The sequence below is a fragment of the Microcoleus sp. Z1_B2 genome, from assembly GCF_036700325.1.
Classification (GTDB): domain Bacteria; phylum Cyanobacteriota; class Cyanobacteriia; order Cyanobacteriales; family Microcoleaceae; genus Microcoleus.
In genome coordinates this window covers 67,102-124,658 of sequence record NZ_JAUBOQ010000010.1, presented here as the reverse complement: position 1 = coordinate 124,658, position 57,557 = coordinate 67,102, and the positions used below count along the sequence as shown (strand labels likewise).

Annotated in this window: 52 protein-coding genes and 1 pseudogene; 26 read left to right on the top strand and 27 right to left on the bottom strand. The window is 44.1% G+C overall.

Annotation, left to right across the window (positions count from 1 at the left end; translation table 11 throughout):
- Window positions 1-156: 156 nt before the first annotated feature.
- From QT984_RS08075 to QT984_RS08055, 5 genes are all read left to right on the top strand, one after another.
- Window positions 157-1,080 carry a hypothetical protein gene (locus tag QT984_RS08075; protein ID WP_333051674.1) on the top strand — a complete coding sequence of 308 codons (924 nt, stop codon included), beginning with the start codon at window positions 157-159 and terminating at the stop codon, window positions 1,078-1,080.
- 85 nt (window positions 1,081-1,165) lie between these two features.
- Window positions 1,166-4,141 (top strand): L-glutamate gamma-semialdehyde dehydrogenase, encoded by a 2,976-nt coding sequence (gene pruA / locus QT984_RS08070; RefSeq protein WP_333209890.1) that lies wholly within the window; start codon window positions 1,166-1,168, stop codon window positions 4,139-4,141.
- Window positions 4,142-4,265: 124 nt separating this feature from the next.
- On the top strand, window positions 4,266-5,894 hold the full coding sequence (locus tag QT984_RS08065) for a glycosyltransferase family 39 protein (protein WP_333209889.1): 1,629 nt from the start codon (window positions 4,266-4,268) through the stop codon (window positions 5,892-5,894).
- Window positions 5,895-5,909: 15 nt separating this feature from the next.
- The gene (locus QT984_RS08060) at window positions 5,910-7,547 is read left to right on the top strand and encodes a glycosyltransferase family 39 protein (RefSeq protein WP_333261222.1); all 1,638 of its coding nucleotides are present in this window, start codon (window positions 5,910-5,912) and stop codon (window positions 7,545-7,547) included.
- 173 nt (window positions 7,548-7,720) lie between these two features.
- A complete protein-coding gene (locus QT984_RS08055; RefSeq protein WP_333243723.1) occupies window positions 7,721-8,200 on the top strand; it encodes a hypothetical protein in 480 nt (159 codons plus the stop codon).
- Between the two features lie 271 nt (window positions 8,201-8,471).
- Here QT984_RS08055 and QT984_RS08050 read toward each other — a convergent pair whose 3' ends face one another.
- Window positions 8,472-10,517 (bottom strand): S8 family serine peptidase, encoded by a 2,046-nt coding sequence (locus tag QT984_RS08050; protein ID WP_333051688.1) that lies wholly within the window; start codon window positions 10,515-10,517, stop codon window positions 8,472-8,474.
- Window positions 10,518-10,971: 454 nt separating this feature from the next.
- Here QT984_RS08050 and QT984_RS08045 point away from each other — a divergent pair, with 454 nt between their 5' ends.
- Complete coding sequence (locus tag QT984_RS08045) at window positions 10,972-12,027, top strand: UPF0104 family protein (RefSeq protein ID WP_333209884.1); 1,056 nt, start codon at window positions 10,972-10,974, stop codon at window positions 12,025-12,027.
- Window positions 12,028-12,130: 103 nt separating this feature from the next.
- Here QT984_RS08045 and QT984_RS08040 read toward each other — a convergent pair whose 3' ends face one another.
- From QT984_RS08040 to QT984_RS07995, 10 genes are all read right to left on the bottom strand, one after another.
- Complete coding sequence (locus tag QT984_RS08040) at window positions 12,131-12,880, bottom strand: amino acid ABC transporter ATP-binding protein (RefSeq protein ID WP_333209882.1); 750 nt, start codon at window positions 12,878-12,880, stop codon at window positions 12,131-12,133.
- On the bottom strand, window positions 12,846-14,309 hold the full coding sequence (locus tag QT984_RS08035) for an ABC transporter substrate-binding protein/permease (protein WP_333373743.1): 1,464 nt from the start codon (window positions 14,307-14,309) through the stop codon (window positions 12,846-12,848). Before QT984_RS08035 ends, QT984_RS08040 begins: the two co-directional genes overlap by 35 nt.
- A gap of 579 nt (window positions 14,310-14,888) precedes the next feature.
- Complete coding sequence (locus QT984_RS08030; RefSeq protein ID WP_333051699.1) at window positions 14,889-17,231, bottom strand: TIGR03986 family type III CRISPR-associated RAMP protein; 2,343 nt, start codon at window positions 17,229-17,231, stop codon at window positions 14,889-14,891.
- Between the two features lie 39 nt (window positions 17,232-17,270).
- Window positions 17,271-17,858, bottom strand: a complete 588-nt coding sequence (locus QT984_RS08025; protein WP_333231249.1) for a Uma2 family endonuclease — start codon at window positions 17,856-17,858, stop codon at window positions 17,271-17,273.
- 72 nt (window positions 17,859-17,930) lie between these two features.
- Window positions 17,931-18,548: a type III-D CRISPR-associated protein Csx19 gene (csx19, locus tag QT984_RS08020; protein ID WP_333270247.1), complete on the bottom strand. Its 618-nt coding sequence runs from the start codon at window positions 18,546-18,548 to the stop codon at window positions 17,931-17,933.
- Window positions 18,535-20,034 carry an RAMP superfamily CRISPR-associated protein gene (locus tag QT984_RS08015; RefSeq protein WP_333373739.1) on the bottom strand — a complete coding sequence of 500 codons (1,500 nt, stop codon included), beginning with the start codon at window positions 20,032-20,034 and terminating at the stop codon, window positions 18,535-18,537. Before QT984_RS08015 ends, csx19 begins: the two co-directional genes overlap by 14 nt.
- On the bottom strand, window positions 20,031-21,608 hold the full coding sequence (locus tag QT984_RS08010; protein WP_333373736.1) for an RAMP superfamily CRISPR-associated protein: 1,578 nt from the start codon (window positions 21,606-21,608) through the stop codon (window positions 20,031-20,033). The genes QT984_RS08015 and QT984_RS08010 overlap by 4 nt, the downstream gene beginning before the upstream one ends.
- The gene (locus tag QT984_RS08005) at window positions 21,605-22,276 is read right to left on the bottom strand and encodes an RAMP superfamily CRISPR-associated protein (RefSeq protein WP_333373733.1); all 672 of its coding nucleotides are present in this window, start codon (window positions 22,274-22,276) and stop codon (window positions 21,605-21,607) included. Before QT984_RS08005 ends, QT984_RS08010 begins: the two co-directional genes overlap by 4 nt.
- A complete protein-coding gene (locus QT984_RS08000; protein ID WP_333373729.1) occupies window positions 22,239-23,933 on the bottom strand; it encodes a Cas10/Cmr2 second palm domain-containing protein in 1,695 nt (564 codons plus the stop codon). The genes QT984_RS08005 and QT984_RS08000 overlap by 38 nt, the downstream gene beginning before the upstream one ends.
- The gene (locus QT984_RS07995; RefSeq protein WP_333051717.1) at window positions 23,930-25,231 is read right to left on the bottom strand and encodes a Card1-like endonuclease domain-containing protein; all 1,302 of its coding nucleotides are present in this window, start codon (window positions 25,229-25,231) and stop codon (window positions 23,930-23,932) included. The genes QT984_RS08000 and QT984_RS07995 overlap by 4 nt, the downstream gene beginning before the upstream one ends.
- Window positions 25,232-25,346: 115 nt before the next feature.
- Here QT984_RS07995 and QT984_RS07990 point away from each other — a divergent pair, with 115 nt between their 5' ends.
- Entirely contained in the window at window positions 25,347-26,768 is a 1,422-nt protein-coding gene (locus tag QT984_RS07990) for a TIGR03985 family CRISPR-associated protein (protein WP_333373726.1), read from the top strand.
- 90 nt (window positions 26,769-26,858) lie between these two features.
- Here QT984_RS07990 and QT984_RS07985 read toward each other — a convergent pair whose 3' ends face one another.
- Window positions 26,859-26,987, bottom strand: coding sequence for a hypothetical protein (locus QT984_RS07985; RefSeq protein ID WP_333209864.1), 129 nt, complete (start codon window positions 26,985-26,987; stop codon window positions 26,859-26,861).
- Complete coding sequence (locus QT984_RS07980) at window positions 26,984-27,904, bottom strand: cation diffusion facilitator family transporter (RefSeq protein ID WP_333270230.1); 921 nt, start codon at window positions 27,902-27,904, stop codon at window positions 26,984-26,986. The genes QT984_RS07985 and QT984_RS07980 overlap by 4 nt, the downstream gene beginning before the upstream one ends.
- A gap of 241 nt (window positions 27,905-28,145) precedes the next feature.
- Between QT984_RS07980 and QT984_RS07975 the strand changes: the two genes are divergently transcribed.
- Window positions 28,146-28,493 (top strand): hypothetical protein, encoded by a 348-nt coding sequence (locus QT984_RS07975; RefSeq protein WP_015174783.1) that lies wholly within the window; start codon window positions 28,146-28,148, stop codon window positions 28,491-28,493.
- Window positions 28,494-28,781: 288 nt separating this feature from the next.
- On the opposite strand, the gene QT984_RS29770 is transcribed toward QT984_RS07975, so the two are convergent.
- The 3 genes from QT984_RS29770 to QT984_RS29760 form a co-directional block, all read right to left on the bottom strand.
- The gene (locus tag QT984_RS29770; protein ID WP_445243039.1) at window positions 28,782-29,099 is read right to left on the bottom strand and encodes a hypothetical protein; all 318 of its coding nucleotides are present in this window, start codon (window positions 29,097-29,099) and stop codon (window positions 28,782-28,784) included.
- Between the two features lie 263 nt (window positions 29,100-29,362).
- Window positions 29,363-29,587: a hypothetical protein gene (locus tag QT984_RS29765; protein WP_445243038.1), complete on the bottom strand. Its 225-nt coding sequence runs from the start codon at window positions 29,585-29,587 to the stop codon at window positions 29,363-29,365.
- 104 nt (window positions 29,588-29,691) lie between these two features.
- Window positions 29,692-30,009, bottom strand: a complete 318-nt coding sequence (locus QT984_RS29760; RefSeq protein ID WP_445243037.1) for a hypothetical protein — start codon at window positions 30,007-30,009, stop codon at window positions 29,692-29,694.
- A gap of 230 nt (window positions 30,010-30,239) precedes the next feature.
- Between QT984_RS29760 and QT984_RS07965 the strand changes: the two genes are divergently transcribed.
- Entirely contained in the window at window positions 30,240-30,860 is a 621-nt protein-coding gene (locus tag QT984_RS07965) for a group II intron maturase-specific domain-containing protein (RefSeq protein ID WP_333051724.1), read from the top strand.
- A gap of 426 nt (window positions 30,861-31,286) precedes the next feature.
- Here the strand turns inward: QT984_RS07965 and QT984_RS07960 are convergent, their stop codons facing one another.
- The 3 genes from QT984_RS07960 to QT984_RS07950 all read right to left on the bottom strand — a co-directional run bounded on the left by QT984_RS07960 (window position 31,287) and on the right by QT984_RS07950 (window position 33,373).
- Window positions 31,287-31,727: a translation initiation factor gene (locus QT984_RS07960; protein WP_333051727.1), complete on the bottom strand. Its 441-nt coding sequence runs from the start codon at window positions 31,725-31,727 to the stop codon at window positions 31,287-31,289.
- A gap of 109 nt (window positions 31,728-31,836) precedes the next feature.
- Window positions 31,837-32,340, bottom strand: a complete 504-nt coding sequence (locus QT984_RS07955) for a hypothetical protein (RefSeq protein ID WP_333051730.1) — start codon at window positions 32,338-32,340, stop codon at window positions 31,837-31,839.
- Between the two features lie 910 nt (window positions 32,341-33,250).
- Window positions 33,251-33,373: a hypothetical protein gene (locus tag QT984_RS07950; RefSeq protein WP_006633228.1), complete on the bottom strand. Its 123-nt coding sequence runs from the start codon at window positions 33,371-33,373 to the stop codon at window positions 33,251-33,253.
- Window positions 33,374-33,393: 20 nt separating this feature from the next.
- Here QT984_RS07950 and QT984_RS07945 point away from each other — a divergent pair, with 20 nt between their 5' ends.
- Together QT984_RS07945 and QT984_RS07940 are read left to right on the top strand one after the other, a co-directional pair.
- A complete protein-coding gene (locus tag QT984_RS07945; RefSeq protein ID WP_333209862.1) occupies window positions 33,394-34,005 on the top strand; it encodes a DNA-3-methyladenine glycosylase in 612 nt (203 codons plus the stop codon).
- Window positions 34,006-34,054: 49 nt separating this feature from the next.
- The gene (locus tag QT984_RS07940) at window positions 34,055-34,354 is read left to right on the top strand and encodes a hypothetical protein (protein WP_333051735.1); all 300 of its coding nucleotides are present in this window, start codon (window positions 34,055-34,057) and stop codon (window positions 34,352-34,354) included.
- A 127-nt stretch (window positions 34,355-34,481) separates the two neighbouring features.
- Here the strand turns inward: QT984_RS07940 and QT984_RS07935 are convergent, their stop codons facing one another.
- Entirely contained in the window at window positions 34,482-35,978 is a 1,497-nt protein-coding gene (locus QT984_RS07935) for a glycosyl hydrolase family 57 (RefSeq protein ID WP_333339612.1), read from the bottom strand.
- A 180-nt stretch (window positions 35,979-36,158) separates the two neighbouring features.
- Here QT984_RS07935 and QT984_RS07930 point away from each other — a divergent pair, with 180 nt between their 5' ends.
- The 6 genes from QT984_RS07930 (at window position 36,159) to QT984_RS07905 (ending at window position 40,732) form a co-directional block, all read left to right on the top strand.
- Window positions 36,159-36,470, top strand: a complete 312-nt coding sequence (locus QT984_RS07930) for a hypothetical protein (RefSeq protein WP_333261241.1) — start codon at window positions 36,159-36,161, stop codon at window positions 36,468-36,470.
- Between the two features lie 59 nt (window positions 36,471-36,529).
- Entirely contained in the window at window positions 36,530-36,772 is a 243-nt protein-coding gene (locus QT984_RS07925; RefSeq protein WP_333373721.1) for a hypothetical protein, read from the top strand.
- Between the two features lie 90 nt (window positions 36,773-36,862).
- Window positions 36,863-36,991: a hypothetical protein gene (locus tag QT984_RS07920; RefSeq protein ID WP_333051744.1), complete on the top strand. Its 129-nt coding sequence runs from the start codon at window positions 36,863-36,865 to the stop codon at window positions 36,989-36,991.
- A gap of 56 nt (window positions 36,992-37,047) precedes the next feature.
- Window positions 37,048-37,347 (top strand): hypothetical protein, encoded by a 300-nt coding sequence (locus QT984_RS07915; RefSeq protein WP_333051746.1) that lies wholly within the window; start codon window positions 37,048-37,050, stop codon window positions 37,345-37,347.
- Between the two features lie 197 nt (window positions 37,348-37,544).
- Window positions 37,545-39,020: a glycogen synthase GlgA gene (gene glgA / locus QT984_RS07910; protein WP_333051749.1), complete on the top strand. Its 1,476-nt coding sequence runs from the start codon at window positions 37,545-37,547 to the stop codon at window positions 39,018-39,020.
- Window positions 39,021-39,682: 662 nt separating this feature from the next.
- Window positions 39,683-40,732, top strand: a complete 1,050-nt coding sequence (locus QT984_RS07905; protein WP_333051751.1) for a Fe(3+) ABC transporter substrate-binding protein — start codon at window positions 39,683-39,685, stop codon at window positions 40,730-40,732.
- A gap of 65 nt (window positions 40,733-40,797) precedes the next feature.
- On the opposite strand, the gene QT984_RS07900 is transcribed toward QT984_RS07905, so the two are convergent.
- Window positions 40,798-41,319 (bottom strand): pentapeptide repeat-containing protein, encoded by a 522-nt coding sequence (locus tag QT984_RS07900; protein WP_333051754.1) that lies wholly within the window; start codon window positions 41,317-41,319, stop codon window positions 40,798-40,800.
- Window positions 41,320-41,587: 268 nt separating this feature from the next.
- Window positions 41,588-43,294 (bottom strand): iron ABC transporter permease, encoded by a 1,707-nt coding sequence (locus QT984_RS07895; protein WP_333261244.1) that lies wholly within the window; start codon window positions 43,292-43,294, stop codon window positions 41,588-41,590.
- A 126-nt stretch (window positions 43,295-43,420) separates the two neighbouring features.
- Here QT984_RS07895 and QT984_RS07890 point away from each other — a divergent pair, with 126 nt between their 5' ends.
- Window positions 43,421-44,509, top strand: a complete 1,089-nt coding sequence (locus tag QT984_RS07890) for an ABC transporter ATP-binding protein (protein ID WP_333051761.1) — start codon at window positions 43,421-43,423, stop codon at window positions 44,507-44,509.
- 75 nt (window positions 44,510-44,584) lie between these two features.
- On the opposite strand, the gene QT984_RS07885 is transcribed toward QT984_RS07890, so the two are convergent.
- Both QT984_RS07885 and QT984_RS07880 read right to left on the bottom strand, forming a co-directional pair.
- Window positions 44,585-44,920: an element excision factor XisI family protein gene (locus tag QT984_RS07885; protein ID WP_333270221.1), complete on the bottom strand. Its 336-nt coding sequence runs from the start codon at window positions 44,918-44,920 to the stop codon at window positions 44,585-44,587.
- Entirely contained in the window at window positions 44,905-45,324 is a 420-nt protein-coding gene (locus tag QT984_RS07880) for a XisH family protein (RefSeq protein WP_333051766.1), read from the bottom strand. The genes QT984_RS07885 and QT984_RS07880 overlap by 16 nt, the downstream gene beginning before the upstream one ends.
- 146 nt (window positions 45,325-45,470) lie before the next feature.
- Between QT984_RS07880 and QT984_RS07875 the strand changes: the two genes are divergently transcribed.
- Window positions 45,471-46,205 carry a DCL family protein gene (locus tag QT984_RS07875; RefSeq protein WP_333373717.1) on the top strand — a complete coding sequence of 245 codons (735 nt, stop codon included), beginning with the start codon at window positions 45,471-45,473 and terminating at the stop codon, window positions 46,203-46,205.
- Complete coding sequence (locus QT984_RS07870) at window positions 46,198-46,362, top strand: hypothetical protein (protein WP_333051772.1); 165 nt, start codon at window positions 46,198-46,200, stop codon at window positions 46,360-46,362. The genes QT984_RS07875 and QT984_RS07870 overlap by 8 nt, the downstream gene beginning before the upstream one ends.
- A 317-nt stretch (window positions 46,363-46,679) precedes the next feature.
- Here QT984_RS07870 and QT984_RS07860 read toward each other — a convergent pair whose 3' ends face one another.
- Entirely contained in the window at window positions 46,680-47,450 is a 771-nt protein-coding gene (locus tag QT984_RS07860; RefSeq protein WP_333051774.1) for a DUF475 domain-containing protein, read from the bottom strand.
- Between the two features lie 472 nt (window positions 47,451-47,922).
- On the opposite strand from QT984_RS07860, the gene psaM reads away from it, so the two are divergent.
- The gene (psaM, locus tag QT984_RS07855; protein ID WP_015174804.1) at window positions 47,923-48,018 is read left to right on the top strand and encodes a photosystem I reaction center subunit XII; all 96 of its coding nucleotides are present in this window, start codon (window positions 47,923-47,925) and stop codon (window positions 48,016-48,018) included.
- A gap of 285 nt (window positions 48,019-48,303) precedes the next feature.
- Complete coding sequence (locus QT984_RS07850) at window positions 48,304-48,717, top strand: slr1601 family putative cell division protein (protein WP_333051777.1); 414 nt, start codon at window positions 48,304-48,306, stop codon at window positions 48,715-48,717.
- Window positions 48,718-49,069: 352 nt separating this feature from the next.
- Here QT984_RS07850 and ctpA read toward each other — a convergent pair whose 3' ends face one another.
- Window positions 49,070-50,308 carry a carboxyl-terminal processing protease CtpA gene (ctpA, locus tag QT984_RS07845; RefSeq protein WP_333209850.1) on the bottom strand — a complete coding sequence of 413 codons (1,239 nt, stop codon included), beginning with the start codon at window positions 50,306-50,308 and terminating at the stop codon, window positions 49,070-49,072.
- 105 nt (window positions 50,309-50,413) lie between these two features.
- A pseudogene (locus QT984_RS07840) lies at window positions 50,414-50,872 on the bottom strand (transposase); the annotation flags it as partial.
- 150 nt (window positions 50,873-51,022) lie between these two features.
- On the opposite strand from QT984_RS07840, the gene QT984_RS07835 reads away from it, so the two are divergent.
- The 4 genes from QT984_RS07835 to QT984_RS07820 form a co-directional block, all read left to right on the top strand.
- Window positions 51,023-52,438 carry a transposase gene (locus QT984_RS07835; protein ID WP_333231243.1) on the top strand — a complete coding sequence of 472 codons (1,416 nt, stop codon included), beginning with the start codon at window positions 51,023-51,025 and terminating at the stop codon, window positions 52,436-52,438.
- A 12-nt stretch (window positions 52,439-52,450) separates the two neighbouring features.
- Window positions 52,451-52,663: a hypothetical protein gene (locus tag QT984_RS07830; protein WP_333051786.1), complete on the top strand. Its 213-nt coding sequence runs from the start codon at window positions 52,451-52,453 to the stop codon at window positions 52,661-52,663.
- Window positions 52,635-53,531, top strand: a complete 897-nt coding sequence (locus tag QT984_RS07825; protein WP_333051788.1) for an AraC family transcriptional regulator — start codon at window positions 52,635-52,637, stop codon at window positions 53,529-53,531. Before QT984_RS07830 ends, QT984_RS07825 begins: the two co-directional genes overlap by 29 nt.
- 339 nt (window positions 53,532-53,870) lie before the next feature.
- Window positions 53,871-57,557, top strand: a 3,687-nt coding sequence (locus QT984_RS07820) for a DUF4347 domain-containing protein (protein ID WP_333373714.1), incomplete at its 3' end; no start/stop codon positions are given.

Sequence of the window (57,557 nt, the reverse complement as noted above, 5' to 3'; positions counted from 1 at the left end):
ACACAAGTACCATTTTTATGAACAGGCAAGATGCGTGTATCCGTGTCAAAATCACTGGTTGTGCCTTCTTCATTCTGCTAGATAATTTCAGTGCAGGCGATCGCACCAGTAACGTAAAATGTCTAAAAGCGGTCTTTGTAAAATAATTTTAGCCCCATGAGCGACGAACAGGAAAAAAAACAAATTTTGACTCAGCACCCGGAAATAATTTCCACTACCAGCGATGAGTTCGATCGCAGTGAAATTGCCAGGGCTGATTCAACTTCCGCATCAGCAGAAACTCCCGCAGAAATTGCCACGCCCGAAGATATTTCAGCGCCCATCGACGCAGCCGAAACAATTCCAGTTGTCGCCGATAGCACGCCGGAAACAACTCAAATTACAAGTTATCCGCCTCCAACAATTCCAACTGCCAACCCCGAACCAAAACCAGCTCGCTCGTGGCAAATCTTAGCAGTTTTTCTCAGCGGAATCTTAGTCGGTTCCGTCCTTAGTCTCGGCAGTTTGCTAGCGTGGAAAATGTATCAGGAAAGAGCCAACCTTCAAATCAAACTACCCGCTGACGTACCCCTCCCCGAAAGCCCTCCGCCTGTCGCAGCAGCGCCCGCCAACCGCAGGCCCGGACTTCCCCCAGCCCCTGGAAATGGACGGCCCCCCACATTCCCTCCGTCGCCCCGTCCCACTCAAATCCCCTCTCTGTCTGGTGTTCCGCAACTTGCTTCGCCGTTGCCTTCTCCTTTGCCGTTGCCTTCTCCAACTCCAACTCCCGCTGCGGTTGAAACCCCTGTAACCGAGCGAGTTTACTTTCAAGCCGGTGCTACGGGAACGACTCTGAGCAATAGTTTGCGAGCCAACATATCCAGGCGCTACTTACTGGAGTGCAATAGCGGCCAAAGCATGACAATTAATGTTCAAGAAGGTCAAGTTAGCGCCGCAATTATTGCTCCTAACGGTGAAAATTTAGGTACTACTGATAGCACAGGTCAGTGGCAAGGTCAACTAGCCAGTAGCGGCGATTATACTATTGAAATTTCAGGCGATCGCCAAGCAAACTACCAAGTTAAGATTGAAGTCAAATAGCAAGTATAATTGTCTCAGGGGGTAGTTACACAATACATAAACCCGCCCTGGTTGCAAATTACAAATTACCCATTACTAATTACCAATGGTTGCACAAATATCTCCAAGCATCTACGAAGCAAAAACCCAGGAAATTGCCAAAGAAATCCTGAAGGCAACTCAAGACAAAAAGCGCTCTTTTTTCGGTCAACTGCAAGACCAAATGCGCTGGGACGACAAACTAATGGATTGGGCGATGGCTAACCCCGGACTGCGGGTGCAATTGTTTCGATTCATCGACTGTTTGCCGGCACTCCGCAGCAAGCCGGAAATTGCCCGCCACCTGCAAGAATACCTGACCGCCCAAGAGGTAGAATTGCCCGAAGCTTTGAAAAAATTACTCAATTTTACTAACGCTGATTCGATTCCTGGACAATTGGCTGCGACGACGGTTGCGCCTGCAGTGGAAACTTTGGCGCACAAGTATATTTCTGGGGAAAATATCAAGCAGGTAGTTAAAACTTTAGAGCGGCTTCGCAAAGATAAAATGGGTTTTACAGTTGACCTTTTGGGGGAAGCTGTCATCACTGAAACTGAGGCGGAAATTTATCTTAACCGCTATTTGGAATTGATGGAGGAACTCGCCAATGCAGCGAAGAATTGGCCGCAGGTAGATGCAATTGACAAAGCTGACGGCGAAACTTTGCCGCGAGTGCAAGTATCGGTAAAGTTAACGGCTTTTTATTCTCAGTTTGACCCTTTGGATGCTAAAGGTAGTGAGGAGAAAGTAAGCGAGAGAATTCGCATTTTACTGCGTCGCGCGAAGGAATTGGGCGCGGCGGTTCATTTCGATATGGAACAGTATGCTTACAAAAGTTTAACTCTGAGCATTCTCAAAGACTTATTGTTAGAGGAAGAGTTTCGCAGCCGCACGGATATTGGAATTACATTGCAAGCTTATTTGCGCGACAGCGCCCAAGATTTGCGAAACCTGATTTCCTGGGCAAAAAAACGCGAAAATCCGGTAACAGTGCGGCTGGTAAAAGGCGCTTACTGGGATCAGGAAACTATCAAAGCGATGCAGAAAGATTGGCCGCAGCCTGTCTACAATGACAAAGTTGCTACCGATGCCAATTTCGAGCAGATGACGCAGTTGCTGCTAGAAAATCACGAATATTTGTATGCAGCTATTGGCAGTCATAATGTACGATCGCAAGCGAGGGCGATCGCCATTGCCGAAACTCTCAATATACCGCGCCGCCGCTTTGAAATGCAAGTGCTGTATGGCATGGGCGACAAATTGGCTAAGCTTTTGGTCGATCGGGGTTATCGCGTGCGAGTCTACTGTCCCTACGGCGATTTGCTGCCGGGAATGGCTTATTTGATCCGCCGTTTGCTGGAAAATACCGCCAACAGTTCTTTCATCCGGCAAAGTTCCGAAGAAATGCCGATCGAACAATTGTTAGCCGCACCAGTTGCTAACGGAAATGACCAGCTAGTTTACAGCAAAGTATTTCCCAACGTTGCCGATACCGACTACGCCAATACCAAATTGCGGCAACAAGCAGAAACAGCCATCAAATCAGTGCGCGCCAACCTAGGTAAAACCTATTTACCGCTAATCAATGGCGAGTACCAAAATACTGAAGCCACAGTTAACTCACTCAACCCTTCCAATCCCACAGAAGTAGTTGGCACAATCGGATTGATTTCCGAAGAACAGGCCAAACAAGCCCTTGAAGCAGCAAAAGCAGCCTTCACCGGTTGGCGAAAAACCCCCGTCCGCCAGCGGGCAGGCGTCCTCCGCAAAGCCGCAGAATTGATGGAACAGCGGCGGCACGAACTATCAGCTTGGATGGTGTTTGAAGTCGGCAAACCCGTCAGAGAATGCGATGCCGAAGTTTCCGAAGCTATTGATTTTTGCCGCTACTACGCCGACGAAATGGAACGGTTAGAACAAGGGAAAAATTACGACATTCCCGGAGAAACTAACCGCTACAGCTATCAGCCACGCGGCATTTCTTTAATCATTTCACCTTGGAATTTTCCCCTCGCAATTCCTGTGGGCATGACAGTTGCATCCCTGGTGGCAGGTAATTGTACTTTGCTCAAACCTGCGGAAGTTTCCTCAGTAATTGCAGCAAAAATAGCTGAAATATTGGTAGAAGCCGGAATCCCCAAAGGCGTATTTCAATACGTGCCTTGCAAAGGTTCCACCGTCGGCGCTTACATGGTGAAACATCCCGACGTTCACATGATTACTTTCACGGGTTCTCAGGAAGTTGGCTGTCAGATTTATGCCGATGCTGCGATTTTGCAGCCTGGACAAAAACACCTGAAACGAGTAATTGCGGAAATGGGTGGCAAGAATGCAATTATTGTCGATGAAAGTGCGGATTTAGACCAAGCAGTTGCAGGCGTAGTTTATTCGGCATTTGGATACAGCGGCCAAAAATGTTCCGCTTGTTCGCGAGTAATTGTGGTCGAATCGGTGTACGATAATTTTGTGGCAAGATTGGTAGAAGCGACGCGATCGCTCAATGTCGGCCCCGCAGAAAATCCCGGCACTCAAGTCGGCCCTGTGATCGATGCAAATGCCCATTCGCGCATCCGCGAATACATCGAAAAAGGTCGCGCCGAAGCTAAAATAGCTTTAGAAATGCCGGCACCAGAAACCGGTTATTTTGTCGGCCCAGTCATTGTTACCGAAGTATCGCCCACAGCAACTCTCGCCCAAGAAGAAATTTTCGGCCCGGTTTTGTCGGTGATTCGGGCTCGTAATTTCAGCGAAGCGATTGCGATTGCTAACGGTACTAATTTTGCTTTAACCGGCGGATTGTATTCTCGCACGCCTTCGCATATCGATCGAGCCGCATCCGATTTTGAAGTCGGAAACCTGTACATCAATCGCGGAATTACCGGGGCTGTGGTATCGCGCCAACCTTTCGGAGGATTCAAACTTTCGGGAGTTGGTTCTAAAGCTGGCGGCCCGGATTATTTGCTACAATTCCTCGAACCGCGCACCATAACCGAAAATATTCAGCGCCAAGGTTTTGCGCCGATTGAAGGAGTGGATGATTAATCATTCCTTTGTTTGTAGAGAGGACTGAAGTCCTCTCTCTGGCTGTTAAGTTGGTAGGGTGCGCCCAGCGCACCTTACAGGTGGGGTGACAGAAAAAAATTGTGGGAGATTAGCTAGTTATAAAATGGAATCTACCAAAGATCGCGATCGACTAAATTCTCACAACCCTTCACTTGACAAGTGGCTGCGATTTTTAATTATAGTTGTATTAGTCCTCGGCATATTCTTTCGCTTCGCCAACCTAGGAAAGAAAGTTTACTGGATAGATGAAAGTTACACATCCCTGCGGTTATCTGGATATACAGAATCTGAGTTTATTCAGCAAGTAGTTGACGGTGAAAGTCGGGACATTAAATTTTTACAAAAATATCAACGGATAAATTCAGAAAAAACCGTCGTAGATACCGTAAAAGGATTAGCTTTAGAAGAACCCCAACTCGCTCCGCTGTATTTTGTAGCGACGAGATTTTGGGTGCAACTGTTCGGCGATTCAGTGGCTGTAACTAGAAGTATGTCGGCTGTTTTTAGTTTGCTCGCATTGCCTTGTATGTATTGGCTGTGCTTAGAATTATTTGATTCCTCGCTGACAGCTTGGTTGGCAGTTTCATTACTAGCTGTATCGCCTTTTCAAATAGTTTACGCTCAAGAAGCTCGACCTTACAGCTTGTTTGTATTAATAATTTTGCTGTCTAGCGCTGCTTTGCTGCGGGCAATGCGGCTAAAAACTAACAGCAGTTGGGCAATTTATGCGGTAACAGTAGCACTGGGATTTTATTCTCACCTATTATTTGCACTGGTGGTGCTAGGGCATGGAATTTATGTAGCCCTCTCGGAAAATATGCGGTTTAACAAGACGGTAATTGGGTATTTTATAGCAGCAAGCGCAGGATTTATTGCCTTATTTCCTTGGACTGTAGTTTATTTAATAAATTCGCAAAATGTCAGTGACAAAATAGCATGGCAGTCCTTAAGAATTCCAATTTCAAAATTAGTTTTAAATTTCGTTTTAAACATTATTAGGCAATTTTTTGATGTAGGATTATACTCTGATTTGCCACGATTATATTTCATATTAACTATCCCAATTATTTTAATGATTTTAATAATTGTCGGATATTCTTTTTATTTGCTGCTGAGTCAGACAGAAAGACGTGTTTGGTTGTTTGTTATGACATTAACGTGCGTGACATTAGCCATTTTCCTGCCAGCGGATTTAATCTGGGGCGGAATGCGATCGATCAACACCCGCTACATGATTCCCTGTTATTTAGGAATGCAGATAGCTGTTTCCTATTTTTTGGCGGTAAAAATGACATCTCCTCAAGTTACAATGCAGTTGCTAAAGCTGTGGAGACTGGCTCTGGCTGCTTTGCTCTCTATTGGAATTATATCCTGCTGCATCTATTTGCCAGCAGACTCTTGGTGGAATAAAGACCGCTCTTATATTAACATCCCGATCGCCCGCACGGTAAACTCAGCTTCTCGGCCATTACTCATAACAGACTTGTGGGTGTATAGTGTAGATACGATCGGCAACTTACTCAGTTTGAGTTACTTAATCAATTCCCCTGCTAAGTTTTTAGTATTGCCACCTAAAATTGTGAAAATCCCACCAAATTTTAACGAGATTTTTTTGTATGGTATTTCCAGAGAATTCAAAACAGAAATAGAAAAAAATACTCGTTATGAAATACCAACTCTTTACACTCTACAAAATCAACATATAATTTTGAGAAAATTGCTAAAAAAATGAAGTAGGGTTGGAAAAATGCGTTTTAATGTTCCCCGAAATTGGCTGCAATTTTTAATTATAGCCGTATTAGTCATAGGTATTTTATTTCGGTTCGCCAATCTCGATCGCAAATTTTACTGGATCGACGAAACATATACTTCTTTAAGAGTTTCTGGCTACACCGAAGCCGAAATAATCAAAGAAATTTCCTACCAGAAAATAACCTCGCCTGCGGATTTACAAAAATATCAGCAGATAAATTCCGAAAAAACCTTAAGGGATACCCTGAATTCTTTAGCAACAGAAGACCCCCACCACCCGCCGCTGTATTACGTATTAGCGCGATATTGGGCGCAATGGTTCGGCACTTCCGTTGCAGCAATGAGAAGTTTGGCAGCCGTGATTAGCCTGCTAGTATTTCCCGCAATTTATTGGCTGGCTTGGGAGTTATTTGAATCTTCAGCAGTAGCATGGATGGCGATCGCAATTTTCGCAATTTCTCCCTACCACATCCTCTTTGCCCAAGAAGCAAGACAGTACAGTTTGTGGACAGTAACTACTATTTTATCCACTGCCGCCTTGCTGCGAGCAACACGCCCTGACGAAAATCAAAATCCTGTCGCCCTTGTTCTTTCCTGGGCGCTTTATGCAGCCACAGCAACACTGGGATTGTACACCCACTTGTTATTTGTCTGCGTCGCTGCCGCCCACGCAATCTACGTCGCAGTTATTGCCAACTGGCGCGATGTGAAAACATTTATTTCCTATTATGTAGCATCTTTAATCGCTTTGATATGCTTCATGCCTTCCCTGGTAAATACTGTAGAAAATTTCAATCAAGTTAGAAGCACAACAATATGGGCAGAACAAACAAATTTCTTAAGATTAGTCAGCAGATGGGTTGGTTCCATCACCATAGCATTTTTTGATATTGGCATTGATGGAACTGCCAACGCCACACAACTTGCCTTGCTAATTCCAGTTGGTATCATGATTCTAGCTTTAGTCGGCTATGCCCTTTATTATCTATGCCGACAAACACCAAAGCGAGTGTGGTTGATTGTATTGTTATTAATTGCAACAACTGCTTTGTTTTTAGCAGTGCCTGATATAATCAAGGGTGGAAGGCGATCGGCAAATCCGCGATATTTAGTTCCTTGTTATGTGGGAATTCAGATAGCAGTGGCTTACCTGCTGTCTGCGAAAATCAGTAGCAATTTGGAGAAATTAAAACAGCAAAAACTGTGGAAAATAGTTATAGTGGGAGTTTTTTCCGCAGGTATTATATCCGGTGGAGTTAGTTCTCAAGCAGATATTTGGTGGAATAAAGGCAGCGGTTGGTTGCGTGCCTTGGAAGTAGCCGCAACTGTCAATCAAGCCAGCAATCCCCTATTTATCAGCGATGCCAATATTGCATATATCATGCCTTTAAGTTATTACCTAGAACCCAAAGTAAAACTGCTAATAGAACCCCGCTGTTACACTTCTTGCTACAAAAATCGAGAATTGGCAAAGAAAAAACCCCAACCCCCGCAAATTCCCGCCGGTTTCAATGAGTTGTTTTTATACAGACCGTCCTCTACTTTGCGATCGGCAATTCAGCAACAAAACTATCAAATAGATCCGGCTGACACTAATGTCGAGCTTAATCTGTGGAAAATTACCAAGAAATAATCTCAAATATTAAGGCAAAAAACACGGGTTTGTGGCCCAAAAATGTCTTATTCACTGCGACATACTGGCCATAAACGCCATTTTTGAAAGTATGTCGCAAGGAGAGTTCGATAGGTTTGCTTTTAGTGGTAAGCTAAAAGTTAAGAATAAAAAAATAACATCAAAAATCTCCAATGACAGTCACTGAAACCTCCAACATTCGTAAACTGCTGTGCGATCCAGACTTAGGGCTGATTCCTCACCTAGAAAAGTGCCTGAAAGATTTGCACTCATCTGCGATCGCCAGTGGAGAGAAATTCAAGGTAGAACCTTACGATATAGAATTCAAAAGCTGCCACACCCAGAAGCATCCCAACGACCAAAAACCCCTCGTCACCCAGTCAGTGTTAATAAAAGTTCCCCTGACTGGGAAAGTTCAAGACAAGATGCACCTATATCTGATCGCAAGTGAGTTACAGAACCAAATCGACTTCAAAATTATCGACTGGAGTGCCTTAGAACGCCGTCAATACGACATTCAGGGCATCCCCTTAAAGCAGCCGATCACCAAAATAGACGGCCAGATGAATTACGAGTTAGTATTCGATCGACCAAGCTACTGCTGCATCACCCTGTGCCGCCAATTTGACTTAACTTACGCCGCCAATTTTTAATTGGGCTTGTAGGGGGGGGTTTCACCAACAATATTTAGGTTAATTAACAATCTATAAAACCCGCCCCTATCCCACGGTAAACCCCTGGTACATTTTTCGCATTCAATACAAATCCATGTTGATGTAGATTGTTAGTTGTGTGGGGGCGGGTTTAGGTATATTGTTAGTAGAAATTCGATATTGTTGGTGAAACCCGCCCCTACGAAATCTGCTAACAGTATGTCAATCCCATTACCGATTCCCAATTACCAATTACCAATTATCAATTAATTCAAACAGCTCGATTCGCAGTTTCCGCAAGAATCCTCTTAATATCAGCAGGAGTCAGATTCGGATTAGCTTGCAACATCAAAGCTACCACGCCGGATACTTGTGGCACTCCCATTGAAGTACCGGAAAAATATCGATAGGGAATCCCCGGTTGAGAAAGCGCCACAGTTGAATAAACATCACCAGAATCCGCCCTACCACCGTCGCCACCCGGAGCAACAAAATAATTAATTGCTTGCGAACCCGCCCGGTTAGAATACTCCCCAAACAAGCCATTTCGGGTAACACCACCGACAGCAATTCCTACCTCATTGGCAAACCGAGCCGGATAATCTACTTGTGGACGAGCATCATTTCCCGCAGCCGAAATCACGATCGCGCCTTGAGCTTCAGCCGCTCGAATCGCATCCAATTCTTGAGCATTCAACTGTAGGCCGCCCAAACTCACATTTATGATCTTCGCTCCATTTGCCACCGCATAATTAATCGCATTAATTTCATCCCGAATTTTACCCACCCCTGCTCCATTAAGTATTTTCAAAGGCATAATCTTCGCAGTCGGAGCCGTTCCAGTAATCCCAACCCCATCTTTTTTCGCAGCAACTAAACCCGATATATGAGTGCCGTGATTGTTATCATCCATAGGGTCATTATCGTTATTGACAAAATCCCATCCTCGGAAATCGTCAACAAAGCCATTGCCATCATCATCAACCCCGTTGCTAGCTTTATTGCGACCGATCGCATCAACGCCAGTTTCCCCGACATTACTCCAAATATTCCCCGTCAAATCCGGGTGATTGTAGTCAACTCCGCTGTCAATAACTGCCACCACAATTCCGTCTCCAGTCAAGCCCTGGGCCCAAACCTCTGGAGCTTTAATTAAATCTCTGCCCCACTCGTCGCCCCCCAAGTCGGGAACATCAGGAAAAGTTGCAGTACCTTGAGCTTTGGCAACTGCCGCCGCTGCATTCACCAAACCGAACCCAAAACGAGAGTCAAAACCTTGCAAGTTGCTCGGATTGTTAGGAGAAACAGTTGCAGGAGTTGCAGACAGATTGAGGGAGAAATTTGTACTGCCTTGGTATTGATAAACTCGGACAAAGTAAGTTCCTGCGGCTAAACCGTTGATGTCGATCGCTTCCGGCGATAAATTCGGTTGTTGAGAAGAAGCAATAATATCGGTGAAGTCAATAGAATTGTCGCCGTTAATATCTTTAATTAGAGCAACATCAACATCCGCAGTCAAACCGCTGACAGTTAATTTAAAGTCGCTATTTGCAGGCAAAGTAAAGCGGTAAAGGCCGTCTGGCCGGGCATTGCTAAGCGAGTCTGCGATCGTTTGAGTGCCGCCCAAAACGCCTAAATCGCGAGCTTGATCCAGTTGGTTGCCTAATACGGTAGTTGCAGAGATGAATGTATTGGCGAGGTCTTGTGGAGATGCGTTGGCTACCAAGCCTAAAATAGCATTGGATTGACGAATTTTAATTAATGTATTGGAAATACCGGGGGCGATCGATATTTCTTCGAGAATCAAGTCAGCTTCGGTAAGATTGTCAGTCAGTCCGATCGAATCCACAAAACTGTTAAAGTCAGTAATCACGTCTGCCGCAGCCGGATCGGAGACTGCGGAGTCGCTGCGGAGGACAAAGGTATCTGGGCCCAAACCCCCTGTCAGCGTATCTTTACCCCCATCGCCCACTAAAACGTCGCTGCCGTCGCCGCCGTTGAGCACGTCATCTCCCTTACCTCCCTGCAAGGTATCGCTGCCAGCATCGCCAAACAGGAAGTCTGCGCCGGCACCACCGTTAAGCAAATCGTTGCCCGCACCCCCGAAGAGGGTATCGGAATTGCCACCGCCGAGAATGCGATCGTTACCATTATCACCGCTAATTATTTCGGCATCCGACGAACCGACAATAAAATCGTTGCCGCCGAGGGCAAAAAGTCCGTTAGGATAAGGAGTCAAAAAGCCCGGAGTCAAGGCGAAACTATTGGGGCTATCATCTAAAAGATAGGAAAAACCGTCAGGGCTCGGGCCGGGCATAGAAATGTACTCCTAGCGAGGTATATCGATCTAAATTTTAGATTTTAAATTTAAGTTTGTGGTTAAAAGTGCCCTAAATACTCTGTAAGGCGGGCATTACGCACAGTCTGTAGAGGTGTGCATAGGTTAGGTTAAACTAAGATGTTCCACCCTTCTCAATTACTTGTTTAGGAACAGGCTTTTCGGCCTGTTCCACAAAAATGTTGAGTTATTGTGGAACGGGCCGGAGAGCCCGTTTAGGAACAGGCTTTTCGGCCTGTGCCACAAAAATGTTGAGTTATTGTGGAACGGGCCGGAGAGCCCATTCTTGACAAGGGTGCAACATCTCAGGTTAAACAGATTTATTCCGTCATATCATGCCGTGTAAATCAACCACAATTCCGCCTTAGCCGCTCTAAAATATAAAATCTCAAACAGTATAACTTAATCCCAAATTCAAAATCGGGATCAGAAAATGGGAAAACAACACTTGCATCGAATTCAGAATTTTTTCAACATCGCGAAGTCGCATTTAAAGCCTTATTTGCGCTATTTGATTTTAGGCGGGACGTTTTTATTTATTGCCAAAGCTTTTTTAACTCACTGGCGAGAAGTCGCGAATATCCAAATTCGAGCCGAAAGTTTTCCGTTGCTGGCGATCGCCCTTGGCGTCACTTTACTTTCTCTAATTTTTGTCGGCTGGGTGTGGATGTTGATTTTGCGGGAATTCCGCCAACCTGTAACTGCTGCCTGGGCGATTCAAGTTTTTCTCAAAACTAATATTGCCAAGTATTTGCCGGGGAATATTTGGCATTTTTGGGGTCGAATATTGGACGCCAAAAAGGCAGGCATTTTCCCTAAAGCTGCTACTCTCAGCGTGTTGCTGGAACCGCTGCTGATGGCTTCTGCTGGCGTTTTGATTGGGTTGATTTGTTTTGACAAATTCAATTGGTTTTTGCGAATTGTCGGTTGTGCTGCTATTTTAACGGCGATTCATCCCCGAATTTTAAATCCGATCGTCCTATTTGTAGAGCGGTTGAAGTTATCCAAGAACAATGGGGAAAATTCAGAAGTTGGGGAGGATCGGGGCGAGCGACAAACTTTGCGTTTAGAGTCTACCTCCACTTTAACTAAAAAAACATCGAGTGTCAAGTCAAACCGCAAAATTAATTTGCCAATTAAACGCTATCCTTTAGTGCCGTTAATCGGACAAATATGTTTTATCGGATTGCGGGGCTGCGGTTTTTTGCTAACGGTAATGGCTTTAACTCCGGTGGAATTTAGCAATATTCCCAACTTGTTTGGTGCTTTTTGTTTTGCGTTTGTTGTCGGTTTAGTCGTACCGGGAGCACCGGGGGGAATGGGAGTATTTGAAGCAACGGCGATCGCCCTGCTTTCCGATCGCTTTTCTACGGGTATAATTCTGGGTGCCGTGGCTTTGTATCGGATAATTAGCATTCTGGCGGATGTTTCGGGTGCATTTTTAGCTAAACTCGATCGCCAGCGCGATCGGCACAGTAAAAAAAGGTGAATTTAAAACTAAATATTCTCGTGATTGTAGGGTGCGGGGCTGAGAAGGTGAGATTATGTGCGATCGAACAACAAACCTATTTAATTGCGGATGCGATATCAGATTAAAGCATTTTTTCCAGAAATTGCTTGGCGCGATCGCACTTCGGGTTACTAAAAAACTCCTGGGGCGGCACATCTTCCGCCACCTTTCCGCCATCCAGAAACAATATCCGGTGCGCGACTTCCCGCGCAAAACCCATTTCGTGAGTTACAATCGCCATTGTAATTCCAGTTTTTGTCAAAGCTTTCATCACATCTAAGACTTCTTTAACCATTTCAGGATCGAGTGCAGAAGTCGGTTCGTCCATCAACAAAATTTCCGGTTCCATAGCCAAACAGCGGGCGATCGCCACCCGCTGTTTTTGTCCCCCCGAAAGCTTAGAAGGATAAACCTCCGCCTTATCTGACAAACCCACTTTTTCCAGCAATTCTAACCCCTTCAGACGCGCCTCATCCTTAGCCACCTGCTTCACCTTTACAGGCGCATACATCACATTTTGCAGCACAGTCATGTGCGGGAACAAGTGGAAATGCTGAAAAACCATCCCCACTTTCTGGCGGATTTTCAGAATATCTACCTTCGGCAGAGTAATATCCACCCCGTCAATGTATATGTGCCCCGAAGTCGGAATTTCCAGTAAATTCAAACACCGCAAAAAAGTAGACTTGCCGCACCCCGAAGGGCCGATAATGGCAATCACTTCTCCTTGATGAATTTCAGTAGTTATCTCGCGCAAAACCTTCAGATTGCCAAAAGATTTATACAGGCGATCGACCTTAACTGCTAGTTTGGAGTCTGCGTTCGAGTACATTGGCCCCCCAAGTTAAACTAAGCACCATCAAATAATAAATTGCGCCGACAAATATCAAAGGTTCAAAGTAAATATACTTTTCGGCTCCCACAATTGTAGCGCGGCGCAGCAAGTCTTCTACGCCAATTACTGAAACTAAAGCTGAATCCTTCAGCAAAGCAATACTTTCATTCACCAATGCAGGCAAAATATTTTTCAACGCTTGGGGCAAGATAATATCGCCCATCATCAGTTTGTAGGGAACACCAAGGGATTCTGCGGCTTCTTTTTGACCTTTATCTACGGCTTGAATTCCGGCGCGGATTGTTTCGGAAATATAAGCCCCAGAATTCAGGAAAAAAGTAATCACACCAGCTTGCAGCGCCGATATATTATAGCCCGTAAGCTGCGGCGTTGCAAAATAAACTAAAGTCAACTGCAAAATTAGCGGTGTTCCTCGAAAAATAGAAGTATAAGCAGTACCGAACCAAGCCAGCGGTTTAATGCTAGAAATCTTAAACAGAGACAGCACGATTCCCCAGATAAATCCGAGAAATGCCGACAGCAAGGTAAAAGTTAGCGTTACCCAAAGCCCGGACAAAATATAAGGCAAACTCGGCAATATTTTGCCAAAATCTAACCCGAACTTGGAGGCTACCGCAGGCTGATTTGCTTGAGCAGATTCTTGCGGAATCGGCCGAGAAAACCACTTAGTAGCTAGTTCCTTAATTTGACCGCTGGCTTTCATTTGCTGGAGGACTCGGTTGAATTCTGGAACTAATCTCGAACCTTTCCCAAAGGCGATCGCCGAACCGCTTTCTTCAGTATTCGGAATTGTGTTAAATTCCAAGTCCGGGTTCGCTGCGGCATAACCCGTAGCGACAGTATCCTCGATCACTCCTGCGGCGATGCGGTTCGATTTAATTTCTTGAATGATATCAGGAATTCTATTGAGAGCAGCCAGTTGCACACCGGGCATTTTTTTCACAGCTTCCTGCTGAATGCTTCCGAGTTGAACGCCTACTTTTTTCCCGGCTAAATCTTCAGCTTTGGTCAAATTGCTGCCTTTATTGGCGACAATTGTATTTTGAGCTTCGTAGTAAAGGTCAGAAAAAGCAACATTTTTTTTCCTTTCTGCTGTGGGAGTCATTCCAGCCATCACAAAATCGGCTCTGCCCGCCTGCAAAGCGGGAATTAAGCCGTTAAAATCCATGCCAATTACTTTCAGCTCGTAGCCTAATTTTTTAGTAATATATTTGGCAATATCGATGTCAAAACCGATAATTTCGTTGCCACTAACAGCCGTATCTTTAAATTCATAGGGCGGGTAGTCTGGGGAAGTCGCCAGTGTTAAAGTTTTGTTGGCTTGGGCGTAGCTGGCGATCGCAATTAAACAAAAGGCGATCGCGATCGTCGCCGCCAGCATTGATTTTAATTTTAAAAGTTTCATATCGAGCATTGTCCTAAAAAATCCCCGCGCCAACAAATTATGCGAAACTTCACAATTATGTCACCACTCTAAAGATAGATAAGATGGGTAGGGTGCGTCAGGTTGGAGATTCTTAGTCAGCATAGAAGGTGTGATTCTGACGCACCATTTGTTGCAAAATGCGTTAGTTGTGAGATTGTTGGTTTGTAGGAAAAATCATGCTAACTGACGCACGCTACTTAAAGTAAATCACGCTCAATACTTAATCCGTGTATCCGTGTCAATCCGTGTCGTGCCTGCCTTCTTCTCTAACATTTTAGAAAGTAAAGCTTGTCCGCACAACTCCCACCCATGTTGTACGGTTGTCCTAGTTGCGATCGGTATTTCTAATCATCTAGCATATTCCATTTATATGTGCTACAAGGTATTCAGTATATCAGGGTCAAAAATGAAACGTTATTAGATAGAGTTTCGTGAAAAAATAGTTAAAGCGTATCAACAAGGTGATACATAAATTAGAAAACTAGCCCAACATTTTGGTGTAAGTAAAGCCTGTGTCCAAAAACTTGGAAGTGGGATCGCTATTATGGGAACCACGAATCAATCCACACATTTGACACTTTTAATACTCCCATCTTCCTTGAGAGCAGTAATCTTTACATGAACTGCTTGTCCTTCTCTCAATAAAGCTGCTTTTTTAGGCTCCTTCTCCGTAAGCTTTAAGACTTCCAACATATGATAAGTTACGTGATTGCTGTTGATGCGAGCTACAGTAGCCTCCAAAATTTGTCCAATCTCAAACTTTTTTGACTTAACAGCTTTAGCAATTTCCACTTGCCGTTCTGACTTAACTACAACACTTGGTAGCGTACTTGGTGAAAAAGTTGGAGCGACTCTGCGATTATCATCGATTCGTGCTATTTGTAACGGAGTTGGTAGCACTCTGCGCTCTTTGTACTCGTTAGGTTCAATCGTCATATACTCAGCATGGAGTGAGTTTTGTAAACCTTCACATTGCAACATTGCCAATAACATTTCGATTCGCGGAAGCTCATCTAGGCTGGTAGCTTTATGTCCCTCTGGATGGTCATTTTCGTGAATATTCTCCAGTACATAATTCTCAAATGCTTTTCTGCACTCTTCGGATTCAGAATCAGTGTTAGTCTCTCCATGCTCCCAGCTATTGCGATCGGTGAATAATGTGTTGTAGCGTTGAGTGCGATCGCCAAACCTAAGCTTATCAATTTTGACCTTGATAGCACCCATCCCCAAAGGTTTACCCATACCTAGAGAAAAGCAGTATTTCTCATTTTCTGCAATTTTTAATACCCACAGTATTGCACCAATCTCTACTTGACTTAAGTTCTCAAAGTAGATGGTAAATGAAAATTGAATACCTTCATCAATCGGTTTAATTAAACTCGTTTGGCTATCTGATGCGCCGCTAGGAACTTCAATCTGAGCAGGTTTATGCCAGTACAACTTATGTCCTCGAATAACAGTTTCTCCTGCTTCTGTATCAGTTGATGGCTTACTAGCATAGTGCTTGAGTTGACTCTTCTTTGCCCCTGTTTCTGGTGGTTGAACCAGGTAATGCTGAAAAGTTGTAGGTTTTGGGCTAGATAACAGAATAGGTTTGGGTTCTTGATTCAGGCTTTGCTGCACCTTCTCCTCCTGATGTAGCTTCAGGATACCATCACTTATAAACACTCTACCAGCACGACTTTGTTCCATTCCTTCAGGTTGCTTGTCACGTCGGACAAAGCCAAAAATAGCTTCAGCTATATCAGTGATTGCGGGTTTATCTTTAGAATCTTTCAGGAAATCGGGAATAAAATCTCGTGCCGTTGAAGCTTTTCCATTACCTTGAGGAGAGTAAGGAATCCGAAAGTTAGGACTTTGACCAAATAGCGTCACTGGTTGTCCAGCTTGGGGTTGACAGTAGAAGATACAACGACCATTTTTTAAAACACCCTTATATTGATCGAATCGCGGTTCTTGCTTCTGAAAAGGAGTTAAAGCACTACAATAGTCCCGAATAGCATCATCACTAATTTGAATGGGTTCAGCTTTTGGGTTTGGTTCTCGGATAATGCAGTGATTCTGACGTTTGAGATCGCCGGGATTATTTCCTGCTTCCAGCATATTGCCGCTAGTCACTACAACTCCTTGATATTTATAGGTTGTACAATTGTTACTGACTTTCCCCGCAAACCGACGAGTTTTTTTTGTATAGATATCTTCAAAACTAATATTCATAAAATACTGAGGTCTATAATCTGATAGGTGGCTCATTGGAATAAAATCCGAGATTGACCGTAAGTTATCCTCTTTAACCCAGACGAAGGGAGCCTCATCAACAGGCATAGCGGGACGAATAAACCAACCATCTGCTTTTTCTACCAAGTACCCAGCTTTAATATTTTTGGGTTTGACATATTTCTTGTATTCTTCCTTCAGCGGATCGTCTTGATCGGCAGCAACGGCTCGAAAGAAAAAGCGCTGTTGCTCTGAAACACGATCTATTTTTCCAAAACTAACAATTTCAACTAGAGTTCGCAGCATCCCGCGTATACTACTACCAGATATGGCAGCAAGATTACCGCCCGGGTAACTAAAGAAGGCAGCAAGAATTTCTCGTCTTTCCTTTTCCCACTTTGCTTTTTCGTCATTCTCCCATCGCTCTCTTTCTTCTTTTGTTTTATGTGTGGGAGGTTCTGAGTATTTAGCAAAATCCTCGGGACTCCAACCGCAACGGCTGTATAGTTGAGATTTAGTTGTTAAAGTGCATTCAATTTTTCCAGTATGTCGGTCTGGATGATAGCGATCGCCACTTGGTAAATCCTCTGCTTCAACAACTTTTTCAGGTAATTCAACAAAGTTGTAGGGTGCTTTAGCTATACGATCGACTTGTTCAATCTTCTTGATATGCTTGGGATTCATAGTTCAATCTCCTTAATATTCTGTGAATTAACTTAATCTCTATTTATCTTCTGACTCTTGCTCAAAACTAACCCCTTCATACAAAAGTTCGATCGCACATTCAAACTCAATACTTTCTAGAGCGATCGCCTCCCCAGCTTCATACTCATAATAAAGCCACATTTTACCTTCTCCTCGACGATAAACCTCAACTACTATTTCTTCTGAATCAACTAAGACATATTCTTGCAAACTCGGAATCTGGCGATAATATTTGAGTTTTTTGGTGCGATCGTAATTGGCTGTACCCGGAGAAAGAACCTCAACAATAACTTTCGGTTTTTGAATAAATTCTCGTGATTTCAAGTCATCAGGATCGCAACTGACAACTAAATCGGGATAGAAATAGCGACTATTTTTACGAGCCTGAACTTTCGCATCTGACACATTAACTCGACAGCCCCTCTCACGCAAATGAGGGTACAAAGCCCTGTATAAGTTAAGAGCAATGTCATTATGAGGTAGAGAGCCTCCTGTCATCGCTACAATTTCGCCGTCAATGTATTCATGGCGAAGTTCCTGCTTGGCTTCCCATACTAGGTATTCTGCCGCCGTCATTTTTTGATCTTGTTCACGATTGGCGATCATAATTCCCTCCTTGATGCAATGTATTCCTATTTTAACAAGTGTTTTTGAAATTACATAACTGGTTACTACAATCTACTTTTTTGGATGAGAATATAAATCTACCAGGCGACTCAGATAAATTCTGGCTACACCGCTCTCATCATAATCAATATAATGACGTACTTTCAAACGTAAGGGGCGAGAATCTTTACCTTTCAAAGTAATCGCAGTTAAAGGTACAGCGTGTTTTAATCCTTGAGAACCATCGGAAACTAAACTAAATCCATTTGATTCTTTCTCAACTTGAGTTCCCCAAAGGATTTGATCTTCATCTGGTAGACATTCTGGTTTATTGTCATCTTGAACTAGACGTGCTTTCCAGTTTTGACCGACTTTCCAAAGCATAACTTCAGCATTTTCACCAAAGATTCGACATTGTTGGAGAGTAGGCGATCGCAATTTAGCCAATTGGGGAAATACATCCTCATCTCCTGATGTCACCAACTTGTAGTCATCGCCTCTAAATTTACCCCAAATTACTCCATCATCAGCATGAGCTAATAACCAAATTACTCTATCGTCACCATGAGCTAATAAGTTTTGAAATTGATACTGCTTTGCCTTAGCTTGTAACCAGTTGTACAAAGAAGGCGTATCCATAATATCCTGAGTATCTTCAAGGGTTTTGCAATCGGGTTTATTCATTAGCATTCAATACCTCAGTTGGATAATTGACTAATTTTTGAACAAATTTTTCTAATCTACCAGAATCGCTCACTACAAGGGGTTCTTTTTCACCTGTTTGATCGATCGTCCATACCTCTTTATGCTGTAACTTTTTTTCCCGATCCCAGATATACTGGGTCAAGGTTGCGTTTTTTCCCTGTAACCTTCCCCGCCCGATACTACTTTCACCTCCAACAGGTAAATCACTTGTCCATAAATCTTTCAGCAAGAGTAACAATAATCCAATTTCATGGTTGTATGGATTGCGTAACTCTAGTTCAATAGTGACAATGGTTTTATCACCACCAAAGATAGGTTGTTCCTCAAATAATGCACCGTGATACGCACCACCTGTAAAGCGATCGATCGCAATCCGATTTTGTACTAATTCAGTTGCATCTTTGATAACTTTTTCATGGACAACTAAACGGCTTGCTTTTGCCTGTTTGCTTTTATCCTTGCTAAAGTCAGGGCCAAATACTTCATCAATGATGCTTGTTGGCTTCTCAAGGGTATTAATAATCCTCTCAGCACGATGTCGTAATACTCCTGCTAAACTCGTACCAGATAATACTGATACTGGATTAGTTTCGTTATGTCGATGAGATTTTAAGTGTACAACATCAGGGGCGCGTCCAGTAGAATCTTGACCGGAACGGATCAGGAGAGAACCGACTAATTTGAATTCGGCGTGGATGAGGAAGCGATCGCGCTTATCTTCCTCATTCTCTAATGATACTCCCAGAGCTGTAGCAATTGATGAATAAGTTTCGCGATCGGGCAATAACTCCCTACACCAATGCTCAAACTTTAACCATACCATTCGCTCATCAGGATCTTCCAGATGAAAGTTCCAAACCTGCCACTCTTTGACATGACAGCGACCAAAACCGCGCCGCTTTTTCATGCCAATACTGATTTCACCTCGTTCTAAACCTTCTAAGGCTAATGCTAAACAATTAATTAATGGTTGCTGTTCTGTCTGAGCTTTATTTTTTTCTATGAGCAATTCAAAGTAGAGCGGAAATTCTGTTCCTGCCGCTAACAGTTCCACGTCATATTTATGGCCTGGTTTGGCTGTGCCAGTTGTGAGTTCAATTTCTACACCATCTCTTAATTCCACAGTCGGGATAGTGCTGCTAATAGCATCATTGATAATTAATGGACTTTGTTCGCCTTCAGGATCGCGACGAGTACCACCAAATAAGTTAGTAGCCCGATCGCCCTTTTGTTCCTCTACACCGTATCCGTGTTGGTACTCCCGCAAGTAGTTTCGCAAAGCACCTGCAATCGATGCACCAGTTAAAAGCGCACAGTCGCTCACGCTATCTCTCAGCAATGCGATATCCGTTGGACTCTCTGCGTCACCGCTTCCCAAGCAAGTCGGCGTATCTAAGATTAACGTACCCCGTACAATGATGCGTTGGGTGATCGGGCGGTGACAGCGCTTTAGACGTTCTTTAGTCATCATTTTTTCTCCTTAGTTGCCTTCTTCGCTACCGCCATAATCAGCCGCAGCGTATATTTTTCAGCTAGCTTATCCTCTCTGGCGCGATCGTCATCAAACTTGCGCTCTACATCAGCAATTTTTACTTCTATTCCATTAATCCAATCAGTCGGATTCCCCAGCCACTCGTCTAGCTGTTGCCTGAAGGATTTTTTGTCTGATTCATTACCTATTTTTGTGCGATCGAACTGACTCTTAGCATTCGATGGTAAGTTGTTTAGCAGCGAGATAACTAAACTACAATCCCCATTGGGAAGCCCTTGTCGTGCAACAGATTGTAGTCTTGACAGTTGGCTGTTACTGATGCCATCATCCAAGCTTAAAGGTCCAACCTTTTTTTGAAGATACTCCTCTAGTTTTTGCTCTAATAATCTTTGTGCCATCTGTTCAGCCAAAAGCCTTGATGCTTCATCTTTCAAGGGAGGCAAACTAGATGTATCAGATGACTTCGCTAAACTGGCTGAAAAAAGAAGATTTTTCAGCCCATTTGCAGCAATTCGACCAAAACCATCTTCTCTTCTCTCTCCAATTCCCCGATCTTCAAGTTGTTGAATTTGTGATTCATTAATCTCAATACCTTCAAAAACCATCACACTTCCTGCTGCCAATGCTGGCACTTGAGGTAAAGGCAATCCCCATTTACGGTTAAATCCACCAATTAAAGTGCTATCAGCAAAAATATTGCTAGGTTTAGGCAATGAGATGTTTAATACTTCCTCGACAGCTTGTTTGATTAACATCGGATCTGCTACAGGTTGACCGCATTCATCCCTTAAAAGCGTGTCGCTGAGAAGTGTAATGTTTAAAACTTCGTCATTATCTTCGCGTTTTTCTGCAGGAACTCCAATTTCATTCCAAGCATTAAGAGGTTTTGGATCGATAATCTTGGTATGTCCGTATCCAGCACTTTTAGAACCTCCTAACCATAAGTTAGGTTCTGCTAATAAATCTTGAATTGCTGTTACGTCTTCATCTTCGCAGAGAATGACTGATTGAAAGATTTGTCCCGCATCTAGGGCATCGTAGCGGAAAATTTCACCTTGATTATCTGTAGAACGTCCTTTTTGGCGATCGCGAAAATTATGAATATTAATCCGTCGCTTTTCTTTGTATAATTTTATCGCTCCCCGTTCCTTAGTCCAGAAGTATTCACCCACAGATTTAGGAGTTTCTGGATCGTCTCCTCTCTCAATACTGAAATCATAGACAGTTATAGGTAAATCCTCCTTAAGTTCTGCATCCTTATCCTTGAACCAACATAAAGGTAGGGGAAGAGTGCGTTGCGGTTGCTTTTCGTAACTCAAAAGATAAGCATTTAAGTAGCGGGTACTATTGGCATCAAAGAAAAGTCGCTTCACATCCTTATTGGTTAAATCCAGTTCGGACAAGTGATGCTGCCTCATGTAACGCCCAATAATTGCACCGCGAATCATACTGCCCGGAATGTAAGAGTACGATACATCGCTGTTGGGATCGCCTTGAAATGAAGTGGCGAGAATTGGTTGCTGAGTTTGTAATGTTAAAGTAATTGCTTTCATGCAACTTTCTCCTTAATTTTTTTGGCAAAATAGTTAGCATAGTGATGCGTAATGTCATCACCGTTTGCATCATCATGTAACGTACATTGCACGTGACCCCGACCTCGATTGCGTCCGCTACCCAAGCGTCGGAGTGCCAACGCACCAACTGCTAAAAGCGATAGCATTTCATCACTTGGCCTCTTCTCAAAAATTAAGTCAGCCGTGAAACACAGGTCGCGCAAAACTACACGAAATGAACGCAAACTCCCCTCATCCGGTGTACCAGATTGTGGGTCTATAGAAGTTTGACGACGGATAGTTGTTAGCGAATCAAGTACCTCTGTTTTTGTTAAAGTTTCATCCTTAATCTGGAAAGCAACAGCTTGACGTAAATCCTCTGGCAAACAAGCATCGCCTACATGAACTGCACCCATTGTCCCGATGGTACTACCCAACGTACCGAACAAATCGCAAGCAACTCTTTCCCAAGATGGGCGATGATTAGTCAACATTGCAATTAAGTTATCGCCTTCTTCGCTCAGCAATCCCTTGAGAGTACGTCCCCGCAAGTACGGAAAACCAAAAGGATCGTGTTCGACTTCTTGGTCAATTAAACCTGCGACTCCATCTCCCCGTCCAAAAGTTGTATCACTCAGCAGTTTGATTTTCATTTGGTAAATCGGCATTTGATTGTTCCCTCAGTGAGATATAAAAGTCCATTGCTTCAATGGCATCAAAATAACCACAAACTCTATCTAGCCAACCATCTTTAGCTAAATTCTCACTACGACCACTAGATTCTGGGAAAGTTGGCAGTTGCTCATCCTTTATTCTGTAGTTTTTGAGAAACTTCTGAGTTACATCAATTCCTTGTCGCAGTACATCTCTTAAAGCAATCACCTTATTATGACGACCGTTCCATTCCTCATCTTCATTGAAGTGTTTGACTACTTTTGTGAAGCCCTCCCAAGTACGCCAATCGCTATCGATTTGTTTTTTTAAACTGATAGGCCGCATTGATAAACTACCTGCGGGTACTTGAAATTCGCGCTGACGAATTTCAGAAATCGAACCGCTTAATCCACTGGCTGCTAAATGCCAATCCAAAGCTGAGAAATCTTTTTTACCAAATTTTTTCTCATCTTTAACAAACCCTTTAGCCTTGCGACACAAATCTTCGCTTAGTTGATAAGCTCGTGCAAAGGGATAGTGAGTCTTAACAACACATATCCCTGCACAGGCAGTGAGAGGATTTTTACCATTTTCATTGCCTACAACTAGCTGTTTCTCAAATTCTTGCAAAAAAATTGCCGCGAGTTCTAATCCCAATCTTCCATCACAAACGAAGGTAATGTCATCACCACCGTAGACTAGAGGACGGAAGGGCAAGTAATTATCTTTGATCTCAAACTGACCCTTTACTTTTCTTTTTCCCTCGGAATCTACCTTAATTGATTTAACCAGTATCTCTACCACTTCTTTCAGCGCATCAATACCAGCCTGATTGACGCTGTGGGATAGTTCCCGCATGGCGATAATGTAGTCTCGATTACACTTATCTTTGCCAAACTTTTGAAAGCGTTTACCCATACCATTGCCATCAGCATGAATCACAGCCGAATAGCTGGAATCTCCTTCAGAACGACCCATCTCGTCTGTTCTTAGAGGGAATTCATAGGAACCTAAAGAAGTGACAAACATTTGTTGCAACTTATCGTTAGCTTGAGGAACAAATTTGAGTTTTGCATCAATCTCTGTTGAAATAAGATAGGGTGCGTCATCCTCAAATGGCTCGCTCATCTTTACGCCAACTAACTGAGTCGATCGACAAGTTGCAGTCACACCCAAACCCAGCAATGGTGCAGAGGGTATCCGGCTGCGCTTTTTGGCATCTAAGTCATTTTTCATCAAATTCTGAACGACATCATATAGAGATTGACTATCCCAATCAAATTCTTGATGAACAGCTAGAAGATTAATTCCTGGTGCCTCTTCTAAGATTCGCTTGCTCAAAATTTGAGTAAATTGCACGGCATATTGCTTGTCTGAAAACAACAATACTGTATTGCCGCCACCTGCATAAACTAATTCAGCAGCTAGTCCATCATCTTCAATACGTGGTTTGGCATCTGGTTGATGCTTTTTAGGATATTTAGGATTGAAAGCATAAACTTTGCGATTTATATCTTGGCGCGCGAAGGTATCTAAAGCTTCTCTAGCCCAGTCATCTGTTGCCTGAGAAACTAGGTAAGAGGCACCAATATTTTCGCGCAGGCGGTTACTACCAAAAATGTAGGGTTGAATTCCTGTTGTGTCTAGTACAGTGACAGTAAAATTTTTCATCTTGCATCCTCATCATTTTGCTTAATCCATTCTGCAATCCTGCTCGCTAAATCCATTAGGTCATCACGTCCAAATACGGCGATTTTGTGGTTTCTTTGCCCACTTTCGGGAGCCGGGTTAAAAACATTTACAATTTCTGTTTCAAGGGCGTTAACATCTTTTTCGCTAGCACAACATACTAGAGCCACTCGCGCTTCATCCCCACCGAGTTGTCGCGCTCTGATGTAAGCTTCAAATAGCTTCGACTTGCAATCAGATTTACGAGCGATCGTTGTACAAGAGATCGCAAATAGCTGATATCCTCGCATGAAGGCAACATCAAACTGAAATTTAGTATTTTTCGGATCGATTGGATTCCGAATCCAAAATGAAGTAGCGCTATCGTAAATAGATAAGTCTTCAGGAATTTCTTGCACTTGTTGTAAAACATAATGCTCTAACCATTCGCCGTCTAACCATTTACAGGCAGATTCTAAGCTTTTAATTCCTTTCTCCTTGATAGCATGAAGTGATAAATTTTCACCCACAACTCCTAAGTGACTCAAGGTACTCATGATGTTTTCCTTAGACTTCAGTTTCTCAAGGCTCAAAGTAGAAATCTCTGTTAGCTTAGTTTCCTTTTTCCATTTATTTTTATCTTTTTCATCTCTTGCTGCTTTCCGCAAAACTTCATTACACCAATCACGCCATAGTTGCACTAAATCACCATTATTATGAAATTCAGCAAAGGCTTTTGCAGCTTCAGGTAATTCCGGCTTGTCAATAGGATCTGACTTGTCTTGCCACGTCCATCCGTGTATTTGAAACACTTTGGCAAGTTTGACTGGCAGCACTTCTGGTTTAACTTTGATCGGTTTGATGGGAGTGTTCTCGCTGTTTATGCACATCTCCAATCTACGCGGGTCAAGATAGCTAAACACAGTCTGGGGAAGCTCTTTGCTAAAAACTGCTCTGTAAGCGTGTACAGCCATCGCCTTCGTACCGCCCGTATAATTCAATCCAATTTTTCCATCCTTGATAGTTTCTAGCTTAGAGCGAATTGCCTTTTGAATCTGATAGGCATCAGCTTCGCCATCGTTGAGCGGCACAAGTTGAGCTGTCTTTAAACCAATTGGTTCCCTACTCAATATTGTTTGCAGACACTTGGCTGGCTTCTCTGTACCAGTCGTATACACAAGGTAGGGCGTACCTCCTGGATTTAACAAAAGTCTCGCTGCTACATAGTTAGGCAAAGGGTTCTCGCCAATCAGCAAAAACAGGTGGTCAACTTTGTACTTGTCGAACTCAGATGTACTCATAAAGCCTGTCTCTCCGTCTTGCTCAACTTGTACGCCAATTATTGCATACTATCGGAAACACCCCCTTCCGATCGCCCTTACGCTATAAAACACAATTTAAATCCCTCAACCCACCATGAACCCAACATTTCGCAATCCGCCACACCCCAGACTCCTAGAGGATTTCGCCAACGGAACTCTCGACCAAATGCAAAATCTCACCCGCGCCATCAGGTTATGGGTTTTGGTAAGTTGGCTGTACAGCGACGAGGGATATATTGCCCTTAGCAGCCCCTTTACCTATGCTGATTGGCGCGAAGCTTTCTTTGGCAAAAATTACAAAGATGAAAAGCAGGAAGATATTCTTAACTATCCCGACCAAAATTGTGCCTGCAACAAAACAACGCAACAGTGGTTGACAAAAGGGAATGTATCTGTAAACGAGTGGCGGCATTCTTTGCGAAAACAAATAGCTATTACCGATGCTGATTTAGACAAGCTCTTAGCAGAAAAGTTATTCGCTCAGGTGCGAAAATCGCTGCAAAATGACTTCGATTTATTGGTAAGCCGGAATTTGCTACAACGATTAACCAGCGTGACTGGTAGAAGTAAAAACTACCGCCGAGTTGAACAAATACCGCCAATTTCCAGCCCAACAGAAAACCCCAATACAGACACCAATTTGACTCCAAAAACACAGGCTTATCTCGCTGCTACTTTGGGGATGTTTAGTTTTCTCGACCCAAGTTTGCCTTTATTGGCCGACCAATTTTCAGAAGAGGTAGTTGATGAAGATAATCACCGCGTTTTTTTGTACGTTGATTATCTCGTACCCGAATCTAGTCCCATGCAAGATGCTGTCGATCAATTTCAGAGCGAGTTGCAGGAAATGTGGGATTCTCAAAATATCGCTCCTTTGCTATTAACTTATCGCAGCGCTCATCAAAATCAGATTAAAGAGTGCGTTGTTTATCCTGTTTGTATTTACTTTATGGATCGAGCTAAATATTTGTGTGCCTACGGCAGCACCCCCAGAGGTGAAATTAATTGGTACAAATATCGGCTCGATCGCATTATTTCAAAACGTCTAGAATCCTTGGATTGGCAAGATTATCGGGTTCCCCAATTACTCAAGGAAAAATATCAGGAAAATCACCTGCCAACTCCCAAAACAGTTAACGATATGTTAAAGGAAGCTTGGGGCTGCGATTTTTATAAAGAAACTGCGCTGATGGTATTACGGTTCGATCGCACTTTTCATCAAAGTTATATGCAGGGAATCAGCATTCACTCTACCTGTAACGCCATAGAGTACGATCGCGCCGCCACATTAATCACACAATATACTCCCAACCCAGAACATCGATCGGCACTTTTACAAATCCTCCAGTCTCGCCCAACCGACGATGCTTACTACCAAGTCACTTACCGAGAAACAGACTACTACCCGCTGAGGTGGTTGCGCGCTTTAGGTTCAGAAGTCGAAATTCTGCTACCTTGGGACTTGCGACAGAAAATGGCCGTAGAAATCCAAAAAACTCGGAACTTGTACCAATAGTCTTTTGCTCGATAATTATCAAAGTTATTGTGGAAAACTTGCCGATTTCTGTGGAAAACCCCCCTTTTCCTGTGGAAAACTGCTACTAAATTAAGTGCGATCGCTCTCACCCGATTGATAGGATTTAAAAAATTGGAGGAATTGCGGTAAGTAAAAATACTTTCCCGATTCTTCAATTAATCCGTGTATCCGTGTCAAAATCACTGGTTGTGCCTTCATTTTTCAGCATCGTAGCTAATTTGGTCGGACTCGTAAGCCGGCGGCTCAACGTGAATTAAGATGCGTACAGGGCTGAAACGTTCTTCCAAACGGGCTTCTACTTCTTCTGTAATCCCGTGAGCAGTTTCTACATCGACAGCATCGACAATCATGTGCATATCAATAAATACTTGACGCCCTACAACCCCACGGGAGGCGATCGAGTGACAGTTGACAACCCCCGGTACATCGATCGCGATCGCGTGAATAACTTCCGGTGCGATCGCCATTTCATCCACCAACCAAGGCAGATTTTCCCTTAAAACCTTCCAACCGCTGCTAAACACCAAAATAGCCACAGGAAAAGACAAAAACACATCCAGGAATTGTAATTGAGGTATATTCCAAACCTGCCCTTGCCAAACACCAATCAACCCGCCGATGACCATAATTGTCACCCAAACATCGCTCATCGTGTGCTGAGCGTCAGCCACTAAAATCGCGCTACCGAGACGTTGGCCAACCCTGCGCTCGTAAAAAGTGACAAAAATATTAATTCCCAGTACAATCAACAAAATCCACAGTTCATTTGGGGATATTTTGACAACTTTACCCCCGTTAATCAGCCTTTCAACAGCACCGCTGAGAATTTCAAAACAGGCAATTCCCAGAAACGCAGCTATTCCCAGAGCTCCGAGAGCATCAAATTTTTGGTGTCCGTAGGGATGATCGCGATCGGGCTGCGGATTGGCATAATGATTAGTTACCAATCCTAAAATATTATTAGCGCTGTCCGTGACGCTGTGCAAAGCATCTGCCAGCAAACTGAGGGAACCAGTCAGCCATCCCACCGCTGCTTTAATTGCCATCACCAGCAAATTTAGCAATAAGGTAATTATTAAAACCTTGCGGACTTCGGAACGGTTATCGGCAACCATAAAATCTCCTCGCTCGGCCGTCAAGTTTTCTGGTTTCTAGTTTAAAGCTTATCAAGTCATAACAGGTTAAAACTCTTGCTGAATCTAGCTTGCGACTAGATTTATATTCATTAATTTAGCCTAGCTTCTTGAGACAAATTTTAATTAATAGCAGTTTCGCCGCCCAATTTAGTTGGCTGGTACTTCTTTTAGGTTATTGTATATTTTATCATTAACAATAGTATGTTAAATTTCATTGCCCATGTCTCTTTCTCCGCTGACACTGAATTTAGTCGAAGGTTCTGTCTCCTTTAGCTTTTCCCCGCAAGCCGCGCGGGATTTGCAAAGCGAAATTGCAGCTTTGATGGAAAGCTTGAAAGCTGTAGCAGCCAAAACCGCTGGCGCTAAAGCTTCTCCCCAAAAACCGATGGAATATCGGTATGCAGGAGATGTCTTTTTGGAGGTTTTCTGCAACCCGAATATCTGGCCAACTCCTTTTGCTGCGAAAGTGCTGATTACGGTTCGGGACGATCGCGTGCGCGTCACCACCGAAGCCGAACTCAGCCGCCTGCGTGACGATCTCGCTCAGTATATCGAACAAGTCGGTTGAGAATCTCAACCTGAAACCCGCCCGTTTGTCAAGGTTAAATTCCCATTAGAATCATTGGGGTTTTGGCTTCAGTAGGGTGCGTCAGCTAGGGTTCTTTTATCGATAATTAAGAGACTCTCTTCTGACGCACCCTAGGACTAATTGGCTTCAGTAGGGTGCGTCAGCTAGGTTTCTTTTATCGATAATTGAGCATTACTCACAAGTTAAGCTAAAAGCACTATTGTCAATGAGTAATCTTACTCATATTTTACCTGTTGACCCAATTAAAATATGACTCCATTTGTTCCTTTATTGTTGAAAAAAAATTGTTAGGGACTTCTTTGAGTTCCATGGAAAGGAGAAATAATTAGCCTGACATGAGGTTTTCATGCCTAGCTTAACAATCCCTACATCTTGATTTTTAGCGTAGGCAAAATACTTAACTAGGTCAGAAGCTAATCCTTTTTGATATGCCACAGAAAAATGAGACCTTCCCCGATAAATCATTTCTAATGAAACACGTTCCATTGACACTCCTAATTCATCCGCAACGGCATCTCCTAAGTCTACCAAAACCGCATAAAATAGCCAAGTATCCCAAATCTCGATCGGGATTCCGTTGGACAAACCTGTCCATAAATAACTTAAATTTAGGAGTCTATTTACTGTACAAAATGCGTTTTCTATTCGCCAGCGTTTTTGATATAAATCTGCTACTACATAGGGGGCAATACTTCGGGTTTTCGGACAGTTTTTAGATAAAATCGCCAGGAAGTCTTGGAGCTAATTTGTACTAAAATTATAGTCAGATATGGTGTCTGTTTTGTGCCTGCACCTATTTTAATTATCTGGTATTTGACATCATAAGTATTGGTTAATACCCGCTCGATTTAATAAAATGCACCTTTCTTAATTCGAGTGAGCAATCCAATTTCTTGCTCGATTATTTGTGACCAAAAAGCGAAGTGATAGAAGCCTCGATCCAATAATAGTAAGGTTTTAGGCTTAACTGTTTTTAGTAAATCTTCCTCCCAATTAGTATCTGCTTGTTTGGGATTTTTCCCAAACCAAATTTCTTCGGGAATATGAGTTACTAGGTCTATGATTACTCCCATTTTCCGGCTAATTGACCAATTGGCACATCTGATAAAATTTCGAGTTTACGAAACAATGCTTCTAATGTTGAGCCGTCAGCTATCCAGATATTTTAAAAGTTTTTTCAGGCAAATTGTACGCTATCTGGTAATGGTCTTGATTTTCTTGTTAACCATTTTTGTCGAAAATGAGGTAGTAATTGTTTAAATATTTTTTCAAATAAAAATGCGGTCAAAGTTAAAAATCTGAGCGATAATGCTTGTTGACTAATCTTTTGTGGCTCACACCATAAAAATCCCTCTCTATTTAATAATCTGGTTAATTCTGTTACTCCTGCTACGGGTCGCCATAATAAACTTAATATTGCTGCCATCATTAATGGTAGTGTCAGAATTCTATCTCTTAGATTTAGTTGCCGATAAAAACTTTTTTGGGCCGCCATTGCCGGAATTAATAAATCTTCCAGGTGATTCGCGATTACTTCATTTTCTACTTGGGGACGTTTTTTTTCTTTTCATGATCTCGGTTGATTCGTTTTTTGCGACTCATAACTGGTTCAATTATCGCTCAACTGCTTGCCCGGTAAAGGTTTCATCCCATTTTACCTTTGTTGGTCTACCCCCTTGACAATTTGCACTTTTTCTTAACTTGTCACAAATGTACATAGTACAGATGGTTGCGACTTCCTTGGGTGGAACTTCTCAGTTAAACCTGTCGGGTAAATTCATTTCAACACCAAGTCAAAAAGCTACAATTAGCATTAAGGCAAAAGTTAAAAAAGTGATAAAAGATAGTCGTTTCACTCTCGAACATCGAATCAACAACTGTGGTTCGGTGCTAAGAGGGTGGAGAAATTACCATAGATTCTGCGATATGAGTCAACACAACCTGTGGTCACTGCGCTATTGGTTATGGAAATTCATTCGGAAACAAGGAAGATACAACCGTTATCAAACCAATAAGGTTATAAAAAGAGCACTTCCTGCGGTTAGTTGGTCAGCCTGCAAGTTTGTCATTGTCAAGGGAGATAAATCACCCTATGATGGCGATTTTGTTTATTGGTCAAAACGAGAGAATGCTCACTACGATGGGATAACGGCACGACTTCTCAAGAAACAGAATCACAAATGTACAGAATGTAATATATCGTTCATGTCAGGTGATATTGCAGAACTACACCATATCGACGGCAACCATAACAATTGGAAACCTATAAATTTGGAAGTTCTACATCGTGAATGTCACCAGCATCAGACCGTTCATGGTCAGGTGAGAGTCCGAACAGCGGGTTAAACCCGACTTACTAGGTGTCAGACTAGGAGCCGGATGCAGTGAAAGCTGCACGTCCGCGTTCTGAACCAGAGGTGTCGTGTGGTAACACAGGCATCGACCCTAATTGAAGGAGATGTGTCCTCAAGCAATTGAGGCATCGACTCTAATCAAGTGAACAAACCTGACGGTCAACTGAGTACAGTTAGACCGCAGGCTTCTTTTTCCTTTTTTTCAAAGGCTTTTTATAGTGAGGTAGTTCCACCCCCACTCGCTAATATAGTATCAGAGTATTTCCCGAGCATCTTGGGGTATAAAAGAATAATTGTCGGTTTCGGTACCGAAACCCGACGAGCCTTTCATCCCAAGGAGTAATTCCCAACGGGGTACGGGGTTCCGCGCTCTGATTAATCCCCTCTAAATATACGCCCAAGACTTCCCGGCTGGTAGTTAACTAAACCCTTCCTCATCCGCCGGGTCGCCGTAGGGGTCTTCGCTGGCCGGAGTCAGGTTGCCGAACATTCCAGCATCCGCTACGTAGTCTGCGGGGTCGCCGTAGGGGTCTTCGCTGGCCGGAGTCAGGTTGCCGAACTGTCCGTAGTCGGTACCGGCGTAGTCTGCGGGGTCGCCGTAGGGGTCTTGGCTGGCTGGAGTCAGGTTGCCGTACTGTCCGTAGTCTGCGGGGTCGCCGTAGGGGTCTTGGCTGGCTGGAGTCAGGTTGCCGTACTGTCCGTAGTCTGCGGGGTCGCCGTAGGGGTCTTGGCTAGCTGGAGTCACGTTGCCGTACTGTCCGGGATTTGAGGCATCTTGGTAATTGCCGTCAGGATCGAATTGCTCGCTGTCTGGCCCAACGATCGCATCTTTTAACTTCCGCAAAAATCCGTCTACCATGATAAAGTTCCTCTTTTTTTAGGTGTTGAAAAACGACTGTTTTAGATTGGGAATCCCACATTTAATTGAAAGTCAGGGAACCTGCAATCTAAAATCTAAAATGCTTAGACTACTGTGCCGGAACAGGACTTGTAGCTTCAGGCAAGCTAGTAAGGTCTCGACCAGTATTTTGGTTGTTGTACCCCTGGAATTCGCGGTAACGCACTGCCTCGGACTCCGGAACTGTAATTCCTCCCGGCGGGGGCGTTACCCAGACCGCGCGATTCTGGGCATCGCGGTAGTAAACGCGACCGTTTTTGGAAAGGTAATGTTTTCCCTGCGGCCCCTTTTCTTGTTTATTTTTGTACTGATTGTAGATGTAGTAAAGGGCGGCGGCTCCTGCTAAAGTAATCCCTACTTTTTGAGCATTGCTCAGTCCTTTTTTCGCTTGTGGGGAAGGAGTGGGGGCGCGATTAGTTTGCACTCCTCCAGCGCGAGTGTTGTCAACAGGAGGCGGGGGAGCGTAAGTTCGCTCGTCAGAACCGCAAGCACTCACAAAGGGAAAGGTCAGCAGCGTTGTCAGCAGCAGAGCCATGAAGCGCGATCTTTTGGGTTCGGGTTTGATTGTGTTCATTGCCGCTCCGAATTGTCGGGATTATAGGTAGGGTGTGTTCTGGCGAGGTTAAGGAACCTGAGCTGCTGCCAACTGTTTTTAGAGTAAATTAATTTCTCAAAGCAATTTTGACCAAAAAAGTAGTTGCTGAGAATTTATCAACAGCGCAGGTACGGTATTGCGTTTCTAGATTAATCATCCTCAAATCTCTTGATGATTTACTCATTCCAGGGATATAAATAAAGTTTCTTTTATTTCAGTCTGGAGGTATATGCAAATGCGCGCCTTCGGGTAAAAATAAATTCCGTTTATGGACTGCTCAAAGCAAAGTGAAGCAGACGGAGGGGGGCGAGTGCCAAGCTCAAAGCAGCACTAGCGAGGGAAAGGAGGCGGGATTTATAAGTTAGGCGGTGTTTAATTTCGCCAGACTGCTTGTGGGAGATGCCTGTATTTTTTTGTGGGAATTGTGGAGAGGTCGATCGCACTATTGTAGAAATCTCTTAACAGCGAGACAAAGCCCGCGAAGCTTTTCGGATATTTAGGAAAATAAATAATTTATTTACTGCTGGATTGTCGATCGCAGTTGTATTTATTGTGGCAAAAAATCTAATTTTTTATAACCAACAAAAGCAACTCAAGGAATTGCTGCAAACCAAACAGTGCGGCGAGCGACAGTTCGCTTAAATTTGCCGGGATGGGCCGAATTCGAGAATCCTAGCTTGCAAGAAAATCAAATGCCAGATGGCAAAATTCACCCTTAATGGCAGCCCATAAAACAATCTGGTGTGTCATTACTTGTCAACTTCTTTTCATTCTTTCCGCTCTCTGTTTCTCTTTCTCTGTGTCCTCTGTGGCCTCTGTGGTTCATAAAAAAAACCGCCGACTGACTGACAGGCGGCGGTTTTTTTAAGCAACTAACAATCGCCTAAAATTAGTGAGCAGAACCGTTACCGTGATACTTGTCAGTATCGTAGAATCCGTTTTTTGTGCCAAAGAACAGACAACAAACGGTGAAAACTGCTGTCAAGACTGCTAAAACTAACTTAACGTCCATAATTTACCTGCTGTTGTTGAGTGAGTGCAAATACTCAGATTGTAGAATCTTTTTGGCTGGCGCGGCCATCTACCAGCGTAGCGCCAGATTTACTGGGATGCTCGCTGGTGCGGCAGTTTCCTGACGGCGAGACGATTCGGGGAATGATTGTCGAAACCGAAGCTTACGGGCCCGGAGATCCCGCTTGTCACGCTTACCGACAACGCACTCCTCGCAATGAGGTGATGTTCGGGCCTCCGGGTATGAGCTACATTTACCTAATTTACGGGATGTATCACTGTTTTAACGTGGTGACGGATGCAGAGGGAGTTGCTAGTGGTGTGCTGATTCGAGCTTTGCAGGTAGATGTGGTTCCCCAAGAATTCGCTGCAATTCCTGAGAAGAAGCGATCGCGCCTCGCCGCCGGGCCTGGGAAACTGTGTAAGGTACTGCTGATCGATCGAACTTTAAGCGGTTTTCCCTTGGGTGCAGGCCAACCGCTGCGATTGGAACACCGGAGCGAGCAATTTCAGCAAGCTGTGGAGGAGGGTACAATAAATTTTGTCCAAACTACGCGGATCGGGATTTCTCAAGGCATGGATTTGCCTTGGCGCTGGTATGTAGGGAACTGTACGGCTGTGTCACAACTCTAGTAATGTCAAAGGTATCAGCGTAAATTTTGTAGCTTATCTTCGTGAAATTATGGCTTACTCTTCTGAAAACCCGATCGTCCAACTCAAAAAATGCCTGACGCTGGCTCAGGATGTTGGTAGTCACAGTGAAGCCAACCGGGCATTCCAGCAATTGTGTGGGATTATCGATGCTGAAAACCCAATGGCGGCGCAACTTTTGGAGATGCTATGGGAAGAAGCAATTATGGCGAGGCGATCTGCCTTATTTTGGCAGCAAATGAGCGATGTTGAGAAAGATATGGCTAATAGAATGATGGAAAATATGACGCAGATGCGGCAGAATTACTTGCGGCTGATGCAGGAAATGTAGGAGTTGGTAATTGGTAATTACTAATTGGTAATTTTTCGGACTTTGCCAACAGGCGTAGGGTGCGTCAGCGCCGATATTTGATACCGATCGAACAATTTGTTTCTGACGCACCTTACAATAAATTCTCCTACTTCATTAAAGCAGCGCCGCGGTTGTAAAGTTCGCGGGCGTAATCAGTCCAAGTTCCCTGTCCCCAATAGCGGAAACAGCTTGTTTGCACCAACAAATTGTAAAGCAAAGCTTGCTGGTATTCAAACTGCTTAGTAACGGTGGCATCTTGCTGCACCAGCGGATCGTATTTTTTGTGAAATGCAGCGCTGAGTAGATTCATCGGTTCCAAGACATTTTCGTAGCCTTTCACCCAACTCAAATCGTTTGTCCAAGAAGCACCATCCATGTGAAAATTATGGTCGGTTTGCTTGAGTTGGGCGATCGCACTTTCCACTTTTTCCGGCGTTGCACTATCAGCATCGACTAGGTGCCAGATTTTGTGCTGGTTAACCCCTTGACAAATCGGATAATCATCAGGATTAACACCCGCCGCTTCAATTATCTCCAAATATTCAGTGCCGTTTAAACCAACAACACCGGATTTTCCCCCCCCTTGTTCGCGGTTTTCGTGCCAAGCTTTGACAAAAGCGCTGGGAAATTCATTCATCATCACGCCGCCATTTTCTCCGTCAGCAATCTGAGTGACTAAAGAAGGAACTGTGACATTGCCAATTTGCTGTTTATTGCGTCCTTTTGCTTCGTAATAAGGCTGCATTTGACCGACCAATTTCGTATCCGAACCTTGAGTTTTAATCAAAGCCGTGATGCTGATTTTTTCGCCGTGAGAATTGCGTGCAACCAAACGGTTGGGAATATATTTTTGGTCTTGCGACAATCCCGAACCGTCTGGATTTTCTACAGAATGTTCTTGCACCATCAGCCAGCGATAGCCGCATTCTTTCAAAGCTTTGATGTATTCGTAAAGTGTATCAGGGTGATTTGGAAAGTGCATTTCTGGGGGCGAAAAACCTTTGACGCGCTTCAGAGCATCAATGCCAAAAATTGCCGCAAAATGATGTTGCCATGCTTGAATTTGGAGCTTGATATCGGGGATTGGAGTTGAGGGAATGACGGCGTGACTCCACATTGTCCCCAGCCATTCTACGTGAGGTTGATATTGAGGATCGCAGGTAATCCGCTTGAGATTATCAAAGATATCGTCGCGTCCCATTTGGCGCAATCCCCACAATAAGTTGCCCGAATAGTCGAGCATAATTCGCGGGTTGCAACCTTCAGCAATTAGTTGGGGAATGAATTCTCCCATGCGAGAATAGCACCAAGCAAAGACTCCGGCGTTGTGATTGTCTCCTTGGTTGGGATGTTCAAACATATGCTGGAGATTGCAGATTAGTTCGCCGTTTGCACCGGCAGGAATTGTCGGTTGGTGCATATGCAGGGCGCAGGCGAATCCGGCTTGAATATTTTCCAGGCGCAGATTTGTGGTAGGTAGAAAGATTGGTTCGTTGCTATTGGCTGCGGCACTGATTTCTGCTTCGGAGCCGCAAATGTTGGGTAATCCTGAGTTGATTTCTTGTAAAATGGGTAAATTGGGAGATTGTGCGATCGCAGGCATAAATTTTTCTCAACAATTGTGGAGGGGCGCTGTCTGCTATTGCTAAGATAGCTAGATACTTTAACAGTAGCAGAGGATGTCTGCCAAAGATAAATTTCACAAGATAAGTCCGGGAGCGTGGCAGCTCCTTATCTTGGGTAAAATGTTTAACACATTTCAGGTAAATAGGCGAGGTAAATTATGAAATACGAAATCAAGGTTTTGGAACCGACGGATTTGTGGTACATCCAAAATAATATCAATCCAGAAACGAAGAAGTTTTATCATCCCACTAAGAATATTCCGTTGGTTCAGCAAGCGGAAATTAATTTGAATAATTCGGGAGTAATAATTCAAAAAGGTGCGCTGCATTGGTGTATTGGAAAATTGACCGAAAGCATCCAGGATACCCGCCACGTGATTCATCCGTCCAGAAATAAAAAACCTGTATCCGATGAAACTTGCCCGCCGAATTTATCTCGCGCAAGTCAATGCTTCAATTCTTTAATCTAAAATCTAAAATCTAAAATCTAAAATCGATTGACGGTAGGTGGAGAATTGCTGTTACAGCTTTGCGCGAGCAAAAAGCTATAGTTGTAGCTGCTACAAATTCACCGGCTAAGGTTGTCGAACTCAAACAAGGTGAAACTTTGATAGCTGATTGCGATTTGGTGAAAGGATTTACCAAGGGGATTGAAGAAGATTATCGAAAATTAGGTCATTTTGGCAAAGGCGGTGGAGAGGGTTATGTTTGGTATTATCAGGGGAAAGGTAAATTATTAATATGTGAAAATGATGCTATGGGTTTGGGTTGAGTTGTTGCATTTTTTTCGATCGGTATGAGAATGATGAGTGGGATTTATGTAAGATAAGGAGGAAGAAAGATCGCACACAAATTTGCAGGCATGAAAGTGTCTGAGATTCTCAAAGGTAAAAAAGGTAGTATAAAACAAGCACAGCTTCCGGCAAATTCGCCAAGTTGGGAAGAATTTAGCGAAATGATATGGGAGCAAATAGAAAGAGGTGCTGAATAAAATATACCCGGCTTTAAGATGGTTCGCAAATTGTTGAGCGATGGGAGATTTGATAGATGAAAAATAATGGATTTGACCAAGTAATATTATTTTTGCAAAAATTGCAAAAACAGGCTATCGATTACAGTTTAGCGCATCATCGCGATGAAGCTCTGATGGTAATTGTAGCTGTACCTGGGGAACGGTGGGAAATAGAATTTTTGAGTGATGGTTCGGTGGAGGTAGAGAAGTTTGTCAGTAATGGAGAAATTGTTGGAGAAGAAGCTTTGAGTGAGTTATTCGATCGCTATTCGGAACTAGACGAGACAAATGGCGATTTGACTCAAAAGATTGAGTTGACAAATGCGAGAAGATGAGTTATGTTTTGCGGAATTTGCGATCGAGTTGCAGCCATGCCGAAACGATATCGCCGATCGCAACCGCCGCAAATTCGGCTTCTGGGAGCCCGATCGCCCTGTATTCCCAATGGCCTACTTGCTTATTTGGCGAGAAACCATATACTTTGTCATGTTAAGAAAATATTTTTTTGATTCATCCAGGAGCGAGAAAAAAAATGTACATTGTACAAATTGCCTCGGAGTGCGCCCCCGTCATCAAAGCAGGGGGTTTGGGCGACGTAGTTTACGGCTTGAGTCGGGAGTTGCAGAATTCCGGCCACTGCGTCGAGATTATTCTACCGAAGTACGACTGCATGAGGTACGACCACATTTGGGGACTTCACGAGGCCTACCGGGATTTGGCTGTGCCCTGGTACGGCGGCGAAATCCTCTGTGATGTCTTGTGCGGCTGGGTGCACGGGCAGTTGTGTTTTTTCATCGAACCTCGCTCTCAAGATAACTTTTTTAATCGCGGCTGTTATTACGGGTGCAATGACGACAATATGCGGTTTGCATTTTTCAGCAAAGCCGCGTTGGAATTTTTGCTCAGAAGCAACAAGCGTCCCGATGTGATTCACTGTCACGATTGGCAAACTGGTTTGGTTCCAGTCTTGCTGTTTGAAATTTACAAATACAATTGGATGGAATATCAGCGAGTCTGCTATACCATTCACAATTTCAAACATCAAGGCATGGGAGGTGGCGATATTTTGGAAGCAACGGGTTTGCACAGACCGGATTATTATTTTGATTACGATCGCCTCCGAGATAACTTTAACCCTTTTGCTATCAACTTTATGAAAGGCGGCATTGTTTACTCGAACTTTGTCACCACGGTTTCGCCCCACCATGCTTGGGAAGCTCATATGGGCGAGTGTGGCTACGGTTTGGGGCACACATTGCATTTATATCAAGAGAAGTTTCGCGGGGTGCTCAACGGCATTGATTACGATGTGTGGAATCCTGAGACCGATCGCTATATTCCGCACCACTACAATCAGGAGGATTTGGCAGGAAAAGCCAAAACTAAAAAAGCTTTGCGCGATCGGCTGTTATTGCGCGATGCTGACAAGCCTATTATTACCTTTATCGGTCGTTTGGACGACCAAAAAGGTGTCCATCTCGTCCACCATGCAATTTATTACTCTCTGAGTAAGGGGGCGCAATTCGTGCTTTTGGGTTCCGCGACGGAAGCGGGAATTAACGATCATTTCCAGCACGAAAGACAGTTTTTAAATGATAATCCAGACTGCCATTTAGAACTAGGTTTTAATGAGGAACTGTCGCACTTAATTTACGCGGGTGGGGATATGATTGTGGTTCCCAGTAATTACGAACCCTGCGGGCTGACTCAGATGATTGGGTTGAGGTACGGCACTGTTCCTGTGGTGCGGGGAGTTGGCGGTTTGGTGAATACTGTGTTCGATCGAGATTACGACACCCGCCACCTACCGGAAGAACGCAACGGTTACGTATTTTACCAAACTGACTACTACGCTTTGGAGTCGGCGCTCGATCGGGCGATCGGATTGTGGTATGACTATCATGATGAATTTGAAAAACTCATGCTTCAAGGCATGAATTGTGACAATTCGTGGAAATATCCAGCTAAAGACTATGTGGAAATTTACGAGCTAATTAGACACAAATAATCCGTAAGCTGTTCAGCATTTAAATAGAATGTCAACAAACAATCTAAGTCTTGTGGGGTGGGCCGTCTAGCCCGCCCTGAATATGCAATTTAAATGCCTGACAGCTTAGGATCTCAGATGCTGCACCATTGTCAAGAACGGGCTCTGGGGCCCGTTCCACAAAGAATGAGTTTTCTCGCTTCACAGGCCGTCCAGCCTGTTCATAAAAGGCTTATTGAGAATGGTGCAACATCTCAGATGAAATTGTTGTGGGGAGTAGGGGCCCTAGCGTCCCGCCCGCCCGAAAAATACAACGCAAGATGCCCGACAGCTTATAACCAAGTCTTTTCGGAAAAAAACTGCCGGTTGAGCGAAGTCGAGACCGGATTTCTGACCACGAATTTCTTCATGTGGTACCCGCCACGTGATTTATCCGTGGAATCAATCCCCAATCTCAAATCGAAAATCCTCAAGAAAGAGCATTTATCCGTGGGGTCGCCTCTAAAATCTAAAATCTAAAATCTAAAATCGATTGACCAGCAGTGCGTCAGCCATAAAATAGTTACGCTCTCGATCATCAAATAAGAATTACTTGCATTAATATAGTAAAGCAATGACTATAGATGGCTGTAGATAGACCATCGTGTCAATTACCAGATGAAAAAATCTATCATTATAGAACAATGAGCATTTCTCGGCGTATTTTTCTTGCCAGCGGTACAGCAATGGCTGTCGTGGCCGTGGGGGAACTAACCAAAAAAGCCCCTGTCGCAGCCCAAACCGGCACTCTCAACCTTTATTCAGCACGTCACTACGATACTGATAATGAGTTGTACCAAAGCTTCACCAAAAAAACTGGGATCAAGGTTAACCTCGTTGAGGCGGATGCTGACCAACTAATTGAACGGATCAGAAGTGAAGGCGCAAATAGCCCCGCTGATGTTTTCATCACGGTGGATGGTGGGCGTTTGTGGCGGGCAAAACAAGCAGGTATTCTGCAACCTGTTTCTTCAACAGTCCTGACATCGGCAATTCCAGCAAGTTTGCGAGATCCTCAAGGTTTCTGGTTTGGTCTATCGCGCCGGGCACGGGTGATTGTTTACAACAAAAGCAAGGTGAACCCTGCCCAATTGTCAACCTATGAGGCGCTGACAGAACCTCGGTGGAAAGGCAAAGTTTTAGTGCGATCGTCCACTAATATCTATAATCAGTCTCTGGTTGGCGCTATGTTAGCAGCTCATGGAGCTCAAAAAACAGAAGCTTGGGCGCGAGGATTGGTGGCTAATTTTGCGCGTCCTCCAGAGGGAAATGATACGGCACAAATCAAGGCTGTTGCTGATGGGGTAGGCGATCTTGCCATTGTTAATACCTATTATGTAGCTCGCTTAATGAAATCGAAAGATCCAGCAGAAAAAGCGATCGCGGCGAAAGTAGGTGTATTTTTCCCCAACCAACGCGATCGCGGTACCCACGTCAACATTAGTGGTGGCGGTGTAGTCAAAACCTCCCGTAACAAAGCAGGCGCGATCAAATTCTTGGAACACCTAGCCAGCCGCGAAGCGCAACAGCTTTTTGCTAGGAGTAATAACGAATACCCTGTGATTTCAGGTGTGGCGATCGATCCTGTAGTGGCAAGTTTTGGTACATTCAAATCTGACCCTCTCAACCCTGATGTGTTTGGGAAAAATAACCCCGAAGCTTTAAAGGTTGCCGATCGCGCCGGATGGAAATAGAGGCTTTTTGAACAAGAAGCTACTCTTTGTGATTCGGCGGTTGAAACCGCCGAATCCCATCAACTTTAATTTTTAATTTTACCATCCGGCATGATAGCGCCTTTCAGGTTTGCCCCTTTCAGGTTTGCCCCAGTCAAATCAGCACTATTTAAGTCAGTTTCACTTAAATCGGCATTACTAAGATTGGCATTATTTAGTTTTGCACCTCGCAAAAAAGCCCCCTTGAGATTTGCATTACTCAAATCAGCATTTGTGAGATCGGCAGAAAATAAACCTGCTTTTTCCAGAGAAGCACCTTTTAAATTTGCACCTTTGAGATTGACGCTATCGAGTAAGGCTTCATTAAGTTTGACATTTTCTAGCATAGCACCTTCCAACTTAGCACCATTGAGATTAGCGCTTGTTAAATCAATGTCACTTAATTTGGTATCAGTCAGGTCACATCCTGGACATTGCTTAGTTTTTTGTAATGTTTCGAGGGGACCCGCCACCTGTTTTTGGCATCCAAAGGTGACAAAAATAGTAAGTAGTAACAAGGAAATTGTGCCAGTAGTGCGGTTAAACATTGCTAAGTTTTTATTAATCATCTTGATTTGTAAAGGTAAAAAGAAGATGGAAGAAGGGTTGATACATTCTCCTGAAACCCGCCAGGGAATAAATTCCCCCTCTTATAGCTAAAGTCGGTTGAAACCGACTGAAATCCTAGCTGTATAGTCGTCTTCAGACGACTTTCGCTATGAGACAGGGGTTTCAACCCCTGTCGGACTTTAGCTATGAGACTGGGGTTTCAACCCCTGTCGGACTATAGCTTTAAAAGAATCAATCACCTGTGCAAGCAGGGAAGAGATTTGGCGGTTATTGTGTTGAAGACTTGCGCGATCGCGCAATTTTCCAACTTAATAAAATAACCGGTAACATCCCCACTAAAACAATTGCCAATGCTGGGCCAGAAGCTTCAGCCAATCGCTCATCTGAGGCAAGTTGATAAGTTCGCACAGCCAAGGTATCAAAGTTAAAAGGTCTAATAATTATAGTAGCAGGTAACTCTTTCATTACATCAACGAATACTAACATCATGGCAGTTAGTAAACCTCCCGTCATCATTGGTGTATGAACTGTAACTAAAGTTTGCATCGGGCTATAACCCAAACTTCTCGCCGCATCATCTAAATTAGGCTTGATTTTGCCCAAACTTGACTCCACCGCATTTAAAGAAACAGCAAGGAAGCGAACTATATAAGCAAATACCAAAGCTGCGATCGTACCACTTAACAACAAGCCTGTAGAAATTCCAAAGTTTTCACGCATCCAACTATCAAATAGATTGTCCATTTTTCCAATGGGAACCATAATCCCAACTGCAATCACAGATCCAGGTACAGCATAGCCCATTGCCGCAACTCTAGTGCCTAACTGCACTCCTAAATTAGGATATAACCGTAACCCATAAGCCATAATCAAGGCAATAACTACGGCTAAAATTGCTGTCAGTGTTGCCAAAATTAAACTATGACGGGCAAATATCCAAAAGCGTTCATCTAAGGTGAGTTGCCAATTAGCTAAGGTCAACTTTACTAAAAGACATCCTGGCAATAAAAAACCCAAAAACAGCGGCATCAAACAAGCAGTTACCGCTAAGATTTCCCTAATTCCTTTAAGTTGATAAGTTTGTAGTTGGCGATAGCGGCTGCTAGCTTGATAATATTTAGTCCGACTCCGCGACCAGCGTTCTAGTAATATTAAACCCAGAACAAATAATAATAGCATCGCCGCTAATTGATTGGCTGCAATTCGTTCTCCCATGCCAAACCAAGTCCGATAAATACCTGTGGTGAATGTATCCACTCCAAAATACTGAACAGTACCATAATCGTTGAGAGTTTCCATCAAAGCCAGTGCTAAACCTGCTACAATTGCGGGTCTTGCCATTGGTAAGGCAACTGTCATAAAACTCCGCCAAGGGCTACAGCCCAGTATTCTACTAGCTTCTAGGGTACAAGTTGATTGCTCCAAAAATGCAACTCGTGTTAATAGGTAGACGTAGGGATATAAAACTAAGATTAGCATTAAGATGGCTCCAGGGAGCGATCGCACGTTAGGAAACCAATAGTCTCCATAACTCCAGCCAAAAATAGAACGCAAAGCAGTTTGAACTGGGCCGGAAAATTCTAAAAAGTCTGTATAAATATAAGCTAGGACATAAGCTGGGGCAGCTAAGGGTAACAGTAATGCCCATTCAAATACGCGACTGGCCCGAAAGCGACACATTGTTACTAGCCACGCACATCCTACGCCAATCACGACAACACCCAAGCCTACACCGATCATTAACCAAAAAGAGTTGATGATATAACGGGTTAAAACTGTATCGGTTAAATGTTGCCATGTATCTTTAGCTTCAAAAAAGATACTGGATAAGACACTGATCACTGGTATGGCGATCGGCAATGCTAAAGCGATAATTGCAACTGTCCACCCACTCGCCGATAAACCGCGTAAGGTCGATCGCCATTGGATTGTCCTGATTCCTGTTTGCTGTAGTGATTTTTGGGAATTTTTCATCGCTAGTAAAAAGTCTAGCCTGCTAGTTTATCAGTAGTTGTAAACATTTGTCAAGCCTTTATGATAATTAATCTCACTAAACTGGTATATTGTAGAATAGTAAGTTGTTGATTATTTATAGCAATAATGGCTCGACCGATAATTCTGCATTTGGATGGTGTAACAAAACAGTATGCCCAAGCTGCATCACCTGCGGTGGCATCTGTCACCCTGACCTTACATCAGGGAGATATACTGGGGTTGTTGGGGCCATCGGGTTGTGGGAAAACAACGTTGCTGCGGTTAATTGCGGGTTTTGAACAGCTACAAGCAGGGACGATCGCCCTAGCAGGGAAAACTGTAGCCAGTGTTAATATGTCAGTCGCGCCGGAACAGCGAGACATTGGTATGGTGTTTCAAGACTATGCACTCTTCCCCCATTTGACAGTCGCGAAAAATGTAGCTTTTGGCTTGACACATCAAGGAAAAGAGTCAAAGCATAATATTCAGAAAGGTGTCACCGAAGCATTAGCGCTGGTGGGATTAGAAGGATTGGAAAATCGTTATCCCCATGAATTATCGGGGGGTCAGCAACAGCGAGTGGCCCTGGCCCGTGCTTTAGCCCCTAGACCTGCGATTATTTTACTAGATGAACCGTTGAGTAATTTAGATGTACAAGTACGGTTAAGATTGCGTCAGGAAGTCCGCGAGATTCTCAAAGCAACGGGAACCTCTGGTGTATTTGTCACCCACGATCGCGAAGAAGCACTTTCGATTTCAGATTGGGTAGCGGTGATGCGTCAAGGCCAATTAGAACAGTTTGGCACTCCAGAGGAAGTTTATCAAGAACCAGCATCTAGATTTGTGGCTGAGTTTGTGACGCAAGCTAATTTTGTGTCTGCATCGCTGAAGCAGGATTTTTGGGAAACAGAAGTAGGTTGTTTTGCTGTTAAACGAGATTCATGTTCACAAGTTCCCTGTGATGTTTCTACTCAAGGAGAATTGATGATCCGGCAGGAAGACTGGAGTTTATACTTAGATGAAGATTCGCCTGTTGTGGTTTGCGATCGTCAGTTTTTAGGCAGAGAAAATCGTTATTGTTTAAAAACACCTTCTGGCGAAAAGTTATATGCACTCACAACCACAGGGAATGTTTTTCCCATTGGTTCTAAAGTTCGGTTATCTTGTGGTGATAATTCTCCCTTAGCTTTCTTTGTCGGTAAGCCTAAGCCATAGCTAATGACTAATTGCTAGTAGGGGAAAAATCCTCTCCCTCTTCCCATCTCGGAGTTTCCCCCTCTTCCTTCTTCCTTATACTTTCTGATAGGTTTTCTCTCTATCGCTGTTGTCAGGGAAGGGGCTAGTCACGATATCCTCTGCTTTTATACCCGCTGCAATCAGCGCTTGGCTTAGACCTTCCTCGAAGTTATCCTCTTCAATTACAACTTGATTATCGACTAAACGAGCATGAAACAGAATCGTGTCAATCCAGCGCTGTTTATCCCAGCCTGTAGCCAGAATCAGAAACTGACCCGAATCGACATCACAGACGGGGTAAAGCTGGATCGCTTGTAAACGGGGTTGGGTGCGAGTTGCTTCTTGCAGGGTTTTTTTGAGGATGTCTGCATAGCTTAGTGAGTTATCCATTGGAGAATCACCTCTTGACTTGGTTCGTAAACTAATAAGTTGATTTTATTTCGCTGGACGGCTAACTGAAAAATCGGTTTTTGAAAGTGTTTAATGTAGATGGCTTGGCTCACAGCTAAAAACAACTGACGCTCCGGTTCTTGGCCTTCCAATGCCCATTGGTAAAGCTGAAGCTGTCCCATCGTTTTTTCCAGTTCGCTGATGACTGAGGCTGAATCGAAGTCTTTGATTTCAACAGCGATTTTCTGCCCTTCTTTTTCCGCAGTAAAAAACTTTTCTGCTCCTAAGTCGGCTTTCAAAAGTGTCTGTTCTAACACTAAGACTAAAGGATCGTCCGTAATTGTCCACCCGTCTTTTTCGAGGGTGCGACGTAGAGAGAAGTGTAAATTATCGCGTCTAGACATTCGACATTCGAGAATTGAGGTTAGGAAAGATAAGCAGGGACTTTTTGAACTCCTATGTCTTGCAGATATCGCTTATTATGATATAGGGTAACACATCTGCGATACAATTTAAGTTATACGTCATATAAAACTGGTAGGGAGTTTAAATGGCAAGGCAACCAATTGTTCTCAATGGAATAGAGTTCAAATTCCAGAAAGATGCTATTGAACACTTCAGAAATATGTTGGAGCGCTATCGAAATGGTCAAAGCATAGCAGGTGATGATCGCGATATGTTACTAGCTCTTCTGGAGCGCCATCCTGAAGCAGATAAAAAGATTGGATGTGGTGTAAAACGTTTGTACAAAGATAGAACAGATATGCCGACAAGTTGCTTTTGGATAGAAAGAACAGATGGATCTAAAACAGATTTTTCTTATCGCACAGCGATTTCTGCTAAAGGAAAGTCTCTTTATCAAGATTTTTTAGAAGCCTGCCGTGCTGCTGTTCAAGATGATCTTCGGCTAACTAAAAAAATATTCTTTGAAAAGTTTGCCGATCAGGATGGAAGAGTTGAATGCGATATTACTGGTGATAAAGTAGCTATTTATGAGAGCCATCTTGACCATAAAAAGCCCTTGACATTTCAGGTTCTTGTGAACACTTTTATTGGCGCTAATGATATTGAAATAAAACCTGAAATGTTGTTAATGTCCCAGGATGCCCAGTTTCAAACAACTATGATTGATCAAGAGTTAAAGGATAAGTTTCGACGATATCATCATAAAATGGCGCAGCTTAGGGTTATTAAAGCGGAACAAAATCTTAGTCTTGGCGGCTCGGAGAGAATTCGGAAGAGCCGTAATCCTGTATTGATTCCTAATGAACTTGTAGGTGACTGACGTATCACATCCCTGTGGGAGTGGATTGACTCAGATTTCTGGTGCATCGCGAATTTTTCTGGCAGCCACTCAACAGGAAGGTTACATTTTTTCCAGACAGGTGAAATGCGATCGCCCGCAACTCCTTCCCACCGATCGCCCTCTTTTCCTATCCTAAAAAAATACAGCCACCACCAAGGATCAAATCAGATCCGGATCGATCGCCAATATGCCACCAACCCCGTCAGCAACGAATTCCCCTAGCTATCCCACCACTCTAACCATTGCTGAGTCTGATTTTGATAACTGCCTTCCCATAGGCCCCATTTTACTCCCATAAGTTCGATCGGCTACTGAAGGAAACAATATTACAAAATAAAAGCCTTTCATCCCCGGACTAAAGTCACCGGGATGAAAAGCTTTTGCACGTTTTGACCAGCCTTCAATCTGGTTGGTTTGACAGATTTAAGCTAATTTTATTCAAATGAAAGTATCTTAAATTTCGGACTTTTTTCCTTGCGATTCTGGCACAGCAACTTCTGAATCCGGCTGATTCAGAGCCATTTCTAGAGATTTTGCAATCTCGACTGGCTCAGGAGTACGCTTAGAAAATCCCCAGACAAACATCAAGACGATACTGGAAACTAGCAGCCATTGCGGCGGAACTAAATCGGGATTAATTACTTTCACCAACAATCGCATTCCCACGAACCCAACTGTAATGTAACCAGCACTTTCTAGGTGAACGAACTCATCCAGCCAGCGGATGAACAACCCTGCCATGAATCGCAGGGCAATAATTCCAATAGTAGCGCCTGTTACGACGATAAAAGTGTCGTCAGAAACAGCGATCGCAGTAGTCACGCTATCCAAAGAAAACGCTAAATCCGTAAAAGCAATCATGGGAATTGCTTGCCACACAGTCGCAAATCTGGGCCCGTGATGTTCTCCTTCGGAGTCTGTCTCTGAAGTAAAATGTTGGAAAACAAGCCACAGCAGGTAGAGAGCACCAAGCAGTTCAAACTGCCAGTATTGGATCACCCAAGTAGCAGTTAAAATTAGGGCGATCCGCAGTACAAAAGCAATTATCAAACCCAAGTTGAGAGCTTTTTGCTGATCCTTGGCATCTTCTAAACCTTTAGAAATAGAGGCCAGGGCGATCGCGTTGTCAGCCGAAAGTACAGCCTCCAAAGCCACCAAAACCAACAATAAGAAAAAGCCGTCAACTCCAAAATTGGGTGTAGCGTCGAGAAATTGATCTATCATTAACTATTTTGTGCACCTAAGATTGGCAAGGGTCGAGCGCAGCGCAAATTACCCGCTCTGTCTAACATTAGTTTCACCTTCACTTAAATCTTAACCTAACGCGGTAATTCTGTGGGAGGCGATCGTCCCAACAACCTCCGAAGGAAGCAGTCCCAGGAAACAAGGAAAAATTCTGGCGTTGCACAACTTGAGGAGGCTTCTTGTGGGTTAGGCGTTCCGCCTGCTGCGAAAATACACGCCTTCGGGCTCATGGGCCCATCCCACAAAACAATCAAAATCATCCCGCAATTATCCAACACCAAAATTCTCCCCCTCCGACACTCAAAAACTCCGCCACTGCGCCACTGCGCTACTGCCCCACTCCTCCCCGGACGCACCATTTGTGTTGCAAGTTGTAACAAATGATTCCCAAAAGCGCCAATTTGTCTCAAATTGGTGAAAGCTCGTCCCCGCGAAAAGGAGTTTTGCGAATATGTCTTTAACAGATACCCAAGTCTACGTAGCGCTCGTAATTGCTTTGATTCCCGGAATCTTGGCTTTCCGGCTGTCAACTGAACTGTACAAATAGTTTCCAGACAACAGTTGCGAACCGCAAAACGCCTGCCTGAGCAGTTAAATCTCTCGCATTACAGATACAGACAATTGCTGCCCCAGTGCAGTAGATTGTTTGTGTTCAGCAAGACGAGACTGCAAGGGCAGGCATTTTTATGGGGAAATTCCGTCTTCAGGCGTCACCTTTGTCTCAACAATTTTGGCTGTCAGCACCCTGACAAACAGCGGCGAGTGTGCGTTAAGCTCAGAATTTGCTCTGTTGAACTCTAAAACGTCAGTCTCAGGTATTTGAAAAAAAATTATGCAAGCGATTCAACCCCCCGTTACCCCACTGCGTCCCGTAAAAAAATCCCCTCGGGTTACTCCTCGTCGCAGCAGCCGCCAGCGTTCCTACCCTCACCAAACCCTCGCGGCCGAAACAGGGGTCAAGTTGGCAGTCAACATGGTACTTTCAGTCTGTGCCACTTCTGCTTTGCTTCAGCTTTGGCCTCACTACCGGGCGGTGCAAGAAAAATTGCACGAAATCCAAGCAGAAGTCAATCTTACCCAAGGGCGAGTCGATCGCTCGCGATCGGATTTTAACCGCTACTTTGACCCTAGTCTTGCTAAAACTGTGATGCAAGAGCAAAGCAACCAAGCTGACCCGCAGCAGCGTCCGGTGATTTTGCAAGAACCCAATGTACCCGAAGCCGAGGAATCAACCCCCCAACCTTAAGGGAACGGCTGTTTTGGGTTTTGATATCACGTCCGATGTGCATCATTCTTGTATGTCATTGGTTCGCACAGCGAACAATTACAGATGAATATGTCGGACGTGATATCACTTTTAAGGATCGCGAATTAAATAACTTACAATTTTAATTGTTATTGTGGGATGGGCGTCCCGCCCGTCCACTCATGACGGGCTATAAGAGCCCATCCCACTTTCAAGAGTGGAAGTTATTTAATTCTCATTCCTAAGTAAAAAATTTTTTAGATCATTCTTGTCTGTCGTGGCGAAGCAAACGCAGAGACAGACAGACCTGCGTATTGTCACCTGCTGCAAGCTCAAAACTGCAAACTCCGGCTTATACTGACTTGGCCAGCACGGTTTTTTCTTTCAGTAGTTGCAGTGCAGCTTGATATTGCAAGTCTGCTGCGGTGCCAATCTGATCGCGCGCGATGGGTTCCAAAGGTACTACGCGATCGGGCGAAATCCCCAGCTTGTTAATATCTTTATGGTTAGGCGTCTCGTACTTAGCAACAGTCACAGCCAACCCGGAACCGTCAGACAAATCAAACAGCGACTGAATCAGCCCTTTGCCAAAAGTCTTTTCTCCTACCAGTTGAGCTCTGCCGTTATCTTGCAGCGCACCCGCCAAAATTTCGCTAGCACTGGCAGTTCCCTTGTTCACCAAAACAATCAGCGGATCGTTAGTTAGGGCTTCTCCAGACGCTTCAAAACTGCCGAGAATGCCTTGTCTGTTCACCGTGTAGACGATCGTCCCGGAATCGAGCCACAAGCGGGCAATTTCAATCCCTGCTTGCAACAGTCCGCCCGGATTGTTCCGCAGATCGAGAATGTAGGCGGCGGCTCCTTGTTTTTCCAAGCGGTCGATGGCGTGAGCGACTTCCTCAGTAGCGTTAGCGCTAAATTGACTCAAGCGAATGTAGCCCACCGGCAAATTTTCCGACCCCGACTGCAATTCCGCGTAAACCGGATTCAGAGCAATGCGATCGCGCACTAGCTCAATGTCCTCAGCAGCGTCCCTTCCCTCGCGCCCCAAGGTGAGGGTAACGGGAGTGCCGATGCGGCCGCGCATTCGAGTTGCAGCCTCGTCTAGGCTCAATTCTGAGGTGGGAGTGCCATCAATTTTCAGAATGCGATCGAGGGGTTGGATACCAGCTTTATCCGCCGGTGAGCCGGCCAAAGGAGCCACCACTGTCAGGGTATTTGTCTGGGGGTCGATCGCAATTTGCAGCCCCACACCGGTCAATTCTCCCGAAGTGTTGACCTGCAAGCTGCGGTACTGTTCGGGTTTCAGCAGTCGAGTGAACGGGTCATCGAGATTCGCCAGCATCCCCTGAATCGCCGTGTAAGTCTGCTGTCTGTCGTTAAGCGGTTGCTTGACAGCTTTTTGGCGAATCGACCACCAGTTTTGAGAGTTAAAGCTGTCGTCCACATAAGAGCGATTGACAATTCGCCAAGCTTCGCTCAATAGCTGCTGTTCTGGAGTCAGCGCCGCCGCAGGCTGCGCCCACCCACCTAGAACTAGGACGACTTGGAGGCAAAGTACAATAGCAATCTGGGAAACTCGTCTGTGCATGATTTTTCTGTAAAATACCAGTAAGTATTACATTTTATAAAACATACCCTGAAAACCCTGTGACTTTAGTCCAGGGATGAAAGGGTTTTGCAGGATTTATCCTGCCTAATCTCTTTGTGCCTCAATGTAGGGTTTAACGGTTTCCGTGCCAATATTCCCAGCAGTCGAAACAAAATAGGTAGGTGTCCACAAAGTAGGCAATTTAAGGAGTTCAGGAAACTCCTTTCTCAAATGATGTGACAATTCCCGCATCCAGGATACCCGCCACGTGATTCATCCGTCCAGAAATAAAAAACCTGTATCAGATGAAACTTGCCGAACGTATTTATCCGTGGGGTCGCCTCTAAAATCTAAAATCTAAAATCTAAAATCGATTGACGCTCTTCCCTTAATCTTCCTGATAATTGTAGCCCGGTCATCTATTGGCTTAGCATTGATAAACAGATGAACGTGATCCGGCCTAATCTTCATCGTGATGATGCACCATCGGTTTTCATTGCAGACATCGCAAATAATCTGTTGCAGTCGCTCAGCAATTGAACCAGTCAACACTTTTTTCGTTTTTTGGGAATGAAAACCAAGTGATAGTTTAGTAGAGAGACGGCGTTGCTCTCATGTCTGTACTCATCAGGAGAAAATTTAGCCATATTCATTGACTTTTGTTTACGCCTACTGTAGATTAAACGCAAGACAAAGACAAGAGGTGAACTGCAATTGTTGACCAACTTTGCTTACAAGCTGCGTCCCAATCAAAGCCAAGCCTCAAAAATGTCAGCTTGGGTAGATATGCTTAGAAGCCACTACAACTGGTGTCTGAATGACAGAATTGTCCAATATAATCAACAATTCATCCAAGGTAGTTACTGCAACATTACAACTCGTGGCGAAGCTTCACCGCTAACTTGTTTTGTCAGCAAGAACGGTGCAACTGGGAATCCTTGGAAAGATTCTAGATTTGATAAGGATGGCCACACTAAAAATCCCCGTCGAAGTGCGACGGACATTCAGATTACAGCGCTACCACAACTGAAAAATGCTAGACCTTGGTACAGTGGAGTAGACTCAACAGTTCTACAGCAGAATGTTAAACGCCTAGACACTGCTTACAAGAATTTCTTTGAAGGTAGGGGCTTTCCTAAATTCAAAAACCGAAGTAATTTTACATCTTTTACCTGCGTAATGGGTGTAAAAATACAAGAAAATAAAATCTATCTTCCTAAATTAGGTTGGATGCGATTTTATAACTCGCGTCCAATTCCCAAGGGGTTTAGCATTAAGGCTTGCACCGTTAGAAAGCGTCAAGATGGTTGGCATATTTCTCTCAGGATAGAAGATAAATCCGTTCCTGAATACAGGGCTAGACCTCTCGAACAAGTGACCAAGATAATAGGATGCGATTTAGGAATTACTAAATTGGTTCATTTGTCTGACGGGTATCAGATTGAAAACCCTAAATTTTCCACAGCTAAAAAAACTAAGCGGACTCTGAAAATCAGACAGAGACGGGTTAGCCGCAAAGCTAAGGGAAGTAAAAACCGCCACAAGGCAATTAAAAAAGTAGGGCGTTTTCATAAAATAATTAGTAACAAACGTCAAGCACACCAATGGAAAGTTGCGAATAAAATTGTGTCTCGCAATATTGACGCAATCGCTTTAGAAGATTTGAATATTACTGGAATGATGCGTCGATGTAAAGTAAAAACTGATGAAAAAACAGGGAGGTTTCTTAAAAATGGACAATCAAGAAAGAAAGGATTGAACCGTGCTATATCTGATGCGGGTTGGGGTAATTTGATTCTGAAGATCGAGTATTTAGCTGCAAAGCAAGGCAAGGTCGTAATTAAAGTTAGCCCCAAATACTCCAGCACTGAATGCAGAAGTTGTGGACACATTGACAAATCCAATAGAGAGGGTGAAAAATTCATCTGTGTTGAATGTGGGTATCACGAACACGCTGATATTGGTGCAGCAAAAACCATCAGAGATCGAGCCTTGGAAATAGTACGTGGGGACTCCGCGAAACTTGGTGTTTGTCACCTAAACGCCCAAAAAATATCATCACGCTCAAAGAGCAAACGTGGTGAGTTTGGGAACCTTGGCAACAAGGATATTAGGGCCGAAATGCCTTAAGAATCACCGTGGATGCAAGCGCGGGGAGTGTCAAGTATTTTAGGTTTGTACGCTGGGAACGCTGTTGCAGATTTAACTCAGATTTGTTTCCCGACGGTCAGTCCCGAAGGCACTCGGATGTTTAGAAGAATCCTCGCCGTAGAACGGCGAGGAGTTGTCAACTACAAAATAGCAACTCGTCCAGTCGGTGCCAGCTATGTCCCCACAGAAACCATTAATTCTTGATTTTGCCAAGACAGACGCGATGAAAGTGATTCTCCCGCGCCCCGCAATCCTGTCGAGTCACGGCGCAAAGTGGCAAGGAATTCATGTCGAATATCACTGTCAGCCACCAAACGAATGTCCCGAACACTGTCTCGAACAGCACACGGTTGGCTTGATGCTCAATTCAGCAACACTAAAAGGAACAGTGAACGGGAAAAACTGCGGTAGCGAATCGTGGCAAAGCGGGCAGATGTTCATCGCTGCTGCTGGTACTTATTTCCAGTCAGTTGCAACCGGAGACTATGAATTTATGGCGATCGCTCTTGAACCTACCGACTTCGACAATACAGTTGGCGAATCGATCAATTCAAATTCCATTGAAATTATACCGCAATGGCAAACCCGCGATCCGTTGGTTCACGGAATTGCCTGGGCTCTCAAAACCGAACTAGAATCAGGCGGATTAAACGGTACTCTTTATGTCGATGCACTGAAAAACGCGCTTTCACTGCACATACTGCACCGATATGGCGCGAAAAAACCTAACCGGCGAGAGGTTGGAGGCGGTCTTGATCCCGGCCAATTGCAGCTAGTTATTCACTACATTAATGAATTCATAAACCGAGATTTGCACTTAAGTGAACTTGCTAATTTAGTGAACATTAGTTCTTATCATTTCAGCCGTATGTTTAAACAATCGACTGGATTCACCCCCCATCAGTACGTGACCCACTGCCGAATTGAAAAAGCAAAACAGTTGTTGAAAAAGCCGAAGTTATCAATAAAATATATCTCCCAGCAAGTGGGATTTCACGACCAAAGTCACTTTAGCAAGACATTCTGCAAAATTGTCGGTGTGACTCCTAAGAAATATCGCGATCGGCTTTAACAAAACTCAAGCCTCAGTCACATTAAAAGCAGTTTGTAGTTGCCAAGTATTTTTGCCTAGGGCTTGCGGGGATTCAGAAACCGGGTTGTTTTCCCGATCGGGAAACCTGTGTATTTTGGTACAAAACCCGGTTTCTTTGGTATTTAGGCGTAAGTTTTGTCGTATAAAAATCCTAGCCCGTCGGCGCTGTTACAATTCTTCATCAAATAGGGATAAATTCCGCAAGAAAATTATATTTTTCGCAAGTTTTCCGCAAGTATTTACAATACAGCAGAGGTGGTGCTTTTGTAGACTTGCTGGCATCAGATAAACCAGAAGTATCAGCTAGGTAAATTAATCATGTCTACTTTCAGTACCGGTACCAACTTTCCGGCCGGCACAAGTCCCCAATCCTTCACTGCCGAAAACTGTAATAACGATAACATTCCAGACTTAAACATCCCAGACTTAGGGATCGCCCCAACGACTGTTTCCCTAAAGTCAATGACTCAACCTTCCTCAAAAGCGATCGCATTTATCGATTCTGCCGTCCCCGACTGTCAAACATTAATCGACGGCATTATCCCTGAAACCGAAGTAATTAAATTAGAAACTAACCGCAACGGCATCGAACAAATTGCCGAAGTTTTGCAGGGAAATAAATTTTCAGTAATTCACATTATTGCCCACGGAAATCCCGGTTGTTTGCAACTGGGGAACGTGGAATTGAGTTGGCAAAATTTGATAGATAGCGCCGACAATTTTTTCAAAATAGTTAAGAAATGGGCGGGCGGGCTGACACCAAATGCCGAAATTTTGCTCTACGGGTGCAATGTTGCCAAAGGAAATATAGGTAAAGAATTTGTCAAAAATCTGAGTCAACTAACAGGAGCAAATGTTGCCGCTTCTAATAATTTAACAGGTTGTGCGGCAAAAGGTGGCGATTGGAAATTAACAGTAACAGCGGGGACAATTAAAGCTGCCATTGCATTTGTGCCAGAAGCGATCGCAGCTTACGGCCACGTTCTCAATACGTTTAGTTCTGGTGGTAACTTTAATGCGGGAACCAGTCCATCCTTTGTTGCGACTGGCAATTTCAATAACGATGGCATCTTAGATTTAGCTGTTGCTAACCCCACCACGAATAGGGTTTCTATTTTACTGGGAAACGGTCAAGGAGGATTTAACGCTGGAACTGATTTGACTTCGGTATTGCGGCCTACCGCGATCGCAGTTGGCAATTTTAACGGCGATAACTTTTCCGACTTAGCGATAACTTCCGCCCAAGGTGCGGAATTTAACAGCATTTATATCTTTTTAGGATCGGGTAATGGCAACTTTAACAGTCCGGGCTTTTTGGATGCCCTCGAAAATCCTAGCGCGATCGCTGTCGGCAATTTTAATGCTGATGATTTACTCGATATTGCCATTACTCAATCCAGTGGCAATGGTTTTGTACCTGAAGGCAATGTTGGCATTTATTTGGGAACGGGACAAGGCGGTTTTTCCACTCCTGTTACTGTGAATGTTGGGCAAAGTCCCAGCGCGATCGCTGCGGGAGATTTGAACGGCGACAATTTTCTCGATCTCGCCGTCGCCAACCAAAATTCTAATAATATTACCATATTATCGGCAAATGGTCAAGGTAGTTTTGGCAATCCGACTAATATTAATGTCGGTCAAAGTCCGAGTGCGATCGCAGTTGGAGATTTGAACGGCGACAATTTTCTCGATATCGCAGTCGCCAACAGCGGTTCTAACAGCATCTCAATTTTATTTGGAACAGGAAATGGCAGTTTTGCAATTCCGACCAATATTAATGTTGGTTTAAACCCAAGTGCGATTAAGATTGGCGATTTTAATGGCGACAACAGACGAGATTTAGCGGTTAGCAACAGCGGTTCTAATAACGTTTCAATTTTGGCGGGAAATGGAACTGGCGGTTTTAGCAGTGCGACCAACTTTAGCGTTGGAACAAATCCGAGTTCTATTGCGATCGCAAATTTTAATGCGGACGACAGACTCGATCTCGCAGTTGCTAACAGAGGTTCTAATAATGTTTCAGTTCTCTTAAATTCACAGAACACAATCAATTTTGGTGCAGCTACTTTCAGCGGGACTGAAGGGGATGCAGATACAGTCGTTAATATCCCCGTTACTATCAGCGGCGGCACTCCTTTTGCTGATGTCATTGTACCAATTATCATCGACCCCAACAGCACCGCTACCCAAAATTCAGACTACACCATTTCCCCTACCTCAATTACATTCCCCGCAGGCGGAACAAGTACAGAACAAAATATTGCAGTCACTATTAAACCTGACAATATCGCTGAGAATGCAGAAACAGTCATTCTCAACTTGGGTACGATCGCAGGTGGCATTGCAGGTACGACAAATCAAGCGACCCTAACTATTCCCAGTAACGGCACTATTTCTTATGCTATTGCCGCCGCTGTGGCTGCGGTAGCTGAAGGCAATACGGGAACTGTATCCGTTACTTTTACCGTTACTCGCAGTGGCGGTATCGGTGCAGCCAGCAGCGTCAATTATGCGATCGCCGGAACTGCTACAAACGGCAGCGATTACAACAATATCGGCGGCACTTCCGGAGCAACTAACGTTAATGGTACGGTTAATTTTGCTGCGGGCGAGACATCGAAAACGATTACTTTGGACGTTTTGGGCGACAGTGCGATCGAACCGGATGAAACTATTACTGTCACCTTATCAAATCCGATCGCACCAGGCCCGACTCCAACAATTACAACTGCTACTGCTACAACTACTATTACTAATGACGACACTGCTGGAATTTTAGTTAATCCCAATAGCGGATTAACGACAACAGAAGCAGGAGGAACAGCAACATTTACTGTCCAACTCAACTCTCAACCAACTGCTAACGTGACTGTTGGCTTAAGCAGTTCCAATGTTACCGAGGGAATAGTTTCTACACCCTCGCTGACATTCACTCCCGCCAATTGGAGTGCGCCGCAAACTGTAACTATTACTGGCGTTGACGACAATATTGCTGACGGCAATCAAACTTACAATATTGTCACTGCTTTGGCTGTTAGTACAGACAGCAGTTACAGCAATTTCAATCCTGTAGATGTCAGCGTTACGAATAGCGACAACGAAACTCCCGGCATTACCGTTAATCCCACAGCCGGATTAACTACAACAGAAGCGGGAGGTACGGCTAATTTCAGTGTTGTCCTCAACAGTCAACCTACGGCACCTGTTACCATAGCTTTAAGTAGTTCCAATCCTGCAGAAGGAACAGTTTCTACTAATAGCTTAAGTTTCACTCCTAATAACTGGAATCAGGCGCAGACGGTAACGGTGACAGGTGTTGGCGACAATATCGCTGACGGCGATATTGCTTACAATATTGTCACTGCTTTGGCTGTTAGTACAGACAGCAATTACAACAATTTCAATCTCTCCGATGTCAGCGTTACTAACATCGACAGCGATACAGTCGGTGTTACCGTTAATCCCGCCAGTACCACAGCAGCAGAAGGCGGTGCAACGGGAAGTTATACACTTCAGCTAAATTCGCAGCCAACCGCGCCCGTAACAGTCAGCTTTGACGGGGGGAATCAAATAAGTGCGATCGCCCCTATTAGCTTCGACGCTACTAATTGGAATATTGCCCAAACTATAACTGTGATTGCGACGGATGACACAGTTGTAGAAGGTACTCACACTGGCACAATCAATCACGCCGCAACAAGTACCGACGTTAAATATAGCGGAATTGCGATCGGGCCTGTCACTGTCGCCATTACCGATAATGACACGCCAACACCAACGCCCACACCAACATCGCCAACACCAACACCAACACCGTCAATTACACCGACGCCAACACCAACGCCCACACCAACACCAACACCTTCAATTACACCGACACCAACACCGTCAATTACACCGACGCCAACACCAACACCGACGCCAACCTCGCCAACACCAACACCGACGCCAACCTCGCCAACACCAACACCGACGCCAACCTCGCCAACACCAACACCGACGCCA

What these genes read in the sequence shown, in the direction of transcription:
- QT984_RS07930 (WP_333261241.1), top strand. Translation starts at nt 36,159, where the DNA reads ATGAAATACGAAATCAAGGTTTTGGAACCGACGGATTTGTGGTACATC.
- QT984_RS08040 (WP_333209882.1), bottom strand. Translation starts at nt 12,880, where the DNA reads ATGTACTCGAACGCAGACTCCAAACTAGCAGTTAAGGTCGATCGCCTG.
- QT984_RS29760 (WP_445243037.1), bottom strand. Translation starts at nt 30,009, where the DNA reads ATGGCGGCCCAAAAAAGTTTTTATCGGCAACTAAATCTAAGAGATAGA.
- QT984_RS07960 (WP_333051727.1), bottom strand. Translation starts at nt 31,727, where the DNA reads ATGGTAGACGGATTTTTGCGGAAGTTAAAAGATGCGATCGTTGGGCCA.
- ctpA (WP_333209850.1), bottom strand. Translation starts at nt 50,308, where the DNA reads ATGCACAGACGAGTTTCCCAGATTGCTATTGTACTTTGCCTCCAAGTC.
- QT984_RS07950 (WP_006633228.1), bottom strand. Translation starts at nt 33,373, where the DNA reads ATGGACGTTAAGTTAGTTTTAGCAGTCTTGACAGCAGTTTTCACCGTT.
- QT984_RS07955 (WP_333051730.1), bottom strand. Translation starts at nt 32,340, where the DNA reads ATGAACACAATCAAACCCGAACCCAAAAGATCGCGCTTCATGGCTCTG.
- QT984_RS08045 (WP_333209884.1), top strand. Translation starts at nt 10,972, where the DNA reads ATGGGAAAACAACACTTGCATCGAATTCAGAATTTTTTCAACATCGCG.
- QT984_RS07920 (WP_333051744.1), top strand. Translation starts at nt 36,863, where the DNA reads ATGAAAGTGTCTGAGATTCTCAAAGGTAAAAAAGGTAGTATAAAACAA.
- glgA (WP_333051749.1), top strand. Translation starts at nt 37,545, where the DNA reads ATGTACATTGTACAAATTGCCTCGGAGTGCGCCCCCGTCATCAAAGCA.
- QT984_RS08035 (WP_333373743.1), bottom strand. Translation starts at nt 14,309, where the DNA reads ATGAAACTTTTAAAATTAAAATCAATGCTGGCGGCGACGATCGCGATC.
- QT984_RS08000 (WP_333373729.1), bottom strand. Translation starts at nt 23,933, where the DNA reads ATGAAAAATTTTACTGTCACTGTACTAGACACAACAGGAATTCAACCC.
- QT984_RS07900 (WP_333051754.1), bottom strand. Translation starts at nt 41,319, where the DNA reads ATGATTAATAAAAACTTAGCAATGTTTAACCGCACTACTGGCACAATT.
- QT984_RS07990 (WP_333373726.1), top strand. Translation starts at nt 25,347, where the DNA reads ATGAACCCAACATTTCGCAATCCGCCACACCCCAGACTCCTAGAGGAT.
- QT984_RS07890 (WP_333051761.1), top strand. Translation starts at nt 43,421, where the DNA reads ATGGCTCGACCGATAATTCTGCATTTGGATGGTGTAACAAAACAGTAT.
- psaM (WP_015174804.1), top strand. Translation starts at nt 47,923, where the DNA reads ATGTCTTTAACAGATACCCAAGTCTACGTAGCGCTCGTAATTGCTTTG.
- QT984_RS08060 (WP_333261222.1), top strand. Translation starts at nt 5,910, where the DNA reads ATGCGTTTTAATGTTCCCCGAAATTGGCTGCAATTTTTAATTATAGCC.
- QT984_RS08030 (WP_333051699.1), bottom strand. Translation starts at nt 17,231, where the DNA reads ATGAATCCCAAGCATATCAAGAAGATTGAACAAGTCGATCGTATAGCT.
- QT984_RS07940 (WP_333051735.1), top strand. Translation starts at nt 34,055, where the DNA reads ATGGCTTACTCTTCTGAAAACCCGATCGTCCAACTCAAAAAATGCCTG.
- QT984_RS08025 (WP_333231249.1), bottom strand. Translation starts at nt 17,858, where the DNA reads ATGATCGCCAATCGTGAACAAGATCAAAAAATGACGGCGGCAGAATAC.
- QT984_RS07850 (WP_333051777.1), top strand. Translation starts at nt 48,304, where the DNA reads ATGCAAGCGATTCAACCCCCCGTTACCCCACTGCGTCCCGTAAAAAAA.
- QT984_RS07880 (WP_333051766.1), bottom strand. Translation starts at nt 45,324, where the DNA reads ATGTCTAGACGCGATAATTTACACTTCTCTCTACGTCGCACCCTCGAA.
- QT984_RS07980 (WP_333270230.1), bottom strand. Translation starts at nt 27,904, where the DNA reads ATGGTTGCCGATAACCGTTCCGAAGTCCGCAAGGTTTTAATAATTACC.
- QT984_RS07975 (WP_015174783.1), top strand. Translation starts at nt 28,146, where the DNA reads ATGTCTCTTTCTCCGCTGACACTGAATTTAGTCGAAGGTTCTGTCTCC.
- QT984_RS08010 (WP_333373736.1), bottom strand. Translation starts at nt 21,608, where the DNA reads ATGAAAGCAATTACTTTAACATTACAAACTCAGCAACCAATTCTCGCC.
- csx19 (WP_333270247.1), bottom strand. Translation starts at nt 18,548, where the DNA reads ATGCTAATGAATAAACCCGATTGCAAAACCCTTGAAGATACTCAGGAT.
- QT984_RS07860 (WP_333051774.1), bottom strand. Translation starts at nt 47,450, where the DNA reads ATGATAGATCAATTTCTCGACGCTACACCCAATTTTGGAGTTGACGGC.
- QT984_RS07915 (WP_333051746.1), top strand. Translation starts at nt 37,048, where the DNA reads ATGAAAAATAATGGATTTGACCAAGTAATATTATTTTTGCAAAAATTG.
- QT984_RS29765 (WP_445243038.1), bottom strand. Translation starts at nt 29,587, where the DNA reads ATGGGAGTAATCATAGACCTAGTAACTCATATTCCCGAAGAAATTTGG.
- QT984_RS08015 (WP_333373739.1), bottom strand. Translation starts at nt 20,034, where the DNA reads ATGATGACTAAAGAACGTCTAAAGCGCTGTCACCGCCCGATCACCCAA.
- QT984_RS08055 (WP_333243723.1), top strand. Translation starts at nt 7,721, where the DNA reads ATGACAGTCACTGAAACCTCCAACATTCGTAAACTGCTGTGCGATCCA.
- QT984_RS07825 (WP_333051788.1), top strand. Translation starts at nt 52,635, where the DNA reads ATGTCCCCACAGAAACCATTAATTCTTGATTTTGCCAAGACAGACGCG.
- QT984_RS08065 (WP_333209889.1), top strand. Translation starts at nt 4,266, where the DNA reads ATGGAATCTACCAAAGATCGCGATCGACTAAATTCTCACAACCCTTCA.
- QT984_RS07875 (WP_333373717.1), top strand. Translation starts at nt 45,471, where the DNA reads ATGGCAAGGCAACCAATTGTTCTCAATGGAATAGAGTTCAAATTCCAG.
- pruA (WP_333209890.1), top strand. Translation starts at nt 1,166, where the DNA reads ATGGTTGCACAAATATCTCCAAGCATCTACGAAGCAAAAACCCAGGAA.
- QT984_RS07895 (WP_333261244.1), bottom strand. Translation starts at nt 43,294, where the DNA reads ATGAAAAATTCCCAAAAATCACTACAGCAAACAGGAATCAGGACAATC.
- QT984_RS08075 (WP_333051674.1), top strand. Translation starts at nt 157, where the DNA reads ATGAGCGACGAACAGGAAAAAAAACAAATTTTGACTCAGCACCCGGAA.
- QT984_RS07935 (WP_333339612.1), bottom strand. Translation starts at nt 35,978, where the DNA reads ATGCCTGCGATCGCACAATCTCCCAATTTACCCATTTTACAAGAAATC.
- QT984_RS07985 (WP_333209864.1), bottom strand. Translation starts at nt 26,987, where the DNA reads ATGAAGGCACAACCAGTGATTTTGACACGGATACACGGATTAATTGAA.
- QT984_RS07885 (WP_333270221.1), bottom strand. Translation starts at nt 44,920, where the DNA reads ATGGATAACTCACTAAGCTATGCAGACATCCTCAAAAAAACCCTGCAA.
- QT984_RS07995 (WP_333051717.1), bottom strand. Translation starts at nt 25,231, where the DNA reads ATGAGTACATCTGAGTTCGACAAGTACAAAGTTGACCACCTGTTTTTG.
- QT984_RS07965 (WP_333051724.1), top strand. Translation starts at nt 30,240, where the DNA reads ATGGTTGCGACTTCCTTGGGTGGAACTTCTCAGTTAAACCTGTCGGGT.
- QT984_RS07830 (WP_333051786.1), top strand. Translation starts at nt 52,451, where the DNA reads ATGCAAGCGCGGGGAGTGTCAAGTATTTTAGGTTTGTACGCTGGGAAC.
- QT984_RS08050 (WP_333051688.1), bottom strand. Translation starts at nt 10,517, where the DNA reads ATGCCCGGCCCGAGCCCTGACGGTTTTTCCTATCTTTTAGATGATAGC.
- QT984_RS08005 (WP_333373733.1), bottom strand. Translation starts at nt 22,276, where the DNA reads ATGCCGATTTACCAAATGAAAATCAAACTGCTGAGTGATACAACTTTT.
- QT984_RS07905 (WP_333051751.1), top strand. Translation starts at nt 39,683, where the DNA reads ATGAGCATTTCTCGGCGTATTTTTCTTGCCAGCGGTACAGCAATGGCT.